General features: G+C 38.9%; 51 protein-coding genes and 2 rRNA genes (2 of these 53 cut by a window edge). 15 read left to right on the top strand and 38 right to left on the bottom strand.

Annotated elements, in window-relative coordinates:
* The 6 genes from rrf to bsdcttw_RS00480 form a co-directional block, all read right to left on the bottom strand.
* A 5S ribosomal RNA gene (gene rrf, locus bsdcttw_RS00505) occupies positions 1 to 107 on the bottom strand; it reaches 11 nt to the left of the window's first position.
* Positions 108 to 306: 199 nt separating this feature from the next.
* A 16S ribosomal RNA gene (locus tag bsdcttw_RS00500) occupies positions 307 to 1,840 on the bottom strand.
* A gap of 868 nt (positions 1,841 to 2,708) precedes the next feature.
* Positions 2,709 to 3,671, bottom strand: a complete 963-nt coding sequence (locus tag bsdcttw_RS00495) for a bifunctional 4-hydroxy-2-oxoglutarate aldolase/2-dehydro-3-deoxy-phosphogluconate aldolase (protein WP_185257516.1) — start codon at positions 3,669 to 3,671, stop codon at positions 2,709 to 2,711.
* Between the two features lie 196 nt (positions 3,672 to 3,867).
* Positions 3,868 to 4,593: a CvpA family protein gene (locus bsdcttw_RS00490; protein ID WP_185257515.1), complete on the bottom strand. Its 726-nt coding sequence runs from the start codon at positions 4,591 to 4,593 to the stop codon at positions 3,868 to 3,870.
* Positions 4,590 to 5,762 carry a DUF5711 family protein gene (locus bsdcttw_RS00485; protein ID WP_185257514.1) on the bottom strand — a complete coding sequence of 391 codons (1,173 nt, stop codon included), beginning with the start codon at positions 5,760 to 5,762 and terminating at the stop codon, positions 4,590 to 4,592. Before bsdcttw_RS00485 ends, bsdcttw_RS00490 begins: the two co-directional genes overlap by 4 nt.
* A 183-nt stretch (positions 5,763 to 5,945) precedes the next feature.
* Positions 5,946 to 7,277 (bottom strand): LysM peptidoglycan-binding domain-containing protein, encoded by a 1,332-nt coding sequence (locus bsdcttw_RS00480; protein ID WP_185257513.1) that lies wholly within the window; start codon positions 7,275 to 7,277, stop codon positions 5,946 to 5,948.
* A 313-nt stretch (positions 7,278 to 7,590) separates the two neighbouring features.
* Between bsdcttw_RS00480 and yyaC the strand changes: the two genes are divergently transcribed.
* Positions 7,591 to 8,163, top strand: a complete 573-nt coding sequence (yyaC, locus tag bsdcttw_RS00475) for a spore protease YyaC (RefSeq protein ID WP_185257512.1) — start codon at positions 7,591 to 7,593, stop codon at positions 8,161 to 8,163.
* Positions 8,164 to 8,270: 107 nt separating this feature from the next.
* On the opposite strand, the gene bsdcttw_RS00470 is transcribed toward yyaC, so the two are convergent.
* Entirely contained in the window at positions 8,271 to 9,374 is a 1,104-nt protein-coding gene (locus bsdcttw_RS00470) for a hypothetical protein (protein WP_185257511.1), read from the bottom strand.
* Between the two features lie 135 nt (positions 9,375 to 9,509).
* Complete coding sequence (locus bsdcttw_RS00465; protein WP_185257510.1) at positions 9,510 to 11,507, bottom strand: methyl-accepting chemotaxis protein; 1,998 nt, start codon at positions 11,505 to 11,507, stop codon at positions 9,510 to 9,512.
* Between the two features lie 507 nt (positions 11,508 to 12,014).
* Between bsdcttw_RS00465 and bsdcttw_RS00460 the strand changes: the two genes are divergently transcribed.
* The 5 genes from bsdcttw_RS00460 to bsdcttw_RS00440 all read left to right on the top strand — a co-directional run bounded on the left by bsdcttw_RS00460 (position 12,015) and on the right by bsdcttw_RS00440 (position 18,520).
* Entirely contained in the window at positions 12,015 to 13,331 is a 1,317-nt protein-coding gene (locus bsdcttw_RS00460) for a YcxB family protein (RefSeq protein ID WP_185257509.1), read from the top strand.
* A 127-nt stretch (positions 13,332 to 13,458) separates the two neighbouring features.
* Positions 13,459 to 14,145 carry a response regulator transcription factor gene (locus tag bsdcttw_RS00455; protein WP_185257508.1) on the top strand — a complete coding sequence of 229 codons (687 nt, stop codon included), beginning with the start codon at positions 13,459 to 13,461 and terminating at the stop codon, positions 14,143 to 14,145.
* Between the two features lie 13 nt (positions 14,146 to 14,158).
* Positions 14,159 to 15,331, top strand: a complete 1,173-nt coding sequence (locus bsdcttw_RS00450) for a HAMP domain-containing sensor histidine kinase (RefSeq protein WP_185257507.1) — start codon at positions 14,159 to 14,161, stop codon at positions 15,329 to 15,331.
* A 61-nt stretch (positions 15,332 to 15,392) separates the two neighbouring features.
* On the top strand, positions 15,393 to 16,154 hold the full coding sequence (locus tag bsdcttw_RS00445) for an ABC transporter ATP-binding protein (protein WP_185257506.1): 762 nt from the start codon (positions 15,393 to 15,395) through the stop codon (positions 16,152 to 16,154).
* Positions 16,155 to 16,162: 8 nt separating this feature from the next.
* Positions 16,163 to 18,520: an ABC transporter permease gene (locus bsdcttw_RS00440; protein ID WP_185257505.1), complete on the top strand. Its 2,358-nt coding sequence runs from the start codon at positions 16,163 to 16,165 to the stop codon at positions 18,518 to 18,520.
* Here bsdcttw_RS00440 and bsdcttw_RS00435 read toward each other — a convergent pair.
* Complete coding sequence (locus bsdcttw_RS00435; RefSeq protein ID WP_185257504.1) at positions 18,507 to 19,109, bottom strand: TetR/AcrR family transcriptional regulator; 603 nt, start codon at positions 19,107 to 19,109, stop codon at positions 18,507 to 18,509. The two genes, bsdcttw_RS00440 and bsdcttw_RS00435, sit on opposite strands and share 14 nt — an antisense overlap.
* A 217-nt stretch (positions 19,110 to 19,326) precedes the next feature.
* On the opposite strand from bsdcttw_RS00435, the gene bsdcttw_RS00430 reads away from it, so the two are divergent.
* Together bsdcttw_RS00430 and bsdcttw_RS00425 are read left to right on the top strand one after the other, a co-directional pair.
* Positions 19,327 to 20,055 carry an ABC transporter ATP-binding protein gene (locus tag bsdcttw_RS00430; protein WP_185257503.1) on the top strand — a complete coding sequence of 243 codons (729 nt, stop codon included), beginning with the start codon at positions 19,327 to 19,329 and terminating at the stop codon, positions 20,053 to 20,055.
* On the top strand, positions 20,052 to 21,074 hold the full coding sequence (locus bsdcttw_RS00425) for an ABC transporter permease (RefSeq protein WP_185257502.1): 1,023 nt from the start codon (positions 20,052 to 20,054) through the stop codon (positions 21,072 to 21,074). The genes bsdcttw_RS00430 and bsdcttw_RS00425 overlap by 4 nt, the downstream gene beginning before the upstream one ends.
* 127 nt (positions 21,075 to 21,201) lie before the next feature.
* Here bsdcttw_RS00425 and bsdcttw_RS00420 read toward each other — a convergent pair whose 3' ends face one another.
* From bsdcttw_RS00420 to bsdcttw_RS00385, 8 genes are all read right to left on the bottom strand, one after another.
* Positions 21,202 to 22,461 carry an HD-GYP domain-containing protein gene (locus bsdcttw_RS00420; RefSeq protein ID WP_185257501.1) on the bottom strand — a complete coding sequence of 420 codons (1,260 nt, stop codon included), beginning with the start codon at positions 22,459 to 22,461 and terminating at the stop codon, positions 21,202 to 21,204.
* 440 nt (positions 22,462 to 22,901) lie between these two features.
* Positions 22,902 to 24,137: a DUF5050 domain-containing protein gene (locus tag bsdcttw_RS00415; RefSeq protein ID WP_207726470.1), complete on the bottom strand. Its 1,236-nt coding sequence runs from the start codon at positions 24,135 to 24,137 to the stop codon at positions 22,902 to 22,904.
* Between the two features lie 440 nt (positions 24,138 to 24,577).
* Positions 24,578 to 25,174, bottom strand: a complete 597-nt coding sequence (recR, locus tag bsdcttw_RS00410; RefSeq protein ID WP_185257499.1) for a recombination mediator RecR — start codon at positions 25,172 to 25,174, stop codon at positions 24,578 to 24,580.
* A gap of 109 nt (positions 25,175 to 25,283) precedes the next feature.
* A complete protein-coding gene (locus bsdcttw_RS00405; RefSeq protein ID WP_185257498.1) occupies positions 25,284 to 25,430 on the bottom strand; it encodes a hypothetical protein in 147 nt (48 codons plus the stop codon).
* Between the two features lie 155 nt (positions 25,431 to 25,585).
* Entirely contained in the window at positions 25,586 to 25,939 is a 354-nt protein-coding gene (locus tag bsdcttw_RS00400) for a YbaB/EbfC family nucleoid-associated protein (protein ID WP_185257497.1), read from the bottom strand.
* 19 nt (positions 25,940 to 25,958) lie between these two features.
* Positions 25,959 to 27,524: a DNA polymerase III subunit gamma/tau gene (dnaX, locus tag bsdcttw_RS00395; RefSeq protein ID WP_185257496.1), complete on the bottom strand. Its 1,566-nt coding sequence runs from the start codon at positions 27,522 to 27,524 to the stop codon at positions 25,959 to 25,961.
* Between the two features lie 112 nt (positions 27,525 to 27,636).
* Positions 27,637 to 28,170 carry a transcription repressor NadR gene (locus bsdcttw_RS00390; protein WP_185257495.1) on the bottom strand — a complete coding sequence of 178 codons (534 nt, stop codon included), beginning with the start codon at positions 28,168 to 28,170 and terminating at the stop codon, positions 27,637 to 27,639.
* Positions 28,171 to 28,311: 141 nt separating this feature from the next.
* Positions 28,312 to 28,515 (bottom strand): hypothetical protein, encoded by a 204-nt coding sequence (locus tag bsdcttw_RS00385; RefSeq protein ID WP_185257494.1) that lies wholly within the window; start codon positions 28,513 to 28,515, stop codon positions 28,312 to 28,314.
* A gap of 187 nt (positions 28,516 to 28,702) precedes the next feature.
* On the opposite strand from bsdcttw_RS00385, the gene bsdcttw_RS00380 reads away from it, so the two are divergent.
* Together bsdcttw_RS00380 and bsdcttw_RS00375 are read left to right on the top strand one after the other, a co-directional pair.
* On the top strand, positions 28,703 to 28,972 hold the full coding sequence (locus tag bsdcttw_RS00380) for a hypothetical protein (protein ID WP_185257493.1): 270 nt from the start codon (positions 28,703 to 28,705) through the stop codon (positions 28,970 to 28,972).
* 22 nt (positions 28,973 to 28,994) lie between these two features.
* Entirely contained in the window at positions 28,995 to 29,789 is a 795-nt protein-coding gene (locus bsdcttw_RS00375) for a M15 family metallopeptidase (protein WP_225903752.1), read from the top strand.
* 135 nt (positions 29,790 to 29,924) lie between these two features.
* Here bsdcttw_RS00375 and bsdcttw_RS00370 read toward each other — a convergent pair whose 3' ends face one another.
* The 3 genes from bsdcttw_RS00370 to bsdcttw_RS00360 all read right to left on the bottom strand — a co-directional run bounded on the left by bsdcttw_RS00370 (position 29,925) and on the right by bsdcttw_RS00360 (position 33,916).
* Positions 29,925 to 31,274, bottom strand: coding sequence for a glucose-6-phosphate isomerase (locus tag bsdcttw_RS00370; protein ID WP_185257492.1), 1,350 nt, complete (start codon positions 31,272 to 31,274; stop codon positions 29,925 to 29,927).
* A gap of 248 nt (positions 31,275 to 31,522) precedes the next feature.
* Complete coding sequence (locus bsdcttw_RS00365) at positions 31,523 to 33,010, bottom strand: hypothetical protein (protein ID WP_185257491.1); 1,488 nt, start codon at positions 33,008 to 33,010, stop codon at positions 31,523 to 31,525.
* A gap of 207 nt (positions 33,011 to 33,217) precedes the next feature.
* Positions 33,218 to 33,916: a 5'-methylthioadenosine/adenosylhomocysteine nucleosidase gene (locus bsdcttw_RS00360; protein ID WP_185257490.1), complete on the bottom strand. Its 699-nt coding sequence runs from the start codon at positions 33,914 to 33,916 to the stop codon at positions 33,218 to 33,220.
* 642 nt (positions 33,917 to 34,558) lie between these two features.
* Here bsdcttw_RS00360 and bsdcttw_RS00355 point away from each other — a divergent pair.
* The gene (locus bsdcttw_RS00355) at positions 34,559 to 34,798 is read left to right on the top strand and encodes a TIGR03905 family TSCPD domain-containing protein (protein WP_197979846.1); all 240 of its coding nucleotides are present in this window, start codon (positions 34,559 to 34,561) and stop codon (positions 34,796 to 34,798) included.
* A gap of 2 nt (positions 34,799 to 34,800) precedes the next feature.
* On the top strand, positions 34,801 to 35,865 hold the full coding sequence (locus bsdcttw_RS00350) for an undecaprenyldiphospho-muramoylpentapeptide beta-N-acetylglucosaminyltransferase (protein WP_185257489.1): 1,065 nt from the start codon (positions 34,801 to 34,803) through the stop codon (positions 35,863 to 35,865).
* Between the two features lie 211 nt (positions 35,866 to 36,076).
* Here the strand turns inward: bsdcttw_RS00350 and bsdcttw_RS00345 are convergent, their stop codons facing one another.
* Positions 36,077 to 36,502: an HIT family protein gene (locus bsdcttw_RS00345; protein ID WP_185259635.1), complete on the bottom strand. Its 426-nt coding sequence runs from the start codon at positions 36,500 to 36,502 to the stop codon at positions 36,077 to 36,079.
* 166 nt (positions 36,503 to 36,668) lie between these two features.
* Here bsdcttw_RS00345 and bsdcttw_RS00340 point away from each other — a divergent pair, with 166 nt between their 5' ends.
* Positions 36,669 to 37,409, top strand: coding sequence for a sensor histidine kinase (locus tag bsdcttw_RS00340; RefSeq protein ID WP_185257488.1), 741 nt, complete (start codon positions 36,669 to 36,671; stop codon positions 37,407 to 37,409).
* Positions 37,410 to 37,478: 69 nt separating this feature from the next.
* Here bsdcttw_RS00340 and bsdcttw_RS00335 read toward each other — a convergent pair whose 3' ends face one another.
* The 15 genes from bsdcttw_RS00335 to bsdcttw_RS00260 all read right to left on the bottom strand — a co-directional run bounded on the left by bsdcttw_RS00335 (position 37,479) and on the right by bsdcttw_RS00260 (position 53,744).
* Positions 37,479 to 38,471, bottom strand: coding sequence for an SCP2 sterol-binding domain-containing protein (locus tag bsdcttw_RS00335; RefSeq protein ID WP_185257487.1), 993 nt, complete (start codon positions 38,469 to 38,471; stop codon positions 37,479 to 37,481).
* A gap of 80 nt (positions 38,472 to 38,551) precedes the next feature.
* Positions 38,552 to 39,622 carry a rhomboid family intramembrane serine protease gene (locus bsdcttw_RS24960; RefSeq protein ID WP_225903751.1) on the bottom strand — a complete coding sequence of 357 codons (1,071 nt, stop codon included), beginning with the start codon at positions 39,620 to 39,622 and terminating at the stop codon, positions 38,552 to 38,554.
* A gap of 35 nt (positions 39,623 to 39,657) precedes the next feature.
* Positions 39,658 to 41,151 carry a glycerol kinase GlpK gene (glpK, locus tag bsdcttw_RS00325; protein ID WP_185257486.1) on the bottom strand — a complete coding sequence of 498 codons (1,494 nt, stop codon included), beginning with the start codon at positions 41,149 to 41,151 and terminating at the stop codon, positions 39,658 to 39,660.
* A gap of 115 nt (positions 41,152 to 41,266) precedes the next feature.
* A complete protein-coding gene (locus bsdcttw_RS00320) occupies positions 41,267 to 42,691 on the bottom strand; it encodes a DUF6382 domain-containing protein (protein WP_185257485.1) in 1,425 nt (474 codons plus the stop codon).
* A 20-nt stretch (positions 42,692 to 42,711) separates the two neighbouring features.
* Complete coding sequence (locus tag bsdcttw_RS00315; RefSeq protein ID WP_185257484.1) at positions 42,712 to 43,287, bottom strand: pilus assembly protein; 576 nt, start codon at positions 43,285 to 43,287, stop codon at positions 42,712 to 42,714.
* The gene (locus bsdcttw_RS00310; protein WP_185257483.1) at positions 43,284 to 43,706 is read right to left on the bottom strand and encodes a prepilin peptidase; all 423 of its coding nucleotides are present in this window, start codon (positions 43,704 to 43,706) and stop codon (positions 43,284 to 43,286) included. The genes bsdcttw_RS00315 and bsdcttw_RS00310 overlap by 4 nt, the downstream gene beginning before the upstream one ends.
* Before the next feature lie 134 nt (positions 43,707 to 43,840).
* Positions 43,841 to 44,851: a TadE/TadG family type IV pilus assembly protein gene (locus bsdcttw_RS00305; RefSeq protein WP_185257482.1), complete on the bottom strand. Its 1,011-nt coding sequence runs from the start codon at positions 44,849 to 44,851 to the stop codon at positions 43,841 to 43,843.
* A 248-nt stretch (positions 44,852 to 45,099) separates the two neighbouring features.
* Entirely contained in the window at positions 45,100 to 47,511 is a 2,412-nt protein-coding gene (locus bsdcttw_RS00300; protein ID WP_185257481.1) for a DUF5702 domain-containing protein, read from the bottom strand.
* A gap of 75 nt (positions 47,512 to 47,586) precedes the next feature.
* Positions 47,587 to 47,766, bottom strand: coding sequence for a Flp1 family type IVb pilin (locus tag bsdcttw_RS00295; protein WP_185257480.1), 180 nt, complete (start codon positions 47,764 to 47,766; stop codon positions 47,587 to 47,589).
* A 98-nt stretch (positions 47,767 to 47,864) separates the two neighbouring features.
* The gene (locus bsdcttw_RS00290; protein WP_207726469.1) at positions 47,865 to 49,367 is read right to left on the bottom strand and encodes a type II secretion system F family protein; all 1,503 of its coding nucleotides are present in this window, start codon (positions 49,365 to 49,367) and stop codon (positions 47,865 to 47,867) included.
* A 21-nt stretch (positions 49,368 to 49,388) separates the two neighbouring features.
* The gene (locus tag bsdcttw_RS00285) at positions 49,389 to 50,174 is read right to left on the bottom strand and encodes a type II secretion system F family protein (protein WP_185257478.1); all 786 of its coding nucleotides are present in this window, start codon (positions 50,172 to 50,174) and stop codon (positions 49,389 to 49,391) included.
* An 81-nt stretch (positions 50,175 to 50,255) separates the two neighbouring features.
* Positions 50,256 to 51,461: a CpaF family protein gene (locus bsdcttw_RS00280; RefSeq protein WP_330602340.1), complete on the bottom strand. Its 1,206-nt coding sequence runs from the start codon at positions 51,459 to 51,461 to the stop codon at positions 50,256 to 50,258.
* Positions 51,458 to 52,489 (bottom strand): P-loop NTPase family protein, encoded by a 1,032-nt coding sequence (locus bsdcttw_RS00275; protein WP_185257477.1) that lies wholly within the window; start codon positions 52,487 to 52,489, stop codon positions 51,458 to 51,460. The genes bsdcttw_RS00280 and bsdcttw_RS00275 overlap by 4 nt, the downstream gene beginning before the upstream one ends.
* Before the next feature lie 9 nt (positions 52,490 to 52,498).
* A complete protein-coding gene (locus bsdcttw_RS00270) occupies positions 52,499 to 53,089 on the bottom strand; it encodes an A24 family peptidase (RefSeq protein ID WP_185257476.1) in 591 nt (196 codons plus the stop codon).
* 376 nt (positions 53,090 to 53,465) lie between these two features.
* Entirely contained in the window at positions 53,466 to 53,744 is a 279-nt protein-coding gene (locus bsdcttw_RS00260; protein WP_185257474.1) for a pro-sigmaK processing inhibitor BofA family protein, read from the bottom strand.
* 120 nt (positions 53,745 to 53,864) lie between these two features.
* Here bsdcttw_RS00260 and bsdcttw_RS00255 point away from each other — a divergent pair, with 120 nt between their 5' ends.
* Both bsdcttw_RS00255 and bsdcttw_RS00250 read left to right on the top strand, forming a co-directional pair.
* Positions 53,865 to 54,086 (top strand): YaaL family protein, encoded by a 222-nt coding sequence (locus tag bsdcttw_RS00255; RefSeq protein WP_185257473.1) that lies wholly within the window; start codon positions 53,865 to 53,867, stop codon positions 54,084 to 54,086.
* A gap of 228 nt (positions 54,087 to 54,314) precedes the next feature.
* On the top strand, positions 54,315 to 54,947 hold the full coding sequence (locus tag bsdcttw_RS00250; protein WP_185257472.1) for a hypothetical protein: 633 nt from the start codon (positions 54,315 to 54,317) through the stop codon (positions 54,945 to 54,947).
* 111 nt (positions 54,948 to 55,058) lie between these two features.
* On the opposite strand, the gene bsdcttw_RS00245 is transcribed toward bsdcttw_RS00250, so the two are convergent.
* The gene (locus bsdcttw_RS00245) at positions 55,059 to 56,771 is read right to left on the bottom strand and encodes an alpha-amylase family glycosyl hydrolase (RefSeq protein ID WP_185257471.1); all 1,713 of its coding nucleotides are present in this window, start codon (positions 56,769 to 56,771) and stop codon (positions 55,059 to 55,061) included.
* 148 nt (positions 56,772 to 56,919) lie between these two features.
* Positions 56,920 to 57,671 carry the 3' portion of a sugar ABC transporter permease gene (locus bsdcttw_RS00240; RefSeq protein WP_185257470.1) on the bottom strand. The gene runs 103 nt beyond the window's last position, so the window shows 752 of its 855 coding nt (coding positions 104–855); its start codon lies off the right edge, out of view — the gene reads right to left on this strand; its stop codon occupies positions 56,920 to 56,922.

The raw sequence follows: 57,671 nt of genomic DNA, 5'->3' as shown, positions 1-57,671 counted from the left end.
ACCTGCTCTCCCATACCGTTTCCAGTATAGTACCATCGGCCGCTTATGTCTTAACCATCGTGTTCGGGATGGGAACGGGTGTGTCCCATAAGCGCATCGCCACCGGAAATCTTTTGCTATCTTTCCAGCCAGGTCTTTTATCTTAACAAAATCTCTTATGTCTGTCAACCTGTTTCTTTTTGGAATTTTTAGTCCTCTTCAGCTATTACTTCTCTTCTGTTTCTTTTCGCTGATTTCAGACTTGCAGTTTCATCAGAAACCGCTTTGATAACTCAACAGTAAAACAACCCTTACTTACTTCCTTAGAAAGGAGGTGATCCAGCCGCACCTTCCGATACGGCTACCTTGTTACGACTTCACCCCAGTTATTGAACCTGCCTTCGGCTGCTCCCTCCTTACGGTTGGGTCACAGACTTCGGGCATTTCCAACTCCCATGGTGTGACGGGCGGTGTGTACAAGACCCGGGAACGTATTCACCGCGACATTCTGATTCGCGATTACTAGCGATTCCAGCTTCATGTAGTCGAGTTGCAGACTACAATCCGAACTGAGATGACCTTTTTGGGATTTGCTCCACTTCACAGCTTCGCTTCCCTTTGTAGTCACCATTGTAGCACGTGTGTAGCCCAGATCATAAGGGGCATGATGATTTGACGTCATCCCCGCCTTCCTCCAGGTTATCCCTGGCAGTCTCCCTAGAGTGCCCGGCCGAACCGCTGGCTACTAAGAATAAGGGTTGCGCTCGTTGCGGGACTTAACCCAACATCTCACGACACGAGCTGACGACAACCATGCACCACCTGTCTCCCCTGTCCCGAAGGAAAGGTCCCGTTACGGACCGGTCAGGGGGATGTCAAGACCTGGTAAGGTTCTTCGCGTTGCTTCGAATTAAACCACATGCTCCACCGCTTGTGCGGGTCCCCGTCAATTCCTTTGAGTTTCATTCTTGCGAACGTACTCCCCAGGTGGAATACTTAATGCGTTTGCGACGGCACCGAAGGTCTTTTGACCCCCAACACCTAGTATTCATCGTTTACGGCGTGGACTACCAGGGTATCTAATCCTGTTTGCTCCCCACGCTTTCGAGCCTCAACGTCAGTTACAGTCCAGTAAGCCGCCTTCGCCACTGGTGTTCCTCCTAATATCTACGCATTTCACCGCTACACTAGGAATTCCACTTACCTCTCCTGCACTCTAGCAACATAGTTTCAAATGCAGTCCCGGGGTTGAGCCCCGGGCTTTCACATCTGACTTACATCACCGTCTACGCTCCCTTTACACCCAGTAAATCCGGATAACGCTTGCCCCCTACGTATTACCGCGGCTGCTGGCACGTAGTTAGCCGGGGCTTCTTAGTCAGGTACCGTCATTTATTCGTCCCTGCTGATAGAGCTTTACATACCGAAATACTTCTTCACTCACGCGGCGTCGCTGCATCAGGGTTTCCCCCATTGTGCAATATTCCCCACTGCTGCCTCCCGTAGGAGTTTGGGCCGTGTCTCAGTCCCAATGTGGCCGTTCACTCTCTCAAGCCGGCTACTGATCGTTGCCTTGGTAGGCCGTTACCCCACCAACTAGCTAATCAGACGCGGGTCCATCTTACACCGATAAAATCTTTTCACACCACTCCATGCGAAGCTGTGCGCTTATGCGGTATTAGCAGCCGTTTCCGGCTGTTATCCCCCTGTGTAAGGCAGGTTACCCACGCGTTACTCACCCGTCCGCCACTAAACAAGTAAGCTTCCATCCGAAGACTTCCACTTACAAGTTCCGTTCGACTTGCATGTGTTAAGCACGCCGCCAGCGTTCATCCTGAGCCAGGATCAAACTCTCAAATTAAAGTTTAATCATTTTCAGAATTAACATTGGCTATTCAAATCTAAGATTCGAACAATTGTTATTTCCGATAGTCTGTAGCCGAAGCTACCTACTATTTTACTGTTTTTAAGGTTGTATCATTTCTGATACGGTTCTTTATGATCAATTTCCGATGCTGTCATTTCTTATAAATAAGAAGCAACATTCTCTTCTATCTCTCAATGAAATTTTAAAGAAAATTTCAGGGTTGTTTCACTGTTCAGTTATCAAGGTTCTGTATGCTTTCACGCTATGAATTATGACTGTTTTTTATATTCTGTAGCGCGTCAGCAAAAAGAATTATATCACCGTTACCATTCTATGTCAACACTTTTTTATCTATTTTTTTGAATATTTATTATTTATTGATACCCTTTTATTTCCTTCCCTCCTAATTCAGCATTCTGCCTGGTTTTAGAAGGTTTTTATATGATTAATTACAAAAACTTTGGCCTTTTAAAATTCTCATAATGCTTCTCCTATAGCTATAACCTGAGAAATATTATTAATATCCTTTTTGTTCTTATTGATTGTTTTTTTTGATTGTTTTTTATTAATTATTCTTATTGATTGTTCTTATTGGTTCTTCTTATTGGTTCTTCTTATCGGTTGTTCTTATATCACCCTTATATCACCCTTATTTCCATTCTAAAATCTCTTTAAAACTATTTTATCGAACCTATAACACATTTGTCTTAATCGGTACAGAATTTCTCCGTTTAAGCCTGTACTAATATTAGTTACAAAGAAAAGAAGCTATCTTCTCCAGCTAATGCGAAAGTATAATAGCTTCTAATCTGCTTACTAATTACTTATTGCTAATATAATTATGTGTTCAGTCTTATAATTTTTATTTTTGAAGAAGATGAACTGCATATCCTGCCACTTCATCTTTCAGATATATTGCTGTTCTCTTATTGGCACTGTCGTATTTGGAGGTTGTTTCATCAAAACTGATACCGCAGCTCTCCAGATGATAAATTGCTCTATCAAGATAATTTGTTGCAATGGCTATATGTCCGTGCTGTCCTAGATATGGAGTCTTCATCACTTCTATACCAAGGCCTGCAAAGATAGAAGCATTTCCCATTTTTTTTGTAAATCCAAAAAGATTTTGAAAAACCGTAGCTATACTATCTGCTTCCGTCTCATTCTGAGCATTAATGCCGATATGTCGCAGTTCAAAACCTAACATCTTTACTACCGCATCTTTTGTAATTTCTTTTATTTTATCAAATTCCTTGTTTTCAATCAGTGCTTCACTTACCATCCAGCTGCCGCCACAGGCTATGATTTTAGGGAAATCCAGATAGGATAACAGGTTCTTTTCCGTTATACCTCCGGTAGGCATGAATTTCATCTTGTGGTAGGGTGCAGCCATGGCTTTAATCATGTTAAGCCCTCCTGCTGCTTCTGCGGGAAAGAACTTGACTACCTCAAGTCCCAGTTCAATCGCTTGCTCCACGTCACTGGGATTAGAGCATCCGGGAGTTATTGGTATTCCCTTTTCAACACAATATCTTACTATTCTGGGATTAAGTCCGGGGCTTACAATGAATTTTGCTCCGGCATTTACGGCTCTGTCAACTTGTTCTGTTGTCAGTACGGTTCCGGCTCCTACTAACATATCCGGGAATTCTGAAGCGATTATACGGATAGCTTCTTCTGCTGCATCCGTACGAAAGGTTATTTCCGCACAGGGCAGCCCCCCTTCTGTTAATGCTTTCGCTAACGGAATAGCATCTTCTATGTTATCCAGCTTTACAACAGGTACTATACCAAGTTTTTGAATTTGTTCCAGTACTTTATCCATCTTTTGCAATGTCCTTTCTTATACCATTATAACTGTCTTCTGACTCCATCCTATTTCTAGCCTTGTAAGCTTGTGTAATCCAGTATAAACCACTATAGTCTCTATTTCTCTAACAATGCTGAACCTTTTATTGTTTTTCTTATAGTATCCTCTTATTCTTATACCAATAATTTCTATGCCAGTACCAATAATATTCCTATGCCAGCAATATCTGTCCAAGATTTGTTACAAATCTTAAGAGGAGATTATTATTATACAGTATACTTAAAAAGGTATTGGCATTTATCATTTCAAATACATTCTGTCCAAATTTTGATCCGGCAAATGCCGTAAGGATAAGAAACCCTATCCATACCACTACGATTCCTTGTATGAGTCCCGCCAGCAACCCTGCGGTCTTATTCAGACCGTTAATGATTGGAAGCTTACTGATAATATCAAGTGCCAGACAAATCACTCCAAGTGCAATACTGATTATGATGAACAGGGCCACAAATACACCCGCATTTATTATCATCCGGCTGATGGATTCGCTTACATATTCTTTGAAGCTTTTTACTGCCATTGTCTTGTATACTTCTTTATTGTTGTTTTCCACCAAAGATTCTCTCATGGCTTTGGGCACAGGAAGTTTATTAATAAAGCTTACCTGGTCTGTTACTTTTTTACCGGAATCTTTAAAATCTATTACTTTTGAGATTTTCTTGGTTGTATAGTCCATAAATTTCTCATTTTGCTGTACCTGCTTATTTATGACAGGGCTGATCCATACTGTAAGCATAATAGCTACAATGGTGGAAAAGAGTGTGAATACTGTGCGGATAAATCCCATTCTTCTTCCATTAATGGTAAATCCGATTATTATAAGTCCTACAACTATTAAAAGCCAGTTTACAGGGCTACCCGATGTGATTGCCGTCATTTAAGTTTCACCTCATCAATGGTTTTATCATTTATTATTATATATTTGTTTCTGTCTGCCATAGGAAGGACTTCTGCTATTTCCTGATCAAAATGACAGTTCAGTTTGACCCTTCCGTTTAGTTTGTATATCAGCCAGTCACGAGCTGACGTCAAAGTGATTTCTTTGTTGATCAAACTAATACTGCTATAATCAAAGTCGCTGGTTTTATCAAAAACTATCTTTCCTTTTAAATCATATACCACAATCTGATTACCGCCTGCACTCTCTAAGTCTTTTAGTACAAAACCTATGTAGTTCTCGTTATAGAATACTGTTTTCACCTGATTCTTTAATTCCTTTGTAAATAATAGGTCAGGAGTCCTTTCCATGGAATATACGCTGAACTTATCATCTCCAAATGCACAGAGGGTATTGTTATTAATAAATTCTATATCCGCTACCAGTGTCTTGCCAAAATCAGTGGCTCCAACAATGTTATCAATATAGTTCTTTCCCGTGCTAGAAAAATTTAAAAATGTAACTTTACTGGAGGTCTCACCTTTCGAAAAATTCACATAGCTTGTAACCAACTTATCCCCGTCTCCCGAAATACAAATATCCACAGGAAACCCATCGTTCTTCTCATAGGTTCCTCTTTCCAATAACCTGGTACCTTCCTTGCTGTAGTAAGTAATGTAATCTTTTCCATCGCCGCTTACCAGCACAGCGGTGACTCCTTGTGACGCAATAACACTTTTTATAATTGGGTTGTCCGTCTGTATCGAGGCTTCTTCTCCTTTGGGTCCATAGATCTGCAAAAGCTTGCTTCCTCTGTCACTGACACAGGCATAGTCTCCCTTAATGGCCAGCTGAGGATCTTTCATCTGATAGGTATCATTCCATATCTGGTGCCCCTCTTTATCCACTGCCATTATCCCATCCCTGCTCATACGAATATAGCCATTCTGGTATGTGTAATACTTTGCAGAGGAGGTATCATTTTTATCCATTGAATGAATTACCTTATAGCTTGTATACTTTTTGTTGCTGATTGTATAATAAATTCCTCCCAATAATATCGCTGCAATTATTAGAGACAGCAGTGCAATTGTGACAACCATTTTACGGTGCTGTCGTTTTCTGATTTCGTATATTCTAAGTTCCGGTTTATCCAAAATTTCTGCCATAACTGCGTACCTTTCTCTATTTCCGATTTCATTCTTTCGTTTGTTTTATTATAACTTATTTCATTCATAATAACATCTATTTTTTTCTGTCTAAAACGGGAATAGGACTAATGCACTCAAAGAGGCTGTTCCATCTAAGCATCCCCTGCTCTTGAAACAACCTCTCTTCTCCTGCTTATATTTCTACGGCACTCTAAGTTTTTGGCCAATCAGAATCTTATCTTCATCTTCAATGTTATTGAGCTTTTTTATCTCATCCATATAGGTGTAGGTCTTATACAGCTTATAACTGATACTAGCCAGTGAATCACCGGTTTTTACCGTGTAATATTTTACCGCAGCGGAAGCACTTTCTGTATCTTTCTTCGTATCTTTCTTTGTAGTGGAAGGGTCTTTCTTGATTACGTCGGAGGAGTCATCTTTTTTTGAAGAATCCTTGCTATCTCCGGTCTGCTCATTCCCACTGCTTTTATCAGGCGCTTCTGTGGTCTGGGGTTCAGGTGTCACATTTCCTTCTGCTTTATCTACCTGCACTGACTGTGAATCGTCTGTATTCCCGACATCTGTTCCGGGTTCAGTCGTTTTGTCCGTGTCTTTTCCGGTGGCAGGGTCTGTAGCATCATTTTCCTCTTTTTCCGGGGTAGTCGTTCCGGCTCCGGCATCATTTGCCGCCACCTGTTTATCCCCGTTCCCTCCGGCAACATTCAAATTCTGAGAAATAGTACTTAAAGCCGACTCCATCTTCTTCATTTTGTCATAACTGTCCAACATAGTAGCTGCTATTACAAGAACAATGATAGCAAGAAGTGAACTGGCAACATAAAGCAGCCTTACGACATTTCTATCCTCTTTGATTTCCTTCTTATCCTGAATAACACTTCGTATCTTTTTAGTGGTTTGGTCGTTATAGACAGCTTCTTCTCTGACCGTCTTCTCTTCCTTATACTCTATCATGTAATTTTGCATTTCTTCATTTTTTTCGTAATATATGTAGAAACCGGGCTGCTTGATTAGCTGGTTATTTTCACAGAAATAAAAGGCTTCCTCTCTCTCCATGCTATCCATCTTAAGCAGTACTTTGTCATTGCCGGAGAAATTATCGCTATGCACTTTTCTTATCTTATCATTGCTTTCCAGATAGAATCCCGGTCCGATTAATGCCCAGCCCACAATTTCCACATCCGTAAAATACTTCTTTATACTTTCGTAAACACTTGTCCAACCATCATCTGTTAAAGTCATACCGGTGCCAAAGTCTGTATTTTTCATCTCTACAGCACCTTTGATGAAGATATTTTTTGCGTCATCCGTCTTAACAGTGTATCCTAAAAATATTGCAACCCTCAATTCACCAGGGTCAATATCCGCCAATTGTTTGATAAAAGTCATTACGTAGTCTTCCACGTATATAGTTCTTCCGTGATATAGTACATTTCCTACCTGCCTTATATTTTTAGGCATCTTTATAGTTACGGCGCTGCCGTTTATCTGTCCCTTCTGGTTTGTATTTTCCATAATTCAAAATCCTCCTGATACTTGCTGCAACTCTTTTTTACTTTTTATGGTAGCACAGAAGAAATAATAATTATGTCAAAATACACTCTGCATTTTATAAATATTACCATTTTTATTAGTTTTATTTCTATGATTTTTTCTTTTCTTTACGGTTGTCTACCGAAACTTTACATGTATTTGCAGTATTTGCAAAGTGTTTGTTGAAACTTAGCTTGTTAATTATTTCTAATTCCTGACTAAATGGTGTTTTTCAGGTAATACTTTTGTTAAGCAAGAATAAGGTATAGTGTACGAGTGAAAATAGGAGGTTTTGATGAACAAAGAATTAGATATAGAGAAGAAACTATATTATTTCAATACAAAGGAACGCTATTCTGTTTATGACTTCAGCAGCAGACTGCAAAGTATGATACAGGGTAAGCTGCCTAAAAATTGTCCCCTGGTTTTTCTATGTATCGGTTCCGACAGGGCAACCGGCGACTGCCTGGGTCCGATTGTTGGTTATAAGTTATCCAAGATGAAGCAATATGACATAGCACTCTATGGCACACTGGAACAGCCAGTACATGCTAAGAACCTAAGTGATACCATTGATCATATTCGTCTTCATCATCCAAATGCATTTGTAATAGCGGTGGACGCTTCCTTAGGAAAATCAAGCCATATCGGCTATATTACACTTGGAGAAGGCCCCCTGCTGCCGGGTGCCGGAGTTGATAAGGATCTGCCGCCAGTTGGTGATATCTTTATCACCGGAATTGTTAATTTTTCAGGAATGCTCGACCATATGCTGCTTCAAACCACAAGGCTTAATGTAGTCATGGTTTTGGCTGATTATATCTGTACGGGTATAAACTATTGTTTCTACCAGCTCTCAAAAAGTTAATAAAAAGGAGCAATCTGGCTTCCATCGCATACTTACCGGGCAACGCCTGCCGGGCTTAAGTGTATGCAAGGAATCAGTTAGCTCCTTTTGTTATTTCCTGCTTTTAATCAATTTTCTGTGTGCTCTGTCCGGTAATAGGCAATAGCCTCGGATATAGTAGCAATGTTTTTCTCGTTCATAAGTTGAATCAACACTTCCAGCTTATTCTTATCAAGAAATTCCTTTCCCAGATAAGCTTCGTATTCGGAGGCAATTAACAAAGAAAGATTCTTCATTGTCTCCTGAATTTCCTTGCTGTCGCTGTAAACCTTCGCATACTCTTTCTTAAGCCGGAGAAGTTCTTCCTGATGCTGCTGGTTAATTTCATCCCTGATTACATTTCGGGTACTGTTCTCAAAAGTACCAAGGGCTTCTTTCTTGCCGCTGTTTATCTTGTTAAGCTCCTCTTCCAGCTCCAGGACTTCTCTGTCAAAGTCTTCTAACTCATAAACGCTCTCATCTTTATCCTTTAAGATACCTTTACGGATGTTATTTATCTTTCTGCGTATTAAAGCCATCTGCCTTCTAATCTTTTGTATCTGGACAAAAGTACTCCGATGCCTGTTTTTAATATTATTCTCAAGCAGCAGATATATTCCTCCGAAGAGCAGTACTATAAACGTATAAATAAGAAATAAAAACACCAGTTTTTCTTCGGGAAGCAGCTGTGTATAGATAACATATGGGAGTGCCAGTAACAATACCGCCACTGTCAATATAATAACGAGTAAATCTGCAAGCTTTCCGGGAAAAAATATAGAGTAAAAAAATCGGTTATGAAGAATTAAAGGAATCTTATTCCCTTTATACAAATCCTTGATCTCAAGATTTAGCAAGCGGTATTCTTCTCTTGTGCCTGCTGTTTCATTATCGATTCTCTCATTTACCTTTTCAGTTTTTGACTTCATTTTACGATTCTTTATTTTTTTTATCTGCTGTCTGGTAAGGTCAAGCTGGGCATCATAGGTCTTCTCTATTTCTTCTTTCCGCTGTCTTAGAGTGGTGCTTATCTCATCAGCAATATCCTTTTCCATCCCCTTGATACTCTTTTCAAGCTTGGCTTCTTGTAATTCAAGGCTTTCACTCTGATTCTGACAATCAGTTAAATCGGATAGTTTTTGTTTGACAGTCTCGAGTTCCTTTACTCCGCCGGATAATATATTGCCTTGCATCACTTTTCCTCCCTTTGTATGAAACTTTATTTTTGATTTTACCCGATTACCCTGCAAAGGTCAATCCTTTTAGACAAAATACAAAGGGAGAAATCCCGTAAAAACCCCACGTTTTTCACATCTGCTACCGGTTTCTTATAATTGGAATCTGCTTACTACCGATTCCAGCTTTTCTGCCAGTTCATCCATCACTTTACTGGATTCCGCCATTTCTTCCAGGGATGCAGTCTGCTCTTCAACAGAGGCAGAGAGTTCCTGGGTAGAAGCGGAATCTTCCTCTGCAATAGCCGACAGGCTCTCCATCGTTTCGATAATTCCCGCCTTAACATGCTCCATTTCTTCTCCGCTCTTATTCAGCTCTTCTACCGCATCATTGGCTTTTAAAATCGCTTTTGTTATACCCTCAAAACTCTTTTCATTGTTATCAACGCTTAGAGACTGCTCTTCTATGGCAGCTCCCATCTTTTCGATTGTGAGTACGGCGCCTTTTGTATTTTTCTGAAGTTCATCTACTATTCTGTCAATTTCATTGGTGGAAGCAGAGGATTGTTCTGCCAGCTTTTTAATCTCTTCTGCAACAACTGCAAAGCCTTTTCCGGCTTCCCCGGCTCTGGCGGCTTCAATTGCTGCATTAAGGGCAAGGAGATTGGTCTGTTCTGCAATTTGAGTGATGACTTCACTGGCTTGTCCGATCAGTTCCGCGCTTCTGTCAGTTTTATTGATTACTTCTTTAATTTCCTTTGCGGCAATGTTGTTCTCTGTTGTTTTTAACCGAAGAATTTCAAGTGCGCTATTGCCTTCATCTATCAGTGATACTACCTTTTTCGTAGCCTTGTTTAGAATCTTAAAGCTATTTTGATTTTTTTCAATTGCTTCTCCCAAGTCCTGAGCCCGCATGCTTCCATCCTGGGTATGTTCTGCATGGTTGGTCGCTGCCTTTGCCAGCTCTCCTATGGTAGTGGAAATCTCCTGGGAAGCTATGGCTGATTCTCCTGACATCATAGACATTCTGCCTGCCGTATCGGACAGAGCACCGGAAGCTCCCTTTAATTCTCCGACGATACCGCGAAAACTATCCGTAATGTTTTGGAGCGCTACAGCAAGATTCCCTATCTCATCCTTTCTCTTTCTGTATTTTTCATCGATATTAGCAGAGATATCAAGACCTGCAATCTTTTCAGCCTGTTTTACTGTATTAACAATCGGATTAGCAATACTGTTTCCCAAAAGCACTGTGACAACTATTCCGATAATAATCGCTACGGCAAATACGATAGCAATTACCATCATAAGGTCATAGACTCTTGAGAGGGCTTCGCTTTTGTCCGCTGTAACCACATAATGCCAGTTGGTGTTCGGAATAGCTGCAAAAGCCGAATATACTTCTTTGCCTTTGTATGTATATTCATAAATGCCTTGTTTTTCTTTTATGACTTTTTTAAAAAAGGCTGCTGTTGATGCCATGCTCTTATCCTTGTCAGCCTGCTTGATTGGGTTAAACAAACTTGTAACCAGTTTTTTATCCGGGTGTGCAATAACGGTTCCCTCTCCGTTTATCACATAACCATACCCATTCTTTCCATAACCCATGTCACCGACCATATCGCTGATTTTATTAGCATCGCTTCTTGCCAGAACAAGTCCTATTACTTCCTTCTCCTTGTATATAGGTGCCGCAATCATAACAACCGGCCCATTGGTGACTTTACTTATTATAACATCTGAAATTACGGTCTTACCTGTCAGTGCTTCTTTTATATAATCCCTGTCAGAAAGATCTGTCTGACTGTCATCCGAATATTGGGCTATTCCGCTCATGCTAACAATTCCAAGCTCCATAAAGTCTGTCTTTTTCAGATATTCCAGCAGAATTGGCTTCTGCAAAAGGAAGGACATGCTCTGTATGTAGGTTTGCCCCGCAATATCTTGTACAATTAACTTTTCATTTTCCATTCTGCTCTCAATGAGCTTGGCATCATCATCTACTAAAGTGCGTATTCCCTCATTGGTCTGTCCTCGTAAGTTCGTCCTGGCTGTCTGGATAGATACCAGCGCCAGGCTTCCTGCCACTAATATCAAAATGGCAAGGTAGCTGATCAATAGCTTTGCTTTTATTGTCCTCATTGTTTTCATATAGTTATCCTCTCCTCTTAAGTGGCTTTTTCAACAAAAAGCTTTACTTTTCTACATTCTAACATTTGGAAATTTTAAAAACCATATTAATATTGCTCTGTTTCTGTATGAATCTTGCTTTTATACTATTACGAAACTGCTGACAGCGAATTAAGATATTAATATGTTACTGTTTTTTTTGATTTTATTAATATTTCTTTCAATCTCTTAAGTATTCTTCATTGTTTTTTAATGATTTATCCAAACTTCAGACACATTTATATTTTAATATATTACTAGAAGTCAAGGGAACCCCTCTCCCTTGTTCATATAGATAATGCTTTTTCATAGAGCCGTCATTTACTTCTTCCCCTCAAGAAAGTAAATGGCGGCTTCCCCCTTTTATTGGGCATTCTTTGAAGTCTTAAATTTTTAATAAGTTTATTATCTCTTCGTAAAAACCGTAGAACTTTACCCCAAATCGTGGTAAGATATTAATACAGATTTCTTCACAAGGAGATAAACTTCATGAAAAACAAAGTACTAAGCGGCCTTCTTATAGCAATCGTTTTAACTCTGGCTGTAATCCCCTCTGCCCATGTTCAGGCAAAGGTTCAGAGTTTCTCTGATATCTATCTGGAGCTGTCTTTGCCGGATGATGCCATTGTGCTGACAAAAGATTCCCCCGATACGGACAAGGGTTGGCAAACGGCAGGCATCGTAAATGTTAAAAACGAAAAGGATAGTATGACTAAAATGGGGGTCCGAGCCATTTTTTTCGACCCTGAAACAAAGTCCCTGGTAAGATTACTCCAAAAGCAGTCAAGCCAGACAAGCAAGATTTTTAATCTTTCTCTGCTTTCAGATCAGAAAAAAACAGATTTCTTTAATAGCCTGACTGATTCAAAAGAGGAAAACACCAAAGCATCCATAGAGGAATATCCCCAGAAGGAAGCTGATTTTTTTCGTTACAATATTGAGATAACCAAAGATAACACCACTATGAAGGAACTTATTTATGGTACCATCGTAAACGGCTACACCTTTTCCTTTGATATCTATCAAAGCAATAAGTCAACACCTATTGATGAGACCTTTGTTAAAGCTCTGGTGGATGGTACACATTTCACCAAGTTTCTAGACAAAGCTGAAGTCGAAAAAGAGACAAAGAATGCTGCCATACTTGCATTAGCCGAGTTTGCCGCTATCATTATCATCCTCGTTGCATTACTTGTTATTCGTAAAAGAAGAATTAAAAAGCAGAAATTCCAGAAAGATGTTAAAGCAAGTGCGCTATCTAAATTTTACGAAGCCAAAAAAGCAAGAGAAGAGCAAAGTATTAAGGATGAAGTAAAATTTATAAACCGTACAAAATATACTGACCAGGTTATAAAGGATTTCTGCTACTACGACAGGTTCATAAAACATTTCCTTACCTGGTTCGTCCTTGCCATTCTTTTCTTAGCTGTTCTGGTTATGGTATATTACTCAAAAGCCGGAATCTTAGGCTGCCTTATTGCTGTCATATTGATGTTTGTTTTTGTATTTTATCAGGGTGTCAGCGTTGAGAAAGTTATTGAGAGAACAATAAAGTCTTATGATAAGAACAAGGGGTTAGATGCGGTATTTACATTTTATGAAGATTACTTTACCTTATCCGGTATCCAATATATCTCCAGCTTCCCCTATTTACAGATAACCGATATCAAGCAGCATAAGGATTATATCTATCTTTATCTTGGCTCGGATAAAGCTTTTTATCTAAAGAAGGATAGCTTTGATAAGGAATCCGCTGCTTTTCTTGAATATCTTGGACCTATCGTAAAAGCAGGTAATACAAAATAAACGGATAAAAAAATAAGGAGCCTTTCGGCTCCTTACTTTTTTGTCCTAATCACCATTCTTAACATTCGACTTCCATTTCAATATCTGATAAAATAAGAATCAGTAAATTTATGAAGGACGGAACTGTATGCAGAAGAAGCAAATACTTGTAATAGATGATGATACCGACTTATCCTATATTGTATGCGATATGCTGGAGAATTACGGATACAGTGTAACCTGTGCGGAGGACAGCGAAGCCGCCTTTGCTCTGCTTACCAGTCATACTTACCACCTAATTCTATTGGATATCAATCTGCCGGGCATGTCAGGCTTTGAAGTATGCCTTGCCCTTCGAAAGGTCTCAAAAGTTCCGGTACTCTTTGCCAGCGCCAGAACCAATGAAAATGACCGGATTACCGGCTTTGATATCGGGGGGGATGATTACTTGCCAAAACCCTATTCCCTGAAGGAACTTCTGGTCCGGGTAAATGCGCTGATCCGCCGCACTTACGACTACCAGGAGGAAGAGGAAATTATATGCATTGATTCTATAGAGATTCATCCTGCTGCCAGACAAGTAAAGAAAAGCGGTGAATTAATCTCTCTTTCCTTAAAGGAATATGACCTGCTTGCCTTTCTTTTAAAGAATAAAAATACTGCTGTTTCCAAAGAACGGCTTTTATCAGAGGTCTGGGGTGCTTTTACAGAAGTGGAGCCTTCCACCTTAACGGTACATATCCGATGGCTGAGAGAGAAGTTAGAAGACGATTCAAAGAATCCGCGGTTTATTAAAACCGTCTGGGGAATAGGCTATATGCTTCAAACCATCTGAAAGGGAATGTGCCATGAAAGGAAAATTGCTCGCAATCACAGCCTGCTTTGCAGGAGTTATCCTTCTAATCTCTCTGCTGCTTGCCTACTCGGTAAAGGCAGAGACCAAAGAAGAAAAAAAGGCGGAACATATTGTTGCTCTCAATGAAATCTCACAACTTGCAAACCAAGCAATCACAGACAATGATAAAATAACAGAAGAACTCCTGCAGGAAAAAATTAAGATATTAACTAAAAATATACGTACTGATACTTATCAAAGCTCCGATACTCTTTACCGAACGATTCTGTTATTAGGAGCAGGGTCCCTTACATACTTGTTTCTGGTCTTTCTATATGTCTATCTTTCCATTCTCCGGCCTTTCGACAAACTAAAGAATTATGCTGAAAGTATATCCAAAGGAAATTTCGAGGTAGCTCTGGATTACGAGCGTTCCAATTATTTCGGAGCATTTACCTGGGCTTTTGACCAAATGCGCAAAGAGATTACCAGCGCCAGGTCCTGTGAACAGGAAGCTATTGACAATAATAAGACTGTTATTGCTACCCTATCCCATGATATTAAGACTCCCATTGCTTCCATTCGGGCTTATACGGAAGGCCTGGAAGCCAATATGGATTCAACTGCAGAAAAGCGGGCCAGATATCTGGGCGTTATTATGAAGAAATGCGATGAGGTCACCAAACTTACCAATGACCTGTTTCTTCATTCCATTTCTGACCTTGATAAGCTTAAAGTTGTATCAGAAGAAGTAGAACTTTGCTCTTATTTAAACCACATACTAGAAGAGATAAACGGGGCTTACAGGGATGTATTCTTTACAAAACCAGGCTTTGACCTCTATGTTAGCATTGACAGAAACCGTACTTTACAACTGGCAGAGAATCTGATTAATAATGCCAGAAAATACGCAAAGTCTAACATTGATGTCATGGTAAAGAAAGAGGACTATAATGCCATAATCTCTTTCAGGGATTATGGTCCCGGAGTTTCTGATAAAGATCTCCCCTTCCTTTTTGATAAGTTCTACCGGGGAAGAAACTGCGGAAAAGAACAAGGTTCCGGCCTTGGTCTTTATATTGTCCGCTATATTGCCGAACAAATGATGGGAACGGTAACGCTGATCAACCATACAGACGGCTTAGAAGTTGTGGTTAGCCTGCCGATTATTTCCCATAGCCTTTAAGGATTTCTTAATATTTCTTCTGATAAAATACTTTCATAACAGAAAGAAAGGATTCTTGAATATGAAAGAAGCAATACTGTCTGCTAAAAGTCTGTGTAAAAGTTACGCTCACAATGGCGGTCAAAACCACATATTAAACCATATTGACCTAGAGATCTATAAGGGGGATTTTACTGTAATAATGGGAGCCTCCGGTTCCGGTAAATCAACTTTACTTTATACTATAAGCGGAATGGACCGGGCTACCGCAGGAAAGGTTTTTTTTAAGGACAATGAGATTACCAAGCTAAAAGAGGATAAGCTTGCGAAGTTACGGCAGGGGGATTTTGGCTTTGTTTTTCAGCAGATGCATCTGGTGGGTAATTTAAGTCTATTTGAAAACATTGCAGTTACCGGTTATTTGAATAAAAATCTGCCTTCCCAGGAAGTAATTAAAAGAACGAACACCCTTCTTGAAAAAATGGGGTTAAACGACATGTCTAAAAGGATGCCTTCCCAGGTTTCAGGCGGAGAACAGCAAAGGGCTGCCATAGCAAGGGCTGTAATAAATAAACCCTGTCTGCTTTTTGCCGATGAACCTACAGGTGCTCTTAATAGAAAAAACACTACGGAAGTTCTTAATCTATTAACCGAGCTTAACAAAGAAGGCCAGAGTATTCTCATGGTTACCCATGATATGCGGGCTGCTCTCAGGGCTACCAGACTTCTATATCTGGAAGATGGCAGAATCATCGGCGAACTTAATCTTCCCACTTTTCAGTTAAGTGATGAGAAAAGCCGCGAAGCTCAGGTCGACGCTTGGCTTTCCTCCATGGAATGGTGAGGTGTCCTATGGAGATTATAACCTTACTAACAGCAAATCTGCGTTCTAAAAAGAATGCACTCATCAGTGTATATATTCTAATGCTTATTGTTACAGCAACCCTTACTGCCGTAATCAGTGCAAATGATAATTTCAGCAGGAATCTTATCGATGCTCAAAGATCCGTTGACACCGGTGACCTTGTTCTTACAATTGACGATAAATATGCTACAGATGAATTATTTGATAAAATAAAAGAAAGTCCGGATGTAAGCCGTATACGGGATGTAGAGACTATTACTTCCCATAATTCCGTCACAAACGGAAAAGAGCTGACTAACCGCTCTTTGCTTATAGCCTTCCAAAAGAATAAACAGCAATTTTTCCTCTACAACAAAAAAGAGAATGGCTTTGTAACGAAGGTTCAAGAACCGGGAGAAGGAGAAGTGTATGTGCCTGTCAGCCTGAAACAGCTGTATGGCTGTAAGATTGGCAGCGCTTTTACATTAAAGACCAATCATGGAGATGTGACCTTTCATATTAAAGGATTTATTGAGGAACCATTCGTAGGCGGATATTTTCTGGGTATCAAGACTATGTATATTTCAGAAAATGACTATAGAAAATTATTGGCTCAGAATATTGATAACGCTTCAGATACGGAGCCCATGCTTATAAACAGCCATGCAGTTCACATCTTTAAAGAAGCTAAAAGTAAATTATCAATGGCGGAATTCCAAAAGGAATTGAACAAATACAGCGGACTTTCCGATTACGGCATGACGCTATCAGCAGAAGATGCCAGAGACTATACTCTTATCTTTAACAATATAGGCGGCGGAATCCTCTATGTTTTCATCCTGCTTCTCTTCTTTATTGTATTAATTGTAATGGGGCACAGTGTCAGCAGCAGTATAGAGATGGATTATGTCAGCTTAGGATTTTTAAAGTCCCAGGGGTTCACCACAAGAAAGCTGCGGCTTTTGTACTTGCTGCAATATCTTTTTGCAGAAACCTTAGGGGCTCTGACCGGTATCTTTGCTGCCATTCCTTTTGTTAAACTTCTTGGAAATATCTTTCAGCCCATAACCGGCATACTTGCAACAACAGAACTCTCCCTTGTAAAATGTCTGCTGATTATAGCTGGTATTCTGCTGATTGAAAGCCTGTTTCTCCTTCTTAAAACCATACGTTTAGGGAAAATATCGCCGGTCCAAGCAATTTCAGGTGGTATCAAAGACATATACTTTGACAGCCGGCTGATGATTCCTGTTGGAAAACGGGCACTTCCAGCCAAACTTGCCCTAAGACAATTTACTTCCAACAAGCGGCAATATACCGGAACTATCCTGATTGTAGCTATCCTGGCTTACTTTATGATATCCATGACGATACTTGCAAATTGTATGCTGCCAGAGTCCGTTGAAGAGAGCTTTGGCGGAATAATCTCCGATATCAACCTAACTTTTACGACCACTTTTCAAATGGAGAAAGCCATTGAAATTGAACATGAAATCGAAAAAATTACTCCTATAAAAATGTCTCTGTATGCAGCTTATAAATATATCGCCGTGGATGACACCGAATATAACTGTGTTATTTATGATAAACCGGAGCAGTTCAAAAGTATCTTAAAGGGAAGAGCCCCTCTTTATGAGAATGAAATTATCATTACGGAGATTCTTTCGAAGGAAATCGGTAAAGGGATAGGAGATACCGTGACCCTATCATACCGCGGAAAAAGAGGCGAATACCTTATCTCCGGGATCTACCAATCCATGCGGGATGTGGGGAAATGCTTTGCCATGAACTTAAAAGGTGAATCCTTACTAACAGAAGAACAGCCCAGTGACGCCTATATTCAGCTGGAGGATAAGGAGAAAACATCTGAGGTGATATCCATGCTGAACCATAAGTTCCCCTCACTCTTAGAAGCCAGCACCTCCAAGGAAACCGGAGATATCAGTGATATGATACAGTTTGCCCTAAACACAATAGCAATCGTTATCTATACTGTGTCCATCTTCTTTATCCTGGTTGTGGTAAATATGGTCTGTGGTAAGATATTCTTAAAAGAAAAGAAAGATATTGGTATCTATAAGGCTTTGGGCTTTACTTCCAGAAATCTTCGCCTTCAGTTTGCTCTAAGATTCTTACTGGTAGCTTTCATAGGCTCAACCGCAGGTATGCTGCTTTGTATCCTGTTCAATGACCGGATGTTAAGCCTGCTCCTTCATACCGTTGGCATAACGAACTTCCAAACCGTTTACAGCCCTTTTACCTTGCTGCTTCCTATGACGCTTATTTGTGTATGTTTCTTTCTCTTCTCCTATCTGTCCTCCAAAAGAGTACAAAATGTAGATATTAGAGAACTTATAACGGAATAATTTCCACGGCCTTCAGAAGATTTTTCGGAGCACTCTCTAAGATAGATGCAATTAATTCCGCCATTTCTTCCGGAGTCTCCTTCATACCACTTCTTAGCCATTCACCTATAATACTCGTCTGTATACCTACGATAATAGCAATCATGTAACGTTGGGGGATTTTTAATTCCCCCTCTATGCTATTATTTATTATGGTTCTTATGGTTTCACTGAGTTTATGGAGAAAAGAAGGGTCTCCGTTATCATTTATCATAAGGGAAAAGAACCTGGCATTATCACTGACGTATCTGTATACTTTACTCAAAGCAGAAATTGGCTTGCCATCGGCAAGCCCTTTATTTTTCATAATTTCAAAAGGCATGTCCTTTACTATCTCTTTTAACCCCAGAAGGACATCCTCTTCCAGACTATTAAGCAGATCATATTTATCTGTATAATGCAGATAGAAAGTATTCCTGCTGATGAAAGCTTTCCTCGTTATACCCTCTACAGTTACTTTTGTAAATCCGACTTCTTCCATCAGCTCTAAAAATGCTGTCTTAATCATATGTCTGGTCCGTATTACTCTTAGGTCTGCTTTCTTATCCATAATAACTCCTTTGATAAATATAGTTAAACTAGCCTTTCAACATAACGGTCATTCCTTATCAACACACCTTAGGTTTATGCCATGGATTGCCAGGTACAAATGTAACCCTTCGGTGATAATGGACAGTTTTTAATAAAGTGACCATTGATAAATAATGGACAGGTGTATTATAATTTCTTCAGAAATAAAAATCAATCACTTTTGAAAAGAGGCGCTTATGGACATTACAGGTATCAATATTTGTAAAAGCTTTCATAAAAAACCCGTTATCAGAAATATATCCCTTTCCATCCCTTCAGGAGAAATCATTTGTCTCTTAGGTCCCAGCGGTGCTGGTAAAACGACACTAATACGTCTGCTTATCGGAGCCATCCCCGCTGATAAAGGTGAAATTCGTTATGATAACACCCCCATACCCAACCTGAAACTTCTTAAAAAAATTGGTTTCATGCCCCAAAATGATGCAATCTACGAAGATCTATCCGGCATAGACAACTTGTTCTTTTTCGCAGAACTTTACGGCTTGAAGAAAAAGGATTCTGTAAGACGCATTGATGAGGTGCTTAAGCTCGTTGATTTAAGCCAAGATTCCGCAAAGCCTGTCAGAGAATATTCCGGAGGTATGAAGAAGAGATTATCTCTTGCAGCCTCATTGCTCCATGAACCGGAAGTCCTTTTATTAGATGAACCTACCGTAGGTATTGATCCGGTACTGCGAAAAACTATCTGGAGACAGCTAAGGCAACTAAAAGAACAGGGAAAAACTATCATTGTATCAACCCATGTAATGGATGAGGTAAGTGAATGTGATAAGGCTGCACTTATCTATCAGGGAGAACTTATACAATATGATACGGTTTCCAATCTTCTATCTCTTACAGAGTCGGGTAAAATAGAAGAGCTGTTCTTTATGGCAGCTAATAAGAAAGGCGGTGAGGAAAGATGATAAGCCTAGCCAAAAGAGTTATCCGCCAAATCCTAGGGGATAAACGTACCATGGGACTTATGCTATTTGCTCCCTTACTGATTCTTACCCTTATATACCTCCTGCTCGGCAACTCTTCCTATACCCCTACCATTGCAATAAATGAGCAAAAATTGCCGGAAGCTTTCGTCACTGCTTTGAAGGAAGAGAATACAGTTATCCTTAATACAACGGAGGCTGATTCTGACCCGAAAGCCTATCTTAAGGAAAATACAGATGTGGACGCATTCCTCTCCATGTCAAAGACAGGAACCACCATTACCATGTACGAAGCTTCTAGTAAAAGCGGTAAGGCGATGAAAGCAATCCAGAGTGCTCTTGAAGCACTTAACCCTGCCATGAAACTGGACACCGGCTATGTTTACGGAGGAGATGAGGATTCCACCTTTCAGACCATGGGATATATCTTCCTTGGAGTAATTGCCTTTTTCTTCATCTTTATAATATCCGGTATGGCTCTGGTTAGAGAACGTAACAGCGGAACCCTTGAGAGAATGTTAATGACCCCCATTCAAAGGAGAAGTATTATCGGTGGTTATACCATTGGCTACGGTATCTTTGCTATTATTCAGACAATTATTCTGGTTCTGTTTAGTATCTATGTACTTGGTTTAAGCAGTAACGGAAATGTCCTGTGGGTAATATTAATCATGCTCTTACTAGCCGTCGCTGCAGTATCCCTGGGAGAATTTATCTCTATCTTTGCCAGCTCCGAATTTCAAGTGGTACAGTTTATACCAATCATCATTATTCCCCAGATATTTTTCTCCGGACTGATACCCCTTGATACCCTGCCTTATCACCTTGGCGTATTAAGCTATATTATGCCCCTATTTTATGGCTGTTCTGCTATTAAGAAAGTGATGGTATACGGCAACGGCTTATCCGATATCTATTACTTTTTACTGGCACTTCTGTTTTATATTGTTGTTCTCAGCAGCTTTAATACCCTCGTGTTAAAAAAATACAGGAAATTATAATTCCATACACAAATTCAACAGGGAAAGCACTAGTGCTTTCCCTGTTGTCTTATTCCTGATTATTAATTTTATAGAATGGAAAACTATGTATATTCTGCATCTCATTTCATTCTTGCTGTCATGAGCATCACAGTATCTTGCTGTAATTATATGCTGAATTTTCCGCTGATTCGGCTCGTGCCTTTTCTATGCATTCATAGTTATCCATCAGCAGATTGCATATCTCCTGTGAGATTCCTTCATTATTCGCCATTCCCTGCAGAACTGCAATGGCCCGGTCCTTCGGCATACCTTTTCGATAAGGCCTGTCCTCGGAGATTGCCGCGTATATGTCTGCAACAGCCATAATCCGGGCACCCAGGGAAAGACTATTTCCCTTAAGATGGAACGGATAACCACTGCCGTTTAATTTCTCATGATGATATGCTGCCCATTGGGCTATGGTCTCAAATCCTTTTACCGATTTTAAGAGCCGATATGTATAAAAGCTATGTGATCTTATAATATCATATTCCTCAGCCGTTAGCTTCCCCTGCTTTTCAAGTATTTCTCTCGGAATTGCCAGTTTGCCGATGTCATGCAGATTGGCCGCTATATTCATCATCTTGCATTCATCTTCCGAGAAGCCTGAAAGCTCGGCAAGCTTTAATCCAACTGCAGCAACTCCGGCAGAATGCATGGCTGTAAAGGGACTTCTAAAATCAATAATCTGAGAAAATATTTTCGTCAGACCAACTACCTCATCCAAAGTTAACTTTATGGATTCCAAAGATAAATCATTTGGGACCATTGAAATCATAGGCTGGTAAATATAATCAAGCCATAAAGCTTCTTTCTCACATATCTTCAAAAATGCTTCCACAATTTCCGGGGCAAAGCTGGTATTCATACCGCTTTTTGCATATTCCTTTATTGTTTTTATCTGGCTTAAGATGTACACATTTCTATCCGGCAGAATGGCAATTCTGTCTGCAAAATGGATAATATGAGAAAGCATCGGTACAATCTCACCATGGTAGAGTTTTCCTTCTCCGTAATTCCAGGAAACATGATGATATTTTATGATATTTGCTATTTTATCAAGAATAGGAGACTCCTCGAACAACCTTGCTCCAAGAAATGCATGAGCATTTAATTCAATGTGCTCCTCTTCGTTAAAATCCAGATTGTCCTGCAAAGCAATAGCACCCACATCATGCAAAAGCGCAGCTATTACAAGAGAGCGCTTTTGCTCGATGGTAAGCTGCATTGCATCCGCAATATTATATGACAGATATGCAACCTGCTGGTGGTGATTGGTTACTTTCGGATTAACCAAATCAATAGCTTTTGTGATACAAACCACCAAATCATATAAATTTGAAAAATATTGATTGCCGTAAGGCATAACACTCCCACCTCCATACTTTCAACAGGTCATTATTTTTAAAGCCCGTACCTTTTTAAATAATTTTATATAAAATTAAACTTTGCAACCGGTGTTTTCACCAAATTAACATTATAGTTCTATATGAATGCTGCCGTCAACATAAAACAACGGCTTTTTCTTTATTTCTTTTAATGTGCAATACATTTACAATAACCTCGTTAAGATATATACCGGCTTTAGTATAACACTTAATACAATTTTCGTCTATTTTCAACATATTCATTACCCTTAAGAAGATAATAATTAATAAAAAACAGACTTAAAGCAGGAAGTGAACTGCTTAGTCTGTTTTTTGTTTATTGATATCCCATTTTTTTATATAGATATTTCATACTTATAATCCATTACTTTAGAAACAATATAACTATTTTTATCACAGAAGCTATGGCAAATAAGGCTTAAAACTGAGCAAGTATCTTACCATTAGAATCAGCTACATACCATATGACACTAACACATTTGCCCCACCATACCTCGGTGCTCTTATAATCCATACATTTTACAGGAATCAGTAGATAGTTACCATATTTCTTAATACTTGTAATATAGTCAAATTCTTTTTTTTGTTTGTATGAAATTTTAATAAATGAGTCGATCCAATTACTCTTATTCGTTCCCGATGTAAAACAGGATACCGTAATCAATTCCTTACCATCTGGTTTTATACAATAAGTTTTATCTCCTAGAATATTGAAAGATTCTGTCGTACCGATATTATAAGTATAACTAGATTTCTTACCCGTCTTCGTGCTGTATTGATAATGTTTCTTGCTGCTATCCATTTCCACAAAGAAGATGCTGTCATCATTATGATATATCTCTTCCTCACATACCTGTTTTTCAATAATTGATTTTGTATTTGCACTGGAATTTATTTTGATTAATGTCCCATTCCAATAAAGTCCAGAGCCTTCATATACACCATATTGATAATAAATATCTCCGTTTAATTTAATAATGTCAGAAACTGTAGGATCTGATTTCTCACTTCCATCCAGCATAATCTTGTCTGTTGTCAAAACAGATAGCGTTGTCTGCAAAGGCATCATAGAATATAATGTTAGTTTAGAAGTAGTTTCATTAAATTGAGTAAAATACATGGTATTATCTAAGTTTTTTAAAAAGCGGAAGGTCAGGTTACCAGTATAAATCAAAGTAGCTTTCCCGCTGTCATAATCTCTTTTATATAGCTTACTTGTTTCACCTTTCACAACAATATAGTAAATGCTGTTATCATCAAGACTCGTGAGATAGCCGTTGCAAATAGCTTTTTTATCTTTGCCATCAATGGAAACCGAAGAAATCTGAGTCTGATATGTATTTTTTCCATCTTCATGACTGTTATAATACAGGGTATCATTATGAATCATCATCCCTACAATATCTTTCTTTGACGATATGAGCCTAGTTTTATTACCCGTGGCAACCTCTAACCGGTAAATGTTAAATGTATTTTTAACACCGTTTACAGTCTGAACATAATACATGTTTCCCCTATCTTCCAGCATAGGCGAATCATCGTAAACCGTTGTATTAGTAGCAGCGTTGATTATAAGTACATCCTGAGGTAGTAAATTCACAATTATGTAAAAAACAAAAATAAATTTTAATATACTTTTTGTTATTGTGTTCATTGCATTCTCCATATTTTCAATAGTTTCATATTAATAGAGTTTGGTATTACCCTTTAGATAGATTTTGATAGATTCGATGAATTCTCAATCCGAATCTATCTAATCTATTAATTGTTAATATCATTCTCCTTATATTATTATATTAATACTTTCTTTTCAACTACTATATTGGTATTATTTTACTTTATTAAAATCATAAGAATTATGATTAATACTTTGCTTTTTTTAGATTTTTTAGTGTTGTCAACAGGTTACGCGGGTTCTGATGTTTTAGGGGTAAAAAAATAGACCTGAGACAGGGTGAAGCGCCCAATCTAGGTCTGAATTTTAGTTATTCTGTGGTCTTTCCGCATTATTTCCTATTATACCTTCGATAATAAACGTGGGTGCTTTAGCGATAAGACGAGGTGAGGTACCCGTCAACAACTCGAACCAGCGCCTTACAATTCAACTCTGCCCTCTAAAGCTCTAAGTAATGTCACCTCATCAATGTATTCTAGATCTCCTCCCACCGGTACACCGCTGGCAATTCGGCTTACCTTGATTCCTGTAGGCTTAATCAGTTTACTGATATACATGGCGGTTGTTTCACCCTCCAAGCTGGAATTCGTTGCAATAATAACCTCTTTGATATCTCCTTCCAGTCTTACAATCAATTCTTTTAGCTTGATTTCATCCGGACCGATGCCAAGCATAGGGGAGATTGCTCCGTGAAGCACATGGTATACTCCATCGTATCTTCCGGTCTTTTCATAAGCTGCCAAGTCCCTTGGATTCTCCACCACCATAATGGTATGGTGATCCCTTTTCTCACTGGCACAGATGGGGCAGTACTCACTGTCCGTTAAGGTATAGCATTCTTTGCAATACCTTACGTTTGCTTTTGCTGAGGTGATTGCCTTGGAGAGATTATTTACCTGGTCCTCAGGCATATTTATAATATAAAAAGCAAGCCTTTGGGCTGTTTTGGCTCCAATCCCCGGCAGCCTTGACAATTCTTCAATTAGCTTACTGATTTGACTGCTGTAATAATTCATACATCCTCTTTCTCTAATAAAGTTTTTATAAGCACAGCTATAATCTTACTTTATTATTTTCATGTGTTCATGTCAAGCTTTATGGCAACCTTTATGAAATAGCAATCCGCTATTCCTGGGACGGCTCCTCCACGATAATAAAATTGAATTGGTAATCATAAAGATAGGAGGATAATTCAGCAATGACCTTCTGCTTTTCCTGCTCTGTACATTTTATGTGAATAATCTTATTGATCTCATCAGTCTGCTGTTCCATCTCTGCCTCCTCTTTAAAATCAAGAGGATGTTACAAAACAAAGCCCTGCGGCGTGTGAGCAAATCATACCCGCAGGGCTTCCTTTGACAACAGCCCCTGTAAACTTCATTCATATGTGTTTCCACACTTAAACAAGCTCTTCTATTTGTTAAAACTTAGAAAGGAAAACCACCGAGTCCTCCAAGTCCTCCTGTAATCTGACCCATTACGGACTGAGATTCCTCTTCCATCTTACGAAGAGCTTCGTTAGCAGCCGCCATAATAAGATCCTGAAGCATTTCTATATCATCCGGGTCAACTACCTCTTTGGATAATACCACACCTGATATCTCCTTTTTACCGGATACTCTTACGGTTACTGCTCCGCCGCCGGCAGAAGCTTCCCATTCCTTCTCTTCAATCTCTTTTGTCTTTTCTTCCATCTGCTTTTGCATTCTCTGAGCCTGCTTCATCAGATTATTCATATTGCCGGGCATTGCTCCTCCCGGAAATCCTCCGCGTTTTGCCATGTTTCTTTCTCCTTATCTTTTAATCTTCATATTCTATATCAATATTTTTTATTATCTTTCGCAAATCAAAGGCTTCTTCTGTAATACCCTTATCCGTGGATGCCAATTTCGTTAAAACCTCCACATCCTTTGGAACGAATCTGGCTATGGCACTTTTGAGTTCCTGCATATGTGCTTCCTTTTTAAGGGCTTCCATATCCCATTCATCTGCAAATACTAAAAGCAGGGCATTATTATTACCGATACTTGGTCTTGCGTTTGTCAGGGAAACCTTCGTGATTCCACTGGTTGAGGCGATAATATTACTCCAATTCTTTGCCACCAGCTTTAAATCCTCTGAGACTGCTTTCGGCAGTTCTGCAGGTATTACTTCTGTTTTTATAGTCTCCTTTGGAACTTCGCTTCCTGTCGCTGCTGCCGTTATAGTAACGCCATTCTCAAGCTTTGCCTCCAATTGTCTTATCCGCTCTAAGATATCCTCATAGCTCTTTTCCATCTGGGGCCGGCATAATTTAATCAGCGCAACCTCAACTATCACTCGCTTTTGTGAAGCATAACGGATCTGATTGGATAAATCGGAAAAGATACGGATAAATCGTATCAGAGTATCTGTATTCCATTCCCTGGCCTGCTCTTCTAACAAGGCAAGATTCTCGGTAGAGACTTCAACCGCTTCACTGGCATCTTCCGAAGTCTTTACTAACAGCAGATTCCTTAAATACCAGGTAAAATCTACCGCAAATTGGGTAAGTTCTCTGCCGCTTACAATCAGTTCTTCCAGAATACCCATACATTGACTAACATCATTCTTAGAAATTGCAGTTAAAAGCCTTGCAAATACTTCGATGTCTACTGCTCCCAGTACCTCTAGTACCTTATCATAAGTCAGAGTCTGACCGTAATAAAATGCAATGCACTGATCTAAAAGACTAAGGGCATCTCTTAAGGACCCGTCCCCCATTCTTGCAATATAACGAATGGCTTTCTCCTCCGCTTCAACGGCTTCTGCCTGAAGCAGTTCTTTCAGCCTGTCTGAAATGGTATCAATGGTTATTCTCTTAAAATCATATCTCTGGCATCTTGAAAGGATGGTTATGGGTATTTTTTGAGCTTCTGTCGTTGCCAGTATAAAGATTACATAAGAAGGCGGCTCTTCCAGCGTTTTTAGCAACGCGTTGAAAGCTCCGGTGGAAAGCATATGAACCTCGTCTATAATATAGACTTTATAACGGCCTTCCGTCGGTGAATATCGAACTTCCTCTACAATCTCTCTGATGTTATCCACACCGTTGTTGGAGGCAGCATCTATCTCTATTACATTCATGGAGGTTCCGTTCTGAATGGAACGGCAGGTCTCGCATTCATTGCAAGGGTTTCCGTCTACGGGGTGTTCGCAATTAACTGCTTTTCCTAAAATCTTTGCAATAGTTGTCTTTCCTGTTCCTCTAGTTCCGCAAAATAAATAGGCATGCCCAATCCGGCCTGATTTTATCTGATTTTTCAGAGTGGTAACAATGTGATCCTGACCCTTTACATCATGAAAATCTGTGGGGCGGAATTTTCTGTACAGCGCTGTATATGACATGCTTACACTTCCTCTTTATATTTCTGCCTGCGTGTGCCGCACTTTCGCGCGATGTTACTTTGTTTACTTCCTATCTATTTTACCAATGGTTAGAATAGTTGTCAAAGTATTCTTATTCTTTCCCAAAGGATGTACTGCTTACAAGGTAGTTCTTATCTTTTAATGCCTGCTCAATCTGATCCAGTATCTCTTCTGAATCCGCTTCCACCGTATGTAAATGAGTTCCGCCCGTCAAATCCTTTAAAGGTACGGTTCTTTTTGACCTTACTTTAGCCATAAAGTCCGCAACCTCTTTTCTGTTCTTGATAATCAGATCCACTGATATTTCGCCGTAGAGATCATGCATTACAATAACATCTAATATTTTTCCACCGTTATCTACAATCGTGTTAAGCTCATCTTCAATTTCATCCGTGGTATGCCTGGTGGCAAAACATCGGTTTACCTTCTGCTTTTCCTGTTTATAGATGAGGTATCCTTTCGTTGTTGAAATGATATTCTTGTTAACTGCCCTTAAAAGTGCTATATCCTGTACAATTACCTGGCGGCTGACACCCAGCCGTTTCGACAATTCCGTACCGGAGACTGCATCCTTTGCTTCTTCAAGTATCTTCGTCAGTTCCCTTCTTCTATCCTGTCCCTCCATATAATAACCACATCCTTTCCTGGGACTACTCACCTTCTCATTCTCTCTTTACATTGTATTATAATAAAAGCTCAAAAGCAACGGTAAACAGACGTAACAGTCCTACATCTGTCCGTTGCCACCTTTTTCTTCAGGGAAACCCTAAAATTCCTTTATACTGTTTCCACCAATCTCTGTGGGTTTATCAATGGGAAGCGGTTCACTGTAGTGAGGACATTCTTCCCCTTTTGGACTGTTTTCTACACTATCTAGTCCCGGTTCCGGTACAAAGGAAGGGTTGATAACAGGAAATTCTTCTATCCTGCCGCCTTCTTTTCTATTATCTCTATCGCTAATATCTTTCATGTTCTGCTCCTATCTGCGGCTATAAGATTAATAAATAATTATCTTTTGATAGGATTTCCTTCCTGTTAAATTTTATGCCCTATGGATTTTAGAAAAAGGATTTTAAAAATAAGATGGACATGATATACTAAGAAATACTTTTATACAAGCTGATAATTTCTACTGCATATTCGTGAAAGGAGTATTTATGTTTCGATTATGGGCAAAAATATTTAAAGAAAACCGAATGATATCCGACTTGGTTATTATAAATGATGATCCTTCCCTAAACCGTACCAAAAAGGTATTTCAGGCAGTGGATGAGATATGCTATCATTTTGACCTGTCCAAACCCTTATGGCTGGATTCTACCATCTCTGATTTTAAAAAGCATGATAAGACCAGATTCCATCAGGACAATTTTATTGATCCTATTGATTTTGATTTTCTTGAAATCCATGTAATAGAAGAAGATTAATCATTCCGAGGAGGGATTCATCATGCTTCCAGACCTAGCGCAATTCGTCAGCCGGTCTTTAAAAAGACTTAAGCTTCCTGTAAGCTTTCTGCTCCTAACCGCAGTAATTACGGCTGCTATTGCTGCATATCCTGCTATATCCATTGACTCCGCAGTCATGCTTAACAGAAGTTCTCTGGATTCACTTCCTGCCGGTTCTGTTATAAATACGAGCGAGGTCAAGGGCGGTACAAATTCTTGCTTTTATGCTCAAAAGATTAATACCTCCCTGAAGAAAAGAATCCTTGGCATCTCCTTTCAGGAGGATGGTAAAACAGCACTTTCAGACCTTCGTTACCTCAGAGTCTTATATTATGGTTTCGATGAGAAGTCTCATATTGGAGAGCTGATTGTAAATAAAAAAATTGCGGATGATTTTCTTTCTATCTTTAAAGAACTTTATAAAGTAGAATACCCTATAGAAAAGATGGTGCTGGTAGATGAATACGATGCCGATGACAAAGCCTCTATGGAAGATAATAATACCTCTGCATTTAATTACCGCACCGTTGCCGGTTCAACCAATCTTTCCAAGCATGCAATGGGACTTGCGATTGACATTAACCCACTCTATAATCCCTGTGTGGAAAAGATAAATGGAAAAACCGTAGTGTCTCCGGCAGGCGGAGAAGAATACGCTGACAGAAGTCTTCAGAATTCCTATTATATCAAAAAGGGCGATATCTGCTATGAAGCTTTTATCAAAAGAGGCTTCCTCTGGGGAGGTTCCTGGTCTTCTTTAAAGGACTATCAGCATTTTCAAAAAATAATAAAATAAACTGTCCTATCAACAAATACGCGCATTTTTCTTAAAAATATCCACAATGGGAACAAAAAGGTATGGCGCTTCAGTAACAACTACTGAAACGCCATACCTTTTTACTTATCTATGAGTATAAACTGTTTGTACACTTTACAGTCTCTTTAAAAGCTCTTCTCTCTGTTTTTCAAATCCAGGTTTTCCAAGAAGTGCAAACATATTCTTCTTGTAGCTCTCAACACCCGGTTGATCAAAAGGATTTACTCCTAAAAGATAACCACTGATTCCGCAGGCAAATTCAAAGAAATAAAATAATTCGCCTAAAGATACTTCATTCTGCTCCGGAAGATTTACAATCAGATTAGGAACATCTCCGTCTGTATGAGCTAAAAGAGTACCCTTCATAGCACTCTTATTGATGAAGTCAACGCTCTTTCCTGCCAGATAATTAAGTCCGTCCAGGTCTACTGCTTCTTCCTCAATAAAAATATCACGGGTGGATTTCTCAAGATTAATAACTGTTTCAAACATCGTTCTCTGGCCATCCTGGATGAACTGACCCATGGAGTGAAGATCTGTGGTTAAATCTACCGCTGCCGGGAAAATACCTTTCTTATCCTTTCCTTCGCTTTCTCCGAATAACTGTTTCCACCACTCGGATACATAGTGAAGTGAAGGCTCATAGTTAGCAAGAATTTCAATGCTCTTGCCTTTTCTAAGAAGGATGTGACGGATTGCTGCATACAACATGGAATCATTAGAGGAGAATGGCTGATTCAGACATTTATCTCTCATTGTTGCAGCACCTTCCATAAGTTTTGTTATATCAGCACCACTTACGGCAATAGGTAAAAGACCAACTGCTGTTAATACTGAGAAACGTCCGCCGATATCATCAGGAACTACAAAGCTTTCGTAGCCTTCTTCGGTTGCAAGGTTCTTTAGTGCACCTCTTGCTTTATCTGTAGTGGCATAAATACGTTTCGCCGCTTCTTCTTTTCCATACTTCTCAATAAGAAGCTTTTTAAAGACACGGAATGCAATTGCAGGTTCTGTAGTCGTTCCGGACTTACTGATGATGTTAATGGAAAAATCCCTGTCACCGATTACTTCTGCCAACTGACTGATATAGGTGCTGCTAATATTATTTCCTACATAATAAATCTCCGGAGTCTTTCTTATCTCTTTGGATACAGAGTTATAGAATCCATGTCTTAAGAACTCAATGGCTGCGCGGGCTCCAAGATAAGAACCGCCGATACCGATTACCAGAAGCACTTCGGAATCATTTTGAATCTTCTTGGCTGATTCTTTGATTCTTGCAAACTCTTCTTTGTCATAGTTAACAGGAAGGTCAATCCAACCCAAGAAATCATTGCCGGCACCGGTCTTACTTAATAAGGTCTCTTTCGCGCCTTCTGCTGCCTTTTCAATCATTTCTATTTCCGCATCAGCTATAAAGCTTTTTGCTGCTGAATAGTCAAATGTTACTTTTACGCTCATATTAACACTCCTTTTCGTGATTGTAAGGATAATATCTACCTTTTTGCTCGCTCTTATTTTATCAGAGTAAAGAATGTTATTCAATATACACATTTCATAGAAAAATATGAAATCAGCACGTATTCTCTTTCTTTTCTTTTGTTTTTTTTGTTGTTTTTTGTGCATTTTGAATAATAACCGCGCTTAAAGAAAAGCACTGCCCTATTTCCGGCGATTTCATGACCTGAAATTGGGCAGTGCTGTTGGTTCTAGGAAAATATATCTTTCAAAATATCCTCGAATATTTTTTCTTCCTCTTCGGAAGTGGGCTTAAGCATTTGAAATTCTCTGCTCTTATAACTTCTCCCGTTTTCAAGAGCTGCCGCAGTCCTGTCATCTTTGTATGTGATATCCGGTGCAGCGGTAATCTGTCTTGCCTTAATATCTCTAATCTTTGCTGCTTTTACATCAGCTATCTTTATCTCACTGCTTGTTCTTTCTTCCCGTTTTGCTTCTGCTGATTTCACAATCTTATCTTCCGGCTCTAAAGTATGTACTACCGGACTTTCTTTCGCAAGGAAGGAGTTCTCTTTTCTTTCCTCAGGCTTACTCTCAACTGCCCGTTCTTTCTCCTCTTCTTTTCTGTCAGAAATCTGGATATTCAGAGTCTCAATGCCTTCCGGGGTTTCTCTAAATTGAGTATCTTCCTCTAATCTGTCCTCTGTTTCTCTCCGCCCATGAATCTCCTTTAACAGATTTTCCTTCTTCTCCTGAGCCGCGGTTCTTTTATTGCCGCGATGCTTCTTCTCCAGTTCTAATACTTTCTTTACTTCCTTTTGATGTTTCTTTTCTTCTTTTTTTAATTGTTCATTTTCAAGGATTTGCGCTTTCCGTTTCGCAGCTTCCTGCTTCTTTGCTTCTTTATTTGCTTTGATAGCCTGTATTTTCTCTTCTTTTGCCTTTTGCTTTGCTTCCTTCAATGCCTTTTTTTGTTCCTGTGCCTCTAACTTCTTCTGCATTGCCTGCTGCTTTCTATTACTTTTATTTTTAGCGACTTCATCCTTCTGCCTTGCTTTTTGACTCATCTTCTCAAGACGTTTGGCCTCTCTGCTCTTTACTTTCTTCTTCTGATGAAAAGGTTTCAGTTCATTTTTATCCGGCTGTTCTTTGGTTACCGCCATATCAGAGGTGGGTTGATATGCCTTTTTGTACTGTTCCATCAGCTCCGGTTGATTTTCTTCCTGTACCAGTCTGACTTTTAGCACATTTTCCAGATAGTCTTTCATGTTAATCCGTATCATTTCTTTTTTTCCTGCAGAATTTATAAGACCCTCAAGAAATATCAACAACCCGCAGCATAAAATACCCACAGTAAACGTACTCAAAATCTGATTTTTTCCACATTCATAAATTAACCCCAAAATAGTACTGATTGCGCCTACTAAAAGGGACAAGATCAGAACTTGTCCACATAACGTTTCCCATGTTGATAAGTAAATTCCACAGAATTTATAGTGAAAAAAGTGTTTATCCACAAAGATATCCACATTATTCACACCCAGCTTCAGTTTATAGTAGGCTTCAAACTTCTTTTTCATATTCTTTGCCAGCTTATTATTTGAAGTACTCATGGCTTCGGAAGCTCTCAGCAGCCTGAAATAAAGCACCTGTACCACAAGCTTCATTAGAATACCACAGCCTGCCAATGCCAGTAATATGTAAATAAAAACATGGTTATCAAATAAAATCCGAATCACAAAATTCCCCGCCTTTCCATTTATTAACAATTATTATACTGGATAATAACTGCTTTGAAAAGTCGGGGAACCTTAGTTTTCGTTGACAAGGAAAGCCTTTGGTTGGTAAAAAAATTAAATTTTCCCAAAAATACGGACAGAATTCCCTTGTATTTTATTTTTATTAGGAGTTTCTTGTCGTCCCTTGTATATCAAAAATAGGACAAGCTACAGAACCTGTATAAGTGCTCTTACCAGCTTTACGGTATGTTCAATGGCTTTTGCTTCAAAAGCCCCATAATCCATATGAGCACTGTCATCTGCTTTATCGGATATTGCACGTATAATCAAAAAAGGTGTGTTATTCAGATGTGCTGCCTGAGCAATAGCACCGCCCTCCATCTCCGTACAGAGCCCATGAAACTTCTCTGTAAGCCACTCCTTCTTCTCCCTTCCGCTGATAAACTGATCTCCGCTTACAATTCTTCCAGAGAAAACCCTGATATCCGGATTTACCTCTTCACATACTCGCACAGCCAGGGCTGTGAGTCTTTCCTCTGTCTTAAATACGGAAGTCTCCATTCTGGGAATCACTCCATGCTCATATCCAAAGCCGGTAGCATCCACATCATGCTGCAGCGCATCCTTTGAAATAACCATATCTCCGATATTAATTTCAGCCTCTAAGGAACCTGCCACACCTGTATTAATAACTAAATCCACCTGATAATCATCAATTAGAATCTGCGTGCAGACAGCTGCATTCACCTTCCCGATACCGGAACGAACCACCACACAGGGCCTCCCCTCCAGCGTTCCCTCCAAAAACTCCATGCCAGCTTTTACCTTACTGTTTACCGCCTCCATGACTGCCTTTAACTGGTTTACTTCCTCTTCCATTGCTCCGATTATACCTGTCTTAATCATTCTTAGTACCTGCTTCCTCTATAAAACCCAAGAGTTCCCTTTCTATTCAAATATAAATACCTTACCTTTACATCTCACTAATCAATATTATGTCCACAACTACCCCTATTATATAAGACAGCTCCCCATCCTGCAACCACAAAGAACAACTGTTAAAAGCATTTATAACAAACCCTTTTTTGAATAAGTCTTACAGGACTCACCCCTTTTAAACATACTAAATTAGAAATATATGTACCCAGAGGACGCAGAGGATTTGTTTTGCAGTTTGTCTCGAGGGGTTCCTTCATGACACTTAAGCAGCCGAATACGTGACTAGGGAAAACAATGCCATGTTTGAGCTCAGCAAACTATCACCCCCACACTGATCCAGCGAGTTTGGCATTGTTCTCCCTGCCAGGAACATATTCGGCTGCTTTAGTGGAATTAGGAACTCCGAGCAACAAACTGCAAAACAAATCCTCTGCGTCCTCGTCCGCCTCCAATATTTCAAGTATCCTCACCACTTTAGGCTTGCACTGCCCCAAAAAAATGCTATAATAAAAAAGTATGTAAACTTATTTTACATACTATAGGAATGAAACCAAATAATTTTGTGGTAAATCACATCAAGTTATGCGTAAAGAAAGGAACGGTATACATATGATATATAAAACCAGCGGCGTATGCTGCAGCAATATAGATTTCGAAATTGAGGACGGTATCGTTAAACAGGTAATCTTTAACGGAGGCTGTGCTGGAAATGCTTCTGGAATATCAAAACTGGTTGCAGGTATGAAAGTAGAAGATGTAATCGAAAAGCTTGAGGGAACAAAATGCGGACGTAAGGCAACTTCATGTCCGGACCAGTTGTCAAAAGCTTTAAAAGAATGGAGGAAATAAAAATGAAGCGCATTGTCTTAACCGGAGGCGGTACGGCAGGGCATGTTACACCTAATATCGCTCTTATGCCGGCACTAAAAGAGGCAGGATATGACATACATTATATCGGTTCCCATCAGGGGATTGAACGCTCTCTCATCGAAGAACTTAAGATTCCCTATTATGGAATTTCTTCCGGAAAACTCAGGCGCTATTTTGATCCCAAGAATTTCAGCGACCCCTTTAAGGTTTTAAAAGGCTATTTTGAAGCTTCCAAGTTAATAAAGCAGTTAAAGCCCGATGTGGTATTTTCAAAGGGCGGCTTTGTTTCTGTTCCCGTTGTTTTTGCAGCCAAGAACAGGAAGATTCCGGTTATTATCCATGAATCTGATATTACTCCCGGTTTAGCCAATAAGCTTAGTATTTCTTCTGCCAGCAAAGTCTGCGCCAACTTCCCTGAGACGGTTAAATACCTTCCCGAAGGTAAAGCAGTTCTTACGGGAACCCCAATACGTCAGGAGCTTTTTGCCGGAAATAAGCTCTTGGGACTTGATTTCTGCGGTTTTACAAGTGATAAACCGGTCCTTTTGGTAGTTGGAGGCAGTACCGGGTCTGCTGCGGTGAATGAAGCGATTCGCCATGCCTTGCCGGAATTACTAAAGAAATATCAAATCGTTCACCTGTGCGGCAAAGACAAGACAGATGTAAGTTTAAACGGAACAAAGGGTTATGTTCAATATGAATATATCAAAAAAGAACTAAGTGATTTACTGGCGGCTGCCGATGTCGTTGTTTCGAGAGCCGGAGCTAACGCTATCTGTGAACTCCTAGCTCTTAGAAAGCCCAACCTTTTAATTCCTCTCTCCGCTGCATCCAGCAGAGGGGACCAGATTCTAAACGCCAATTCCTTTAAAAAACAGGGCTTTAGCTATGTTATTAAGGAAGAAGAACTGACAACCGAAACCTTGTTACAGGGTGTTGAGGAAGTGTATGCTAATAGAAATGAATATATTAAAGCGATGGGACAGAGCAAGCTTAATGATTCTATTGACACTATCCTAAAACTTATTAAAGAAATGACAAAATAAAATACGATTTTGCAGAAACAGGCTGCTGTAGGATGAATGACTTTACAATAAAACCATTTATCTTACAGCAACCTGTTTTTTTCTATTTTTCACCTATGAAGTGCTAATTTACAACATTTATTGAATCTAAGATTTTTGCAATTGTCATTAAAAAAATCATTATTACTTAGTACTTACTTTTACTGTTTCCGACTGGTGTAAAAAAAGACTCCTAATTTATTATTTCTTTTACCTTCTCCGTGAGTTTCTCTGCCAATTTAATCATTTCGCCTTCTTTATACTCTCCCGGAACCCAGGTTAACTTTACTTCATCGTTATCATATCTTGGAATAATATGAACATGGAAATGAAATACAGTCTGTCCCGCAGCGGTGCCGTTATTCTGGAGAATATTAATGCCATCACATTTAAGCTCCTCTTTTATAATTCCGGCAAGTTTTTTTGCTACTACAAAAATATGCGCTGCTTCTTCCTCCGGTAATTCAAAGATATTTTGACTGTGATTTTTAGGAATCAACACCGTATGTCCTTTTGCAGAGGGGGCAATATCCAGTATAGCAACTACCTTTTCATCCTCATATATTGTGGCTGAAGGAATTTCGTGCCCAATAATACTACAAAATACACAATTATTAATCATAATTCTCTCTCCTTTTCCTTTCTTCCTACAGCTGTAGGCGTAAAATACGTACAATCCTTGATTTTACAAGGGTTTTCAGTGTGTTAACTGTCGTTTTCTGTAAATTAGATTTTATTGTAAAAAAAAACATATTCTGCTAATATAATCTCAGGAGGTGGACAATATGTTATTTTCCAACGAAGAGCAACATAAATTACAGGATTTAATGAGTTCCAATGATGATTTTGCTTACTTTATGACCAAAAGCCTTGATGGGTGTAAAAGCATCTCCTCTCAGATATGTCATGAACTGCGAAACCCTCTAACCCTGATAAAAAGCACTTCCCAGCTAATTGAAACAAACAGCCCGGAAGTAAAAAATATCAAATACTGGGAGCAGTTGAAAGATGATATACATGAATTAGAGCTTTTATTGGAGGATTTTAGTACATACAATCACAGCAATAACGTGAATCGGCAAGATCAAAATATCCTTCTGCTATTAAATTCTATATTGGCTAGTTTTCAAGCTGCAGCTACCGAGAAAGGTGTTGAAATGTCTCTATCCACAGACAACGAAGAATCTACTTCCTACACTTTATACTCCTTTGACCGCATTAAGATGAAACAGGTAATTACCAATATTCTCAAAAACGCCCTGGAAGCTACTGAAAAAGGTGATTACATCCACATCACCTGTAAGGCAGAAGACCCATCCAATCTTCTGATTACCATAAGCAATAACGGAGCACCCATTCCGGAGGATATCCTCCCCACTATCTTTACCCCTTTTGTAACATACAAGTCAAACGGTACAGGGTTAGGCCTGGCGATATCATCCAATATAATCAGCGCCCACGGCGGCAACCTAACCGTTAAATCCTACAAGGAAGAAACATCCTTCCAAATAAGTCTTCCCTTGTAAGAGAAAAGAACTTAATTCCTTTTGCTCAAAGGATTACCTACCCCGGTAATCCTTTGACTCCCTAATGGTTTATTTAAAAGGGAATGCCTGATCGAAAATCCGCAGCAGACTGAAGTTTCCTTTTGCAGTAAGTTCTCCTGACATAAAGGCCATCTGCATTGTAGTATTCCCTGCAATTACTTTCTTCATAACCGCAGAAGGCAGCTTGACCTCTACATCCACATTATTGGTACCTTTACCATAAAAACAATTTAATTTTCCATTCTTCATTTCTGTAGTTAGTATCTTATCAGAATCCGTAAATGCAATTTCATAAACTGCATCTGTGTCTTTTATACTGTGGTAATGCTCCACCAGCTTCGGAAGAATATCTTCATTATCCTCCTCTTTGTTGCTTAACATTCCTTTAAATATCTGCGCCAGTTCTTCTATGTCTTCTTTTTGCTTCTTTACATAGGTATCATCGGATACATATACAGAAAGCTGTTCATTTTCCTGGGGAGTCAGGTTATTAAAGCTGCCCTTTAATAACTGTCTGTTCATGTGAAAATTGCTTCCCGGGAGCATTTTTGTCTTCTGATTCACTGCCTTATAAAGCTGTTCCGCATATTTTTCTATCATAAGACTATAGGTCTTATTCGTTTCGAATTCTATATGGTCCTCCACATAGGCCCGAATGCCATCCAGCGCAACACCTCCTAACACCTCCCAGGCTCGTACAAGATAACCTTCCGCTTCCCTTTCTCCTCCTGCTGTAGCAATAACCACCGGGAGCATATAGAGCTTTTCAAGCTGCTCTTTGTCTGCATAGAGCCAGCAGGAATCCAAAAACTGCTGCATAAAACCACCGATTCCAAGCCATTCCACATTCACGGCCAGAATAACTCCGTCCGCCTCCTTTAAGGTCTTTGGAAGCATAGCAATCCCATTCTTTTCTTCATAAAGATTATATCTGGTAACATTGACTCTGAGTTCTTCCAATACTTCCGTTAATTTGTGAATTACATAGATGGTAGAATCCTCAATAAGTCCTCTTCCGCCATAATAAATATTTATATTCATATTTTCTCCCGTCTGCGTGCTCTTTCGTATCCTGTCAAGGCTAAAGCATGCTTATATAATCAGGAGAGTGAAAGGTATTTTCACTCTTCCCACCCTTTTTTATATCCTCGGTTTGTCTTTCTATATAGCATTGCTGCAAGTATGAATCCCCCTATAAGACCACCGATATGAGCTGCATTATCAACTCCTGTACTTGTCAGACCTCCGTAAAGGCTGAATACTACAAACCACACCAGCTGTCTGGTGCTAAGGTTCTCAAGCCTGCCTCTATTTACAATAACAATATAAGCCATGGCTCCAACTACACCAAAGATAGCACCGGAAGCGCCAATGGATATAATATCATTGTAATTAAAAAAATTAAATGCTGCTGATACTACTCCGGCTATCAATCCTGATGCAAGATAAGTAAGAAGATATTTCCACTTTCCCATGGCTCTTTCCAGATTATCACCGATAAATAACAGCACTATCATATTATTAATTATATGAGATGGCCCGGAATGCAAAAACATATAGGTAATCAGCCGGTAATACTCTCCTTTATCCAATATATCCCGCCAGGAAAGAGCTCCTTTGCTGATCAGATAGTTCTCTGTGCTTACAGATACTAAATTGTTGACAACAATAAAAACCAGAATATTAAGAAGCACTATTCCGGTGTTCACAAGTGAAAAGTATCTGGAAACAGCATTTTTCCCCTTGGGTTCCTGGTCATAGTACATGGGTGTACCAGCCTCTTCTTCCGGAATATAATCTTTTAACAGAGAATCCTCCAGCTCCTTTCGTATTCCGGCAAAGTCATAGCGCTGGTTCTCATATAATATCAGTCTTGATCTGCTCGTCTCGATTATCCAGGATTCAGCTTCCCTTTCTGAAATCATCGAAGCTCCGGTGATATTCTCAGATAATATGATAGCGTGCAGAAACACCCTCTTTCCTGAATTTGCTGTCAGCTTCTCATAAATCTGCCTCTTGATATTTTTGTATTGAAGACTGGTAAATTCATCTCCCCTTGGACAATCCAAAATCAGAAGCGCATAATACCCTTCCTCTCTATCCTGAAAGTAGAGGGTAAGCCTTTCTGTATTTAATTCAATGGGTTTAAAGTTTCTTATCAAAAGAAAATCTTTGATATCATTTATTGTCATAATCACTACCATGCCCTTTCAAAGGTCTAACAGCGCTACTCTTCTTCCCAGGCAAAAGACCTTCTTACAGCTCTGCTCCAGCCATGAAGCTTGCTCTTTCTGTCCTCCTCTTCCATATCAGGTGTAAACACCCTGGAGGCTTCTCCATGCTGCTTTATTTCTGCTTTATCCGTCCAGAACCCTGCTGCAAGTCCTGCAAGATAAGCTGCTCCTAGGGCTGTTGTTTCCACACAGGATGGCCTTGCTACCTCGATTCCAAGGAGGTCTGCCTGAAACTGCATCAGAAAATTATTAGAGGAGGCTCCTCCGTCTGCCTTTAAGCTCTTTATCTCTGTTCCCGCATCCTGCTCCATAGCCTTTAGTACCTCATAAGTCTGATAGGCAATAGACTCCAGCGTTGCTCTGATTAAATGATTTTTATGAAAACCTCTTGTAATTCCGATAATGGTTCCTCTGGCATACTGATCCCAATAAGGTGCGCCAAGTCCTGAAAACGCGGGAACCACATATACACCGTTGGTATCTGTTACCGCCATGGCCGCTTCTTCTGTCTCTGCTGCCGTACGAATAATCTGTAATTCATCTCTTAGCCACTGTACGGCTGCCCCTGCTACGAATACACTTCCTTCCAGGGCATACTGAATCTTCCCTTTTTCTGAAGCAGCGATGGTAGTAAGCAGTCCGTTATTAGAAGCTATCGGCATACTTCCTGTATTCATTAACAGGAAGCATCCTGTACCATAGGTGTTTTTTACTTCACCTTTTTCAAAACAGCATTGACCAAAAAGAGCTGCCTGCTGATCTCCGGCTACTCCACTAATAGGTATTTTCCCACCAAGGAGTCCTTTTTCCGTATATCCGAATACATGACTGGAAGGCTTTACCTCCGGTAGCATTGACTTTGGAATATCAAGTGCTTCAAGGATTTCATCATCCCATTCCAATTTATTGATATCATAAAGCATTGTTCTGGATGCATTGGTATAATCTGTGGCAAATACCTTTCCCCCTGTTAATTTCCACATAAGCCAGGTATCAACCGTACCAAATAAGATATTGCCGTTCTTTGCTTCTTCTCTGGCCCCTTTTACATTATCAAGTATCCACTTAATTTTGGTCGCAGAAAAATAAGCATCCGGAATAAGCCCGGTGCGTGTTCTTATCACCTGGTCCAATCCGCTTGCTTTCATTGCCTGCACCATATCTGAAGTTCTTCTGCATTGCCATACAATGGCATTGTAAACCGGTTCCCCTGTATGCTTATTCCAAAGAATTGTTGTCTCTCTCTGATTTGTAATACCAATGGCAGCAATATCTTCTGCTCCAACTCCAAGCTTAGCCATCGCTTCCGCCGCTACGCTTATCTGGGAGGACCAGATTTCCATCGGATCCTGCTCCACCCAGCCTGCTACCGGATAAATCTGAGAAAATTCTTTTTGTGCTTTACTTACAATTTGTCCCTGCTTGTTAAAAAGAATACATCTTGAACTGGTGGTACCCTGATCAAGAGCCATGATATAATTCTTCATACATCCTCCAAGAGAGACTGTCTGATGACAGTTAAAACCTGTCTAAACAGTCTTATAATGGTAGATTATACTATTAATCCATGACTTATACAAGCTTTCTACACTTTTGACTAATTTAAAATTCTTTCATTTTAAACAAATAGAATACCCTAGAAAAGGCCAATTCATCGGAATTATTTATGGGAACCGGTTGGTTCTTAAGAAGCTTTTGTCCATTTACATGGGTTCCATTGGTAGAGCCAAGGTCAGTTAAAAACACCTCTCCGTCTCTTATTGTGAATACTGCATGGAGCCTGCTTACACTATTCTCTTTTAATACTAATCCATTACGGTTTTTATCCTTTCCGATATAGAAAGGAAAGCAATCAATAGGTATATCAATAAGATTTTCTTTGTCTTTGGCTACCAGACAATAAGTAGGTTCAGGCTGACGATATAGAATTTCTGTCTTCTCTTCTTCATCAAGTATCTGGGTCACGCACTCTTCATCCGGGTTCGTAAGTTCATTGTCTTTTAATATCGTACCTTTAACAGTTGCGTAAATTTGTTCTTCCGGACTCTTTCCTTGTTCCGATAAATTCTTATCTGTTAATCTTTCTTTACTGTCTTCATACATTACTTTCGTAACCATTTTTGTGCTTTTATATTTAGGATCAAATAATTTCGTAATTACATATCCTACAAGGCTAACCATCACTGCTGATCCGGCCAGCAATTTGATAAAGTCCGGCTCTCCCATCTCATTTGATAATATGCCTCCCTTATAAAGTATTAGTAGGGCCCCTATCCCAACGGCAACTGCTGCTCCTCCTAATATATACGTCTGAAGCTCGTAGAAGCTTATTTCTTCTTGTTTTTCATATTCTCCGGACCTATCTGTTTCTTCTTTTTTTACTCCTGTATCCTGCTGAAAGGTCTTTTCATTTTTGGAAATTGGTATTTTATTTTCTGTGCTTCCTATTACCTGAGAAGGAACAATCTTTTTAACCTTTATTTGCTGATGATTATAAGTTTTTAATATTTCTTTCAGTTTATAGAGGGTCGTATTCTTCTCTCTGCTCTCTTTATAAAGGGCATATATGAGTAGTACCAAGGGTTCTTCTTTGTAATCGGCTTTATTCATTATATACTCAAAAAAAGCTGCCAACTGACTCACAATATTTTCGCCAAAACCCGGAAAATAGCATAGCTGGAGCTTTTCAAGCTTTCCTTTCACATACATGTATTCTGTATTGAGTATAAAATCATCCTGTTCTAAAAAATACTCCATACTGTTATCAATAATTTCGAAGATTCTTTCCAAAAGGGTCTTAACCTCTTCAAAATGAAGAGTATTTTCTTGCCATATACTATGAATGGTCTTTAAATCCGTAATATCATAATAAAAAAGCTCCAGATTATCGATACACCTGATTTCTGTTCTTACTAATCCTGGGATTGTGTACTGTTCCAACATTTTGTTTTTATAACTCTTTTCACTGTTTTTACCCTTTAGCACCAGATAATTACACTTCAGGTCTTTTATATATTCCTTTTCCATTGATTTCACCTCTTACTATTCTATTGCAGCCAACCGATAGATTTTTGCAGCATGCTTAAGATGCTGTCTGCTCCGGGCAGCTCCGTCCCTATGTCCATTCCTATTTGAAATAGACGAATAAACTCCTCGTTTTTATCAAAGACTTTCTTTTCCGTGTAAGTAAATTGTGTTCCACCCTTATGAAAGAATTCCCATACTCCTCTTATTGGCATTGAAAACTTATAATTAACGTTCACAGTAATTTCTTTCTTCCCGATTCCAACATTAATATCAGAAATATCTGCTAATATAACTTTTTTTGAAAGATTATTCTTAAGTAAATTCTTCATAGAAGCAGCTTCATCTTCACGGTCATTTAACAGATGAAAAATACCCTCCTCTATGTAATGGTCATAATTTATTTCACTCGTTACCGTATCCATATTCTTAAAAGCAGCCCTCTCTCCGTTAAGAACCAGGAGATGAACTGCTCCTTCAATTACTCCCCTGTCATGAAGTAAAAAGCTGGTATAAATAAGAGCTATGATAATATATAGAATCAAGGGAATGAGGATGGCAGCCTCCAGCGTATAACTGCCCTTTAGCTTCCTTCTCATAACCAAAATACTCCTCCGAGGTATGATAGGAATAAAAAGGGGACAAAGGGTATTGAATCTTTCCCGCCGGCTTTTCTTAGCAACAAAAGGCTCAAAGAAAGCAATGCAGAAATCGTAAGTCCATAGAAAAGCAGGTTCAGATTATCATGAAAGCCCAGGCAAAAGCCAGTAATGCACACTATAATACCATCTCCAGGTCCTATCTGCCCTTTTAGCAGCTTGCTTAACACTAATAATACCAATCCAATTGCAACTCCAAGCAGACGGCTTATTGCCGGCAATCCTCCGGCTATTGAGAAACTAATCAATAATATGCTGCCTGCAGCCAGTAAAACAATGGATATTTTCTTTTCTTTAAAATCCTGCCATCCGCATACAAAAAGCCATACACTCATTAAAATTTCCGATAATACCTTCATTCTTAAATTCCTTTCTGCTTTAACCGCTATCTCTGTCTCTGCTTCTGCCTCTAACTCTCTACCCCTACTTCTGTCACTAACTCTCTACCCCTACTCCTGCCTCTATTTCTGCCTCTACTTCTGCCTCTAACTCTCTAGTTTCCCTGTCTCTTACGGCATCTTTGACACAAACTTCTTCCTTCTGCCTCCGAAAGCGGAATTTTAATCACCGTTCTCTTTAAGGCACTGCAGTTAAGATCCGTATGGTATCGGTCACCGGTATCGGTAATATAAACCGTTCCTGTTGTTTGTTTTCTGCCGCATATTTCACAGGGAGTATACTTGCCGCCTGATATGTTGGAAAGGTTCTTTATATTTGCTAATAATGCTTCTTTTATTGACATCTTCAGATAAGTACAATCTTCCCACAAATGGTATACATCCCCGTTTTCCGTAATATATACATATTCTGTATCCGCTGTACCTCCCTCTTCTCCTGTATCAGGATGATACCCGCTCCAGCCTCTGAGGGTAACTCGCTGCAACATAAAAAACTTACCTGTGCCAGGGAGCTTTATAGGTGGCTTTGCATAATAGGATATTACAATATCAATATGGTCATCCTCTTCCATAAAGTCAGAAAAATAGGTGGATATCCCCTCCATGCCCCCCACTATAATAGAATTATTGATATAGCTCTCATCCACAAAATCCCGAAGCTTAAGCTGGAAGAAGGCTGCATTTATGTTTTTTGTAATAAGCAGCTCCTTCGCTGTATCAAATATACTGCTTCCGTTTTCTTCCGCCTCCTTTTCAGATTGTAAGCTATCGGAAACCTCACTGCTATACTTGTCATTCTTCTTATATCCACTGGTGTCCTTTCTGGTGTCCTTACTGGTATCATTGCTAGTGTCCTTATTGGCATCCTTGTCCTTGTCACCGGCCTTATCCTCACTCTCATAATCAGCGATATACTGGTAAACATACCCGTACTTTGCTATCATAAGACCTTCCTTTGTAATAGCCTGCTGCAGTATATCCTCTAAATGGTAGATCTGAAAGAAATACATCACCGCTAATATGGCATACAGAAACAAAGGAAATATCAAAGCACACTCTACCGTTAAGGAACCTTTGCAGTCACGCTTCTTCTTTTCTTTTTTCATAGGATGTTTTCCTTTCCCTAAAGTGGACAGGGATATCCGCCCTTGTACAACAAATAAGCGCAATCACTGAATTTTAGAACACTTTCGTTTCTTGACACTTTTCGTTGTACTTAATATGGATGATGCTTCCCGGAGAGAGATTGCTTTTATTTTTGACGGATATCCTTGTCCACTTTATCGATTGTTACTATATCAATAACTCTAAAATAACCATCTGCTGATGAAATGAAGGAATTCATAACAGTTAGTTAATATACATATTCTTTTTTTATATGATAGTGATAGACCCCATCTACCAGTTCTTTATCCTTCGTTATGAACGGAAAATCGATATATCTGCTCTCCATTTTAAACTCTCCCTCTGCCGTAAATCCTGCCAGGCAATTTTTTATAGAGAATCCTTCTTCATAACCTACTCTTAGATTTTCTTGAATAATATCCATGGAGCGGTAAATCTTATCCTCCTTATTCTCTAAGAGCAGAAAAATATCAAGATAGGTTTCATAGCCTCCATAGCCAGGCTCACCGGTATCTCCTTTCAGACAGCCAGCTTTTTCTAAAATCTTTTGCTTTGTCAGTCCGAAAATATCAGTAAGCCCCAGAGAGAAGTCTTTTTTCTGCTTGATTATTTGTACACCTTTCCCGGAGAAAATAGCAGCCGTATCCACAAGAGCTTCACTAAATCCCCAGGTTACTAGAATTATATATTTAACAGCCTCAATAATGGCTGGCATACCGGTGAATCCAACAAAGCCTGCAGCCATCACCTGCGCTTCTTCTCTGCTTTTGGCATCTGCAAGAAGAGTTATGGTATCTGTGAGGCTTCGTAACAGCACGATTTTATTTACTACCTCCTTTAAGTTGTTAACATCTTTTTCTTCATCGCCTAAAATATATTCTTTTTCATAACTTAATACTCTTTTACCGTTCTTGGCTCCCTTAAGGTAATCTCCAAAATGCTCCTTTATGTATTCCATGTATAAGATATTGGCAAGCAGCTTTGAGCCATTCTCCTTCACCTTACTATCATTTAAAAATGAGAAAACCGGTAAATAAACATCTCGTTTATTATCAAGACTGAACTTTTTTGCAGGTTCGTTTCCTTCACTTGTTCCTATCGCTGTATTCATAATGACGGAGGGAAGCTCTGCGGTATTAATCACATTTTCAGAAACTGCATCTGTGTCTTTTACCACCAATTCCAAAAGTCCTTTGCCAAGGATTCTATTTAGCCCTTCAAAGAAACTAGTACTGTCTTTCGGCTTCATACAGCCGGTATAGTTGAACTTAAGAGGTGTAAAATCCAGGTTATTTATACAATTCTCATACATTTCCAGTTTGGACATATGTCCTTTAGAGTCATAACTTGAAGTTATTGTTAAGTCACTTTGTGCCAGATAATTCTCGATGACAGTCTTACTTTCGATAAGACATTTTTTCATTTCATCAAAATTAAACTGAATTCCTTCCCCTGTACTTATGTCTGGATTATCAAGATCCCCAGGGATATTACTTGCCTCTTCCTTGGTTTCTTCCCTGTACTGGTTCAAAGCTTCGATATATTTTTCTGCTTTTTTCTTCACTTCTTCATTTAATGGCTGCATTTCATCAAGTACATTAAGAGCCTTTGAAATAGACTCTTTTTCTTTTTTAATAAGTCCAATCAGGTAATCTCCTTCCCTATTAAGGCTCTCGATAATTTCTTGCTCTTCCTTTATGTAACTCTCTGAGGCCTGCCTGGCCTTTTCTATTCTGGCATTATGTGCTTTCTTTTCCTTCCTTGTAAAATTTGAGGTATTAACTGCCAATAATTCCACAAGTTCCTTCTGTGCTGCTTCCAGCTTAATTTTACAACCTTCCAATCGCATTAATTGTTTCTTCGCTTCACCAATATTGGTAAGAGGATTTATATAATTGCTTTTAACTGACTGAAACAGCCAGTCGTTATCTATCCCAAGACTATTTCTATCTACCGTTTTTGTCCACAGCTTCTTAACAAAGCTATCTTTGATTTTAACCATATCCCCCTCTGTCTGTACTCCATGCTTCTTCATTTCAAAACCATCTATGGCTTCCATAAGCAGCAGTACTTTTCCTTCAAGTTCCGCTGCTGTTTCTTCTGCTTCCTGTTTTTTCTCTAAGATTTCACCTGTTTTTTGTGTTCTGTCTATAAAATCAAGCCTTTCTAATAGATTCTTTATCCCATTCTCTGCAACTTTATACTTCATATATTCGCAGGCCTGACCGGTAAATAGTTCTCCGCCCTTATCCATCAGGGTCTCTGAACTTGTAATATTCATCTTATCTATAGTAATTCCGAAAGGCTCAAAGGAGGAGGGAAGGGTAATGGGGAGTTTATCCATACCTTTACGAGGTAAAAAGGTGTATTCCATATAGGTTTTTATGGTATCTGATAGTGTGTTATAATTAGCTTCTTTTGAACCGAAACCGGTATCCAGTCCGAATATATGATACTCTTCATACAAAGGAGCATAATATCCGGCAAAAACCGAGTCTATTGCCGTATTAAAAGCTCTGTCAGCCTGTACATAACCACCTTTGAGCCTGACAGCCTCTAATGTAGTAAGGATGAGTGCCAGAACAGCAAGTAATAGGACACTTAAGAACACAGTAATGATACCTCTCTCCTTTTTCTTCAAATGATTCCTCCTCTCTATTGCCAATGTGCTTTATTAAGAATGACCTGTCTTAATTCTAAGGTTTACCTTAACCCCTTAATTATTATTGTAAAAGGTACCTCCATCTGCTTTTATCTTATCAATTACACCCCCAACCACATCTACTATGGCATCTCGAAAGATAATTACCAGTCCAATCAGCACCACAAGTATTAATACTACCTCCACTACTCCTACACCGTCTTCTTCTACTAAAAATTCTTTTAATATTTTCATTTCAGGCTCCCATCTGCGTGCGTTCCCACGCGTACATAATCAGACTAAGTGAAAACTTTCTCTTTTCTCTTACACGTTTTGCTCCTGTTTATACTTAATTATAATTGAAAAGCAGAGAGTGCCGGTACTAGTATAATTACCATCACTAATACAAGCATAATCATCATTGGAACTAGTAGTTTAGTCCCGGCTTCTTCCCCTGCCTTTTTGGCTGCTTCTTTTCTTTCCTCAAAAGCTTTTAATGTCTCTGCTTCCAGTATACTTATAAAATCGGGGGTTCCTTTTTGGATATTCTGAGCAAGAAGAGCACTGAATCTAAGATACGGCATTAGTTTCATTCTTCTGCCGAAATTCTCATAAGCCGTATTTTCGGACACTCCCATCTTCAGTTCTTTTGCAGTAAAATCCATCTCTTCAAAGGCATACCTTTTATCTTTACCATCATTCACTTTATGGTAATCCTCCGCAATCTTTATCCAGGCATTGGAACTAGACATTCCTGCATTTACAAGGAGCAAAAACTTATTTATGATACCCGGATAATCTAGCAGCATTTCCTTTTCTCTTTTTACTGCTCTTTGAGATACCTCCCTGTTAGTTAAAGGAATGCACAACAGCGCTGCTATCAGGCCAAAGATAAATAATTTAACTGAGATATTATCTCTTTTTTCCTTCCAGCCAACGGTATATTCTGATATTTTCTCCGGCAGTGTCATCTGTTTTTCATCTTTATTGGTCTTATCCCTTAATTTAAGGGAATCCTCCAATTCATCAAATGCTCTTTCTTCTTTGGTATAGCTTTTCGGCTGTATTGCATAGGCTCTGGTATAATCAATACTGCTGCCTTGTAGGGTCAGCTTCGCAGTAACCTCTATAATGGTACTTTCTTTTAGTTCTTCATTATGTACTGTTCCGTCATTTTCAAGTATTGTTGTATTACTGCTTTGCCAGGTAACTTTTATGCTGGTACCCGGTATTTTGCTTGGAAAATATAAAGAGGTACTAATTGCATTTGCTGATTTGTTGTTCTTAAGACATTTTTTATCTAAAAACTCCATACCTTTTTCAAGTTCTTTCTTTTGTTCGTCCCGAGTCAATTCTTCTTTGGAAACCTTTACCCTGACCTCCTTCTGAAATATTTCTCCTGCTGCATCTTTTATCAACGCCGTTAGATTATAAACTGTATCATCCGATTTCCAGGAAGGTCTTTGAAGATATTTTTCGTCTATCAGTCCCCCTTCTTTTTGATTGACGCAGCCGAGAAAAGCCATTGAATCAAATGCCAGAAATACGATAAGTGCCAGGGCGAGTTTTCTGCCTCTGTGTATACGAACAGCGTGCTCTAAGCTTTCTCCTACAGATAGGGCATTTAATTTTTCTGCGATATCCTGATTAACAAAGAGCTTTTTGTTACTTACATGAAGAAACTTACTTTTCCTTGCCAGCTTATCTCCTTTGTCTATCAGGAAAAACGATATTCCATACATAAAAGCAAGGGGATGGTCCTTTCTTGGAAGTGAGCTAATCCATTCTTTTTCATAGTTCCTTACTGCAAACATTAGGAAGAAAAATAGTATTATTATACTTAGGAAAAATAACATTGAAATTCCTTTCTTATGAACTTATACACGAATATCCGTTAATTTCTCTGTCGCTTTGGTAATCCCATAATAAACAGCAAGTATTGCACTCATAATAAGAACACCGGATAAATTTCCATATAGGGGGTCTAAGAAGCCTGGCGAAGATACTCTTAAGAATAAGATTATTCCACATGGCATCCCATTCATAATCTTTACTTCCAGACGCTTCCCTGCAATCAATGTCTGTATTTCACTCTCCACCTCAATTTTATCGTTTATGGTTTTTTCCGTGCTTCGCATTATGCGGATGATATCTCCGCCTGTTCTTTTAGCCGTTTTAAAAACATCTGCAAAATTTTTGATATCCTCCACATCACTCCTCTCACCAAAATCATGAAATACTTCTTCTGTGTTTTGGTTCATCTGCAGTTTGCTGACAATTGTATCAAATTCAGTAATTATCAACGATTCCTTTTCATACATCTGCTTTAAATCGTTTGCTGCTTGGGAAATGGCATTCTCAACAGAATATCCTGCATTTAAAGCAGCAATAAGGCTTGAAAGCCCATCCTTAAACTCTTTGGTCAGCTGCCACTTTCTGTTCAGAACATAATAAGTCTTTTTGTTTTTTACATATAGGAATGTAAACGGAAGAAGGACAAGAACTCCAAGAATATTGTTATAGAAGAGATACCCAAGAAGGATACATAGAAAGATTCCCTGAATGATTAAAACCGACAACTCATTCTTATTGTAATGGTATATATTATAGTTATCTATCAACTTAATTCCTTTCGTAAGATACAGCATGGATTTATTTGCCATGAAGAAACTATCTGTATGGAGTTTTAGATTTAAACGAGATATATTAATTCATCTAGATATAATATAATTCTAAGCTATTACTCACAAACCCGCAGCGCTAAACTTATCCCGGTTTGCCAGAGAACTTCCGGTCGGTTTTAGATATCCAAGTACTTTTCCTTTTCCATCCTCACCGCTTTCTTCGAAGCTATAGAGTTTATTTAACTGTATTTCTCCCTCTTTTAAGCCTAGAATCTCTGTTATTTCAAGAACTTTTCTGGACTTATCCCTTAGCCTGCCAAGATGTATCATGATATCAATTGCTGAAGCAACCTGTCTTCTTACTGCAGGCAGTGGAATATCTGCACCCATTAACACCAAGGTTTCTAATCTGTTAAGCATATCAGCCGTGGAATTGGCGTGACCGGTGGACAAAGAACCATCATGACCACTGTTCATTGCCTGTAATAAGTCAAGTGCGGCACCATCACGAACTTCTCCTAATATAATTCTATTGGGCCTCATACGCAGACTTGTCTTAATAAGTTGTCTTATACTTACCTCATTCTTTCCCTCCACATTGGCATTTCTTACTTCCAGCCGCACCAAATTAGGGATATTCCGAATCTGTAGTTCTGCGGAGTCCTCAATGGTAATTACTCTTTCATCAGAAGGGATGTAATTTGATAATACATTTAAGAAGGTGGTCTTACCGGAACCCGTCCCTCCACTGATGAAAATATTATAGCCTGCTAACACAAGTTTTCTTAGAAACTCTGCCGCCTCCCCGGTTATAGAGCCCATCTGAATTAACAGCTCCATCGTAATTGGTTTTTCCGGAAACCTTCGAATAGTTACCACCGGGCCCTCCAGAGATATGGGCGGCAGCACGATGTTTACTCTTGAGCCGTCCTGCAATCTAGTATCTACTATCGGGCTGGCTTCATTTACAATTCGGTTTGTTTTGGCAACAATCTGCTGAACAATATCCTCCAGTTTTTTCTCAGAGTCAAACTGTTTGTTCCAAGGTAAAATTCTTCCTGCCTTTTCTACAAATATTGTTCGGTATCCGTTAATCATGATTTCTGTTATCTGAGGGTCTTCTATGAGTTCCTGAAGCACATCCAGTCTGCGAATTGTATTAAATATTTCTTTTCTGAGTTCATTCTTTTCCTTCAGAGACAGGAATTCCTCCTTCGCTTTACGAATCAGAATTTCATCAACCGCCGCCAGAATCGCCCCATCTTCTATCTCTTGGGATAAATCGACTTTTTTTCTGACTTCATCAATAATTTCCTGTTTTATCAAATTTCCCTCCCTGCTGTGCCTATCAATCCCTTTATTAAGTACTCATCATAAATACATGAGCTTTGTTTATCTGCCTTAATTTTTACGATTCTCTCAACAATGTCTTCATATCCTGCAAAGCTTAGCTGCTGCAAGAAACTCTCTGTTTGGTTCTTTGTAATATCTTCCTCTTCCGAAACAAGATAGATTACGTTGCTCTCCTGCAAGAGCCGAATGGAAGCTTGATTAAGAAAGCCTACTTCAAATAGAAATATATCATACTCTAACTGTGATAAAAGGTTCAGCCAATTGATAATATCCTCTTCCGTTATCTCGAAGATATCCGTACCAAAGGATACTACCTTAATATATTCATATTTTCCTTGCTGCTGTATGCATTCTTTTATTTTTTTTGATAATCCGGGTGATTTTTGTTTTAGATAATAAAGAAATTCAGATAAACCGCTCTCACCCTTTTGTGCAGTTAATTCTTTTAAAAGGGGGTAGGCTTGAAGAGTTGTAAATAGAGTTTTTTGATTAGTGGATTGCTGATCCCATAGGGATAAGGAAAAACCCTGACATAACCTTGCCGAACATAATGAAACCACACTTATTATTTTCTTTTCCGATAGATGACTTACAGCAATATTTTTTTCATCCTCGGGTAATAGCTTTTTTAGTTCCTTTAGTATTGACTCGCCCGGCTGATATTTATAAATCTTATGTAGGGAAGTAATCTCCTCTGACTCCGAGGCCGGTGTAAGAAATACCAGCTGCCGGCAATAAGCCTTTATCTCATCGATTCCGGATATTCCTTCCTCAATCAAAAGAATATCTGTAGGTTCCGCCTCCAGATACTCCCGAAGCGTTTCTTCCTTAGTAAACAGCTTGATGTAAAATATCCCCGGGGCCTTCGCTTTAATATACTCTGCCAGATGTTTTAGATATTCAGCATCACTGTCATAGATTGCAAGTGTTTTATGCATTTGAAACCATACCTTTCCAGATGCCTGCAAGCCTGCGCTGCAGGCATAAATATAACCTAACATTTACACCCGTTAAATTGAGAAGAGAGATACTATAGGCAATCCGGGGAAAAAAACTGCCAGTAAAACTGATATAACAAAACCCACCAATATTGAAACTGAAAAGTGAAGAACACCATTGTCCACATTCTTCTCGAGTTCTCTATCATAATAGTGGTACCAGTTAGGCTCTTTTTCGGGCATTTCCTTTGCCAGGTAAAGCTTTCTTATATAGTTCTTAAGTACAAATAATCTTTTTTGGAATTGACCTTTTCGAATTATCAGAATAATAGAAAAAAACGCCGCTGTCAGAAATGATAAAAGAATTATCTGAAAACCAAATGCTATTCCGTAAAACCCCCCGATAACACAAAATAATTTGATATCACCAGCTCCAACAGCTCTGATTAAAAATAGGGGAAACAGAATAAGAAATGGGAAAAGAATTCCCAAAAACCAAAATAGGATACCTGCTGTTCCATGTTCTGTCATATAGGTAGCAAAACTCACTGTGATGCCAATGACTGCCAGGTAATTAGGTATCTTATACGACTTAAAATCTTCTCTTATAGCTACTGCAAGAAGAGCAAGTATGCAAAAGAATCTGTAGTCGATATTCCTCACCTCATTGTTTTGTAAGATGAGCTCATATTACACCTGATTGTATTATTTTGTCAACTTAAAGAATGTAAAGAATTAGAAATTCATGACATTATACAATATTATCCTATTTTTTTGTAACTTTTTACCTTTGCTTTTAATAGGCTGCTGCATGACTGTTTTCTTGCAGCAGCCCTGTTTTTTTCTAGTCATTAGCAATATTGGCTGTCATTTCTTCCTTAAGGTATGTTCTTAAAGCTTCAATCTTTATTCGTAAAGCTACTTGTAAGTTTATAGCTTTGTCCTTTAAGCTAATAGCTTTGTACTTTAAGCTTATAGCTTTATCTTTTAAGCTAATAGCTTTGTACTTTAAGCTTATAGCCCCTATATAAAGTGACATTTATGTAAAATGAAAGTATGCTGCCGCACCATACACCAGAAGAAAACCCGGCAGCCCAAGGACACCAACTACCAGTGCATTTAAACTATTAACTCCTACTCCCAGATTAATCTGACTGCTGGCTAAAATTGTATTAAGAAGATAAATTCCAAGCAAGCCAAGGCATATTCGCAGGATAAAGTTTACAATTAGGTCAAAGCGGCTTTTGATAAATCCAATTAACAGTAAAATGACACAGACCGCCAAAATAGCCGCCAGAAAATACCACTTCGTCTCCATACAATTCCTTTCTGTAAATTAACATATTTTTCTATTTAATGTAGTATATTCTGGTAATTGCTTGACTATACTATAAATAACCTATTTCTTATATAAGCCTTGTGGCGGAATGGAGCAATTATGAAATTATTTGCCAAAAGAAAAAGGCAAGATAACACCGCACTGTTGAATGAAATTCAAATGACAAAGCTTGCTCTGGAATCTGCTTATTCCAATTTTGAGAATGTGGTAGATCCTGATTTAATCGACTGCTATATTTATGAAGTGAATGCTGTCCAAAAACGATATAAATTTCTCCTAAAACAAGCAAAAATACTGGAAGATGAATGTGGTCTGATTTGAGAGCAGCGTAAAAGACTTAAGAAAAGAAGATAAAGTAAATATATTATAGAAACAGTATGGCTGCATGTCATACTGTTTTTTTGAGTTAACAGGATTAACCCAAAGGTTCAACATATACCTTAATAGGAATTATATGGATTTATGTAGGGTTATGTTATATAATAGAAACATTCGTTATAGGTAACTTATCTTTTATCAATTCTGATACTAATAATAGGGAGAGAACAAATGAAAAAGCAACTATTCTTACTTCTAATAACAACCATGCTAATCCTGTCTGCCTGCAGCTCTAAAACTCCTGCAAGCAAAAATACTGTGACAAATGATCCATCGGTAACTAATACGGCTGATAGTAATGTACAGAAGGACAAAGATTCTTCCGACAGTGCCGTTGAAGTAGATAAAGGCTTATTTAATGTCACACTAACCATACCAAAATCCTATGTAGAAGGACAGACACAGGATGACCTTGACAAGCTTTGCAAAGAAAAGGGCTACAAATCAATCACCTTAAATGCAGATGGCAGTGCAACTTATGTTATTACAAAGAAACAACACAAAGAAATGATGGAATCCATGGCCGATACTATTAACAGTTCTATGAAAGAATTAGTGGGTTCGGAAGATTATCCTACTTTTAAGGATATTAAGGCAAACGATGATTATACAGAGTTTACAATAACTACTACCTCTACCGAATTGTCCTTAAACGAATCCATTGCACCAATGCTATTTTACACCTATGGTTTAATGTATTCTGCTTTTAATGGAGCAGAAGCAGATAATGTTGCAGTAACCTTTATTAATGCCGATACTGGAAAGACTATTTCTACATCAAATTCATCTGAATTAACTGAGTAATTAATGTATAGAAAAGCGTGTGAATAAATTCACACGCTTTTTTTTATGAGGTTCACTTAACTAATCCAAAATCATACCTTCTCTTATTATTTATTGTTTTCTGAATATGTTTTATTCCAGAATCCCAATTGAGTAAGGCGGCAGTGTTACTGTTCCATCCTTTAATTCGGTCTTTACTATCCCAGTATCCAGAGCACCTGCAAGCCTACTAAATCCAAGAGATTTCAATTCAATCTGTTTTGATTGCGTACCAAAATTATATAAAAGAAGAAGTTTGCTCCCATTATATGTTTTAGTTATTGCAGTTACATCACTGTTCGTTAACGTCGGAACAACTTCTACCGTGCCTCTTGTAATACCAGGGATGGTGTTTCTGTACGCAATGGCGTTTTTATAATAGTTATATACAGAAGTATCCTCTTTGGCCTGTTCTTCTACGCTCCCAAGAGGATAAGAAGTTCCCTCCATACCAGCCGGTCCTTTTGTCATCCCTGTGGAATCCGTGTTTGACCAGTACATGGGTGCTCTTTTATTCTCATCTTTGCCGCTGCCGGTCATTCCAATCTCTTCACCATAGTAGACAAAGGCGTTTCCTGTCATTGTAAGATTCATACCTGCAGCCATTTTCAACTTGTCAATATCCCCTGAGAAATACCCATAAGCTCTCGCGGTATCATGGTTTGTGAAAAAAGGAGCATCAATGCCCTTGGGATTATATTTTGCTATGCCATCCTGCACCTGCTTTAACGCCTGTGCAAAATATTGCCCGGGAGGGGTAGGCGCGCTGCGATTCAGAGTCTTTGCTATAACACCGGTCTCTGTTGCAAAGGCAAAGTCAAAAACACTGTCAATCCCGCTCTTATAATATTGCACATACTTGGAGAAATTGGTCCATACCTCGGCAACCATATAATAATCTTTATTTTTGCTCTTGATAAAGGAATTCATCCAGGAAAGCACATTGTTATTTTTATCTGTATCCTCTGCAAAATAGTGCAGCGCCGCATCCAAACGAAAGCCATGTACTCCCAGGTCAAGCCAGAAGCTCATGATATCTTCAATATCTTTTCGTAAAGCTTCATTGTCCAAATTAAGGTCCGGCATATTCTTGCTGAAATCTCCCTCGTAGTACCAGTCACCTTTCCCTGTATTGTAATAATTCCCTTTGGGCGGCTTACCTTCCACAAAATTGTAATACTTTACATAAGGATTGTGTGCTCTGCACAACTCCTTATGAGTGCATTTCTCCTTTCCGCAAGGTTCTATTGCAAGGCTCTTTAATGCAGATTGAAACCACGGATTCTTATCCGAGGTATGATTGATAACCAGGTCTAAAATCACCTTAATTCCTCTTTTATTACACTCTGCAATCAAGCGCTTAAAATCGTCCAGCGTACCATACTGGGAATCTATATTATAATAATCCTCCACATCATATTTGTGATAACTGCCTGACGGCATAATTGGCATAAGCCATATACCGTTGGCCCCCAAATCCGAGGTGGTTTTGGAATCACCGTCATTGATATAATCCAGCTTGTCAATTAAACCGTTGATATCTCCTATTCCATCGCCATTACTGTCGTAATAGGAGTATAAAAACACTTCATAATAGGTTCCATTGTTATCATCTATAGGCGAAACGGTATTAATAACTTCATGATCGCCTTTTGACTCCCCCGTATTTGTAATCATGTTGTTACTTTCCTCTTTAACACTCTCATTTGCAGGCTCTTTTGCTGTATTTTCTTTATTCGCCGTACAACCGGTAAGGAACAGAGCCATAATTAAGATTAAACTTACAATATTTGCTCTCTTTTTCATTTTGATAAACCATGCCTTTCTCCGCACGCAGAAAATATTAAAACTCTGCATTTGCATTTCCCCTATATGTAGCAAGAAAGAGGGAAAGCTCTTAACAACTAAGTTCCTTTCTCTCTTTCTCATTTTGCAATTATTCTTGTTAATTCATTTAACCCTTTACCGCTCCTGATATACCTTCTACATAATATTTCTGCATGAAGATAAACAACAGCGCAATCGGTATGGAAACAAGCACGGCACCTGCTGCAAACCGGTTATACCAAGTGGTAATGAACTCCTTCTCCAGCATCCTATACAGTCCCAACGCTACCGTATAGTTATTATATTTATCCCCCATAATTACACTTACGAAGATATAATCTCCCCAAGGTGCCATAAAGGAGGTTAAGATAGTATATATGATAATGGGTTTTGACAAAGGTATTGTAATTCTGGTGAAAACATTCCATTTGGTAGCACCATCAAGCCATGCCGCTTCATCAATAGAGCGGGGGATGGTATCAAAGAAGCCCTTGGCAATGTAAAAGCCAAGACCAGCACCACCGGAATAAACAAGTATTAGAGCTAAAAGAGACTGTGTCAGATTTAATCCCTTTAAAATATAGTAAACTGCAATCATAGACATGAATCCCGGAAACATTCCAAGGATCAGTGCTATGTTCATATATGGCTTTCTCATCTTAAAACGTAACCTGGAGATGGCGTAGGACACGGATAACACATAAAAAGTTGACAATATACAGGAGCATACGGCAACAATCAAGGTATTCATAAACCAGCGCAGGAAGTAGAACTGTGCTGTATCCGTAAACAAGGTTTTAAAATTATTCACAGTAAATTTACTCGGTATAAAATTACTGGAAAAAGCTTTGTCCCCGCTGAAGGAGGTCATAACAATCC

Origin of the sequence: Anaerocolumna chitinilytica, from assembly GCF_014218355.1 — a bacterium.
Taxonomy (GTDB): Bacteria; Bacillota; Clostridia; order Lachnospirales; family Lachnospiraceae; genus Anaerocolumna; species Anaerocolumna chitinilytica.
Note: the sequence above shows the minus strand (reverse complement) of the source record. Positions and strands in the feature narration are given on the sequence as shown.

Excerpts from the sequence above, each read along its gene's own strand:
- bsdcttw_RS00495 (WP_185257516.1), bottom strand. The coding sequence starts at position 3,671 with ATGGATAAAGTACTGGAACAAATTCAAAAACTTGGTATAGTACCTGTT.
- bsdcttw_RS00490 (WP_185257515.1), bottom strand. The coding sequence starts at position 4,593 with ATGACGGCAATCACATCGGGTAGCCCTGTAAACTGGCTTTTAATAGTT.
- bsdcttw_RS00485 (WP_185257514.1), bottom strand. The coding sequence starts at position 5,762 with ATGGCAGAAATTTTGGATAAACCGGAACTTAGAATATACGAAATCAGA.
- bsdcttw_RS00480 (WP_185257513.1), bottom strand. The coding sequence starts at position 7,277 with ATGGAAAATACAAACCAGAAGGGACAGATAAACGGCAGCGCCGTAACT.
- yyaC (WP_185257512.1), top strand. The coding sequence starts at position 7,591 with ATGAACAAAGAATTAGATATAGAGAAGAAACTATATTATTTCAATACA.
- bsdcttw_RS00470 (WP_185257511.1), bottom strand. The coding sequence starts at position 9,374 with ATGCAAGGCAATATATTATCCGGCGGAGTAAAGGAACTCGAGACTGTC.
- bsdcttw_RS00465 (WP_185257510.1), bottom strand. The coding sequence starts at position 11,507 with ATGAAAACAATGAGGACAATAAAAGCAAAGCTATTGATCAGCTACCTT.
- bsdcttw_RS00460 (WP_185257509.1), top strand. The coding sequence starts at position 12,015 with ATGAAAAACAAAGTACTAAGCGGCCTTCTTATAGCAATCGTTTTAACT.
- bsdcttw_RS00455 (WP_185257508.1), top strand. The coding sequence starts at position 13,459 with ATGCAGAAGAAGCAAATACTTGTAATAGATGATGATACCGACTTATCC.
- bsdcttw_RS00450 (WP_185257507.1), top strand. The coding sequence starts at position 14,159 with ATGAAAGGAAAATTGCTCGCAATCACAGCCTGCTTTGCAGGAGTTATC.
- bsdcttw_RS00445 (WP_185257506.1), top strand. The coding sequence starts at position 15,393 with ATGAAAGAAGCAATACTGTCTGCTAAAAGTCTGTGTAAAAGTTACGCT.
- bsdcttw_RS00440 (WP_185257505.1), top strand. The coding sequence starts at position 16,163 with ATGGAGATTATAACCTTACTAACAGCAAATCTGCGTTCTAAAAAGAAT.
- bsdcttw_RS00435 (WP_185257504.1), bottom strand. The coding sequence starts at position 19,109 with ATGGATAAGAAAGCAGACCTAAGAGTAATACGGACCAGACATATGATT.
- bsdcttw_RS00430 (WP_185257503.1), top strand. The coding sequence starts at position 19,327 with ATGGACATTACAGGTATCAATATTTGTAAAAGCTTTCATAAAAAACCC.
- bsdcttw_RS00425 (WP_185257502.1), top strand. The coding sequence starts at position 20,052 with ATGATAAGCCTAGCCAAAAGAGTTATCCGCCAAATCCTAGGGGATAAA.
- bsdcttw_RS00420 (WP_185257501.1), bottom strand. The coding sequence starts at position 22,461 with ATGCCTTACGGCAATCAATATTTTTCAAATTTATATGATTTGGTGGTT.
- bsdcttw_RS00415 (WP_207726470.1), bottom strand. The coding sequence starts at position 24,137 with ATGAACACAATAACAAAAAGTATATTAAAATTTATTTTTGTTTTTTAC.
- recR (WP_185257499.1), bottom strand. The coding sequence starts at position 25,174 with ATGAATTATTACAGCAGTCAAATCAGTAAGCTAATTGAAGAATTGTCA.
- bsdcttw_RS00405 (WP_185257498.1), bottom strand. The coding sequence starts at position 25,430 with ATGGAACAGCAGACTGATGAGATCAATAAGATTATTCACATAAAATGT.
- bsdcttw_RS00400 (WP_185257497.1), bottom strand. The coding sequence starts at position 25,939 with ATGGCAAAACGCGGAGGATTTCCGGGAGGAGCAATGCCCGGCAATATG.
- dnaX (WP_185257496.1), bottom strand. The coding sequence starts at position 27,524 with ATGTCATATACAGCGCTGTACAGAAAATTCCGCCCCACAGATTTTCAT.
- bsdcttw_RS00390 (WP_185257495.1), bottom strand. The coding sequence starts at position 28,170 with ATGGAGGGACAGGATAGAAGAAGGGAACTGACGAAGATACTTGAAGAA.
- bsdcttw_RS00385 (WP_185257494.1), bottom strand. The coding sequence starts at position 28,515 with ATGAAAGATATTAGCGATAGAGATAATAGAAAAGAAGGCGGCAGGATA.
- bsdcttw_RS00380 (WP_185257493.1), top strand. The coding sequence starts at position 28,703 with ATGTTTCGATTATGGGCAAAAATATTTAAAGAAAACCGAATGATATCC.
- bsdcttw_RS00375 (WP_225903752.1), top strand. The coding sequence starts at position 28,995 with ATGCTTCCAGACCTAGCGCAATTCGTCAGCCGGTCTTTAAAAAGACTT.
- bsdcttw_RS00370 (WP_185257492.1), bottom strand. The coding sequence starts at position 31,274 with ATGAGCGTAAAAGTAACATTTGACTATTCAGCAGCAAAAAGCTTTATA.
- bsdcttw_RS00360 (WP_185257490.1), bottom strand. The coding sequence starts at position 33,916 with ATGATTAAGACAGGTATAATCGGAGCAATGGAAGAGGAAGTAAACCAG.
- bsdcttw_RS00355 (WP_197979846.1), top strand. The coding sequence starts at position 34,559 with ATGATATATAAAACCAGCGGCGTATGCTGCAGCAATATAGATTTCGAA.
- bsdcttw_RS00350 (WP_185257489.1), top strand. The coding sequence starts at position 34,801 with ATGAAGCGCATTGTCTTAACCGGAGGCGGTACGGCAGGGCATGTTACA.
- bsdcttw_RS00340 (WP_185257488.1), top strand. The coding sequence starts at position 36,669 with ATGTTATTTTCCAACGAAGAGCAACATAAATTACAGGATTTAATGAGT.
- bsdcttw_RS00335 (WP_185257487.1), bottom strand. The coding sequence starts at position 38,471 with ATGAATATAAATATTTATTATGGCGGAAGAGGACTTATTGAGGATTCT.
- bsdcttw_RS24960 (WP_225903751.1), bottom strand. The coding sequence starts at position 39,622 with ATGACAATAAATGATATCAAAGATTTTCTTTTGATAAGAAACTTTAAA.
- glpK (WP_185257486.1), bottom strand. The coding sequence starts at position 41,151 with ATGAAGAATTATATCATGGCTCTTGATCAGGGTACCACCAGTTCAAGA.
- bsdcttw_RS00320 (WP_185257485.1), bottom strand. The coding sequence starts at position 42,691 with ATGGAAAAGGAATATATAAAAGACCTGAAGTGTAATTATCTGGTGCTA.
- bsdcttw_RS00315 (WP_185257484.1), bottom strand. The coding sequence starts at position 43,287 with ATGAGAAGGAAGCTAAAGGGCAGTTATACGCTGGAGGCTGCCATCCTC.
- bsdcttw_RS00310 (WP_185257483.1), bottom strand. The coding sequence starts at position 43,706 with ATGAAGGTATTATCGGAAATTTTAATGAGTGTATGGCTTTTTGTATGC.
- bsdcttw_RS00305 (WP_185257482.1), bottom strand. The coding sequence starts at position 44,851 with ATGAAAAAAGAAAAGAAGAAGCGTGACTGCAAAGGTTCCTTAACGGTA.
- bsdcttw_RS00295 (WP_185257480.1), bottom strand. The coding sequence starts at position 47,766 with ATGAAAATATTAAAAGAATTTTTAGTAGAAGAAGACGGTGTAGGAGTA.
- bsdcttw_RS00290 (WP_207726469.1), bottom strand. The coding sequence starts at position 49,367 with ATGTTATTTTTCCTAAGTATAATAATACTATTTTTCTTCCTAATGTTT.
- bsdcttw_RS00285 (WP_185257478.1), bottom strand. The coding sequence starts at position 50,174 with ATGGCAAATAAATCCATGCTGTATCTTACGAAAGGAATTAAGTTGATA.
- bsdcttw_RS00275 (WP_185257477.1), bottom strand. The coding sequence starts at position 52,489 with ATGTTAGGTTATATTTATGCCTGCAGCGCAGGCTTGCAGGCATCTGGA.
- bsdcttw_RS00260 (WP_185257474.1), bottom strand. The coding sequence starts at position 53,744 with ATGGAGACGAAGTGGTATTTTCTGGCGGCTATTTTGGCGGTCTGTGTC.
- bsdcttw_RS00255 (WP_185257473.1), top strand. The coding sequence starts at position 53,865 with ATGAAATTATTTGCCAAAAGAAAAAGGCAAGATAACACCGCACTGTTG.
- bsdcttw_RS00250 (WP_185257472.1), top strand. The coding sequence starts at position 54,315 with ATGAAAAAGCAACTATTCTTACTTCTAATAACAACCATGCTAATCCTG.
- bsdcttw_RS00245 (WP_185257471.1), bottom strand. The coding sequence starts at position 56,771 with ATGAAAAAGAGAGCAAATATTGTAAGTTTAATCTTAATTATGGCTCTG.